Source organism: Candidatus Weimeria sp. HCP3S3_B5 (assembly GCF_052064335.1).
Classification (GTDB): Bacteria; Bacillota; Clostridia; order Lachnospirales; family Lachnospiraceae; genus Weimeria.
In genome coordinates, this window is sequence record NZ_JBQHVU010000004.1 from 1 (window position 1) to 57,671 (window position 57,671).

The 57,671-nt window shown below is 46.2% G+C and carries 38 protein-coding genes (1 of these 38 running past the window's edge); 35 read left to right on the forward strand and 3 right to left on the reverse strand.

All coding sequences use genetic code 11. The annotated features are described in order from the left end of the window. Window positions 1-262 precede the first annotated feature (262 nt). A complete protein-coding gene (locus tag ACTNCK_RS03045) occupies window positions 263-730 on the reverse strand; it encodes a prepilin-type N-terminal cleavage/methylation domain-containing protein (protein WP_441080896.1) in 468 nt (155 codons plus the stop codon). A gap of 247 nt (window positions 731-977) precedes the next feature. Here ACTNCK_RS03045 and ACTNCK_RS03050 point away from each other — a divergent pair, with 247 nt between their 5' ends. The 3 genes from ACTNCK_RS03050 (at window position 978) to ACTNCK_RS03060 (ending at window position 5,545) form a co-directional block, all read left to right on the forward strand. Further along, entirely contained in the window at window positions 978-1,532 is a 555-nt protein-coding gene (locus tag ACTNCK_RS03050) for a hypothetical protein (protein ID WP_441080897.1), read from the forward strand. A 102-nt stretch (window positions 1,533-1,634) separates the two neighbouring features. Then, window positions 1,635-2,783, forward strand: coding sequence for an exonuclease SbcCD subunit D (locus ACTNCK_RS03055; RefSeq protein WP_441080898.1), 1,149 nt, complete (start codon window positions 1,635-1,637; stop codon window positions 2,781-2,783). Next, entirely contained in the window at window positions 2,780-5,545 is a 2,766-nt protein-coding gene (locus tag ACTNCK_RS03060) for an AAA family ATPase (RefSeq protein WP_441080899.1), read from the forward strand. Before ACTNCK_RS03055 ends, ACTNCK_RS03060 begins: the two co-directional genes overlap by 4 nt. A gap of 2 nt (window positions 5,546-5,547) precedes the next feature. Here ACTNCK_RS03060 and ACTNCK_RS03065 read toward each other — a convergent pair whose 3' ends face one another. Beyond that, complete coding sequence (locus tag ACTNCK_RS03065; RefSeq protein WP_441080900.1) at window positions 5,548-7,308, reverse strand: SGNH/GDSL hydrolase family protein; 1,761 nt, start codon at window positions 7,306-7,308, stop codon at window positions 5,548-5,550. An 81-nt stretch (window positions 7,309-7,389) separates the two neighbouring features. Between ACTNCK_RS03065 and ACTNCK_RS03070 the strand changes: the two genes are divergently transcribed. The 19 genes from ACTNCK_RS03070 to htpG all read left to right on the forward strand — a co-directional run bounded on the left by ACTNCK_RS03070 (window position 7,390) and on the right by htpG (window position 35,519). Beyond that, window positions 7,390-8,817, forward strand: coding sequence for an alanine/glycine:cation symporter family protein (locus tag ACTNCK_RS03070; RefSeq protein WP_441080901.1), 1,428 nt, complete (start codon window positions 7,390-7,392; stop codon window positions 8,815-8,817). A 79-nt stretch (window positions 8,818-8,896) separates the two neighbouring features. After that, window positions 8,897-10,450, forward strand: coding sequence for a ribonuclease Y (gene rny / locus ACTNCK_RS03075; RefSeq protein ID WP_441080902.1), 1,554 nt, complete (start codon window positions 8,897-8,899; stop codon window positions 10,448-10,450). Window positions 10,451-10,630: 180 nt separating this feature from the next. Next, window positions 10,631-11,395, forward strand: coding sequence for a Fe-S cluster assembly ATPase SufC (gene sufC, locus ACTNCK_RS03080; protein WP_441080903.1), 765 nt, complete (start codon window positions 10,631-10,633; stop codon window positions 11,393-11,395). Next, on the forward strand, window positions 11,392-12,801 hold the full coding sequence (sufB, locus tag ACTNCK_RS03085; protein WP_441080905.1) for a Fe-S cluster assembly protein SufB: 1,410 nt from the start codon (window positions 11,392-11,394) through the stop codon (window positions 12,799-12,801). The genes sufC and sufB overlap by 4 nt, the downstream gene beginning before the upstream one ends. Before the next feature lie 25 nt (window positions 12,802-12,826). Beyond that, the gene (locus tag ACTNCK_RS03090; RefSeq protein WP_441080906.1) at window positions 12,827-13,867 is read left to right on the forward strand and encodes a SufB/SufD family protein; all 1,041 of its coding nucleotides are present in this window, start codon (window positions 12,827-12,829) and stop codon (window positions 13,865-13,867) included. A gap of 14 nt (window positions 13,868-13,881) precedes the next feature. After that, window positions 13,882-15,090, forward strand: a complete 1,209-nt coding sequence (locus tag ACTNCK_RS03095; RefSeq protein ID WP_441080907.1) for an aminotransferase class V-fold PLP-dependent enzyme — start codon at window positions 13,882-13,884, stop codon at window positions 15,088-15,090. Next, complete coding sequence (sufU, locus tag ACTNCK_RS03100; RefSeq protein ID WP_441080908.1) at window positions 15,083-15,544, forward strand: Fe-S cluster assembly sulfur transfer protein SufU; 462 nt, start codon at window positions 15,083-15,085, stop codon at window positions 15,542-15,544. The genes ACTNCK_RS03095 and sufU overlap by 8 nt, the downstream gene beginning before the upstream one ends. A 107-nt stretch (window positions 15,545-15,651) precedes the next feature. Next, entirely contained in the window at window positions 15,652-16,335 is a 684-nt protein-coding gene (locus ACTNCK_RS03105; protein WP_441080909.1) for an ABC transporter ATP-binding protein, read from the forward strand. Continuing rightward, complete coding sequence (locus ACTNCK_RS03110) at window positions 16,332-18,860, forward strand: ABC transporter permease (RefSeq protein ID WP_441080910.1); 2,529 nt, start codon at window positions 16,332-16,334, stop codon at window positions 18,858-18,860. Before ACTNCK_RS03105 ends, ACTNCK_RS03110 begins: the two co-directional genes overlap by 4 nt. Before the next feature lie 56 nt (window positions 18,861-18,916). Next, window positions 18,917-19,588 (forward strand): response regulator transcription factor, encoded by a 672-nt coding sequence (locus ACTNCK_RS03115; protein WP_441080911.1) that lies wholly within the window; start codon window positions 18,917-18,919, stop codon window positions 19,586-19,588. An 18-nt stretch (window positions 19,589-19,606) separates the two neighbouring features. After that, window positions 19,607-20,614: a sensor histidine kinase gene (locus ACTNCK_RS03120; protein ID WP_441080912.1), complete on the forward strand. Its 1,008-nt coding sequence runs from the start codon at window positions 19,607-19,609 to the stop codon at window positions 20,612-20,614. Between the two features lie 106 nt (window positions 20,615-20,720). Next, the gene (locus ACTNCK_RS03125) at window positions 20,721-24,191 is read left to right on the forward strand and encodes a PD-(D/E)XK nuclease family protein (protein ID WP_441080913.1); all 3,471 of its coding nucleotides are present in this window, start codon (window positions 20,721-20,723) and stop codon (window positions 24,189-24,191) included. Then, the gene (addA, locus tag ACTNCK_RS03130; RefSeq protein ID WP_441080914.1) at window positions 24,188-27,865 is read left to right on the forward strand and encodes a helicase-exonuclease AddAB subunit AddA; all 3,678 of its coding nucleotides are present in this window, start codon (window positions 24,188-24,190) and stop codon (window positions 27,863-27,865) included. Before ACTNCK_RS03125 ends, addA begins: the two co-directional genes overlap by 4 nt. A gap of 9 nt (window positions 27,866-27,874) precedes the next feature. Then, a complete protein-coding gene (locus ACTNCK_RS03135) occupies window positions 27,875-28,870 on the forward strand; it encodes a peptidylprolyl isomerase (RefSeq protein ID WP_441080916.1) in 996 nt (331 codons plus the stop codon). 169 nt (window positions 28,871-29,039) lie between these two features. After that, window positions 29,040-29,585, forward strand: coding sequence for a DUF6465 family protein (locus ACTNCK_RS03140; protein WP_441080918.1), 546 nt, complete (start codon window positions 29,040-29,042; stop codon window positions 29,583-29,585). A 160-nt stretch (window positions 29,586-29,745) separates the two neighbouring features. Continuing rightward, window positions 29,746-31,365 (forward strand): HlyD family efflux transporter periplasmic adaptor subunit, encoded by a 1,620-nt coding sequence (locus tag ACTNCK_RS03145; protein WP_441080919.1) that lies wholly within the window; start codon window positions 29,746-29,748, stop codon window positions 31,363-31,365. Then, window positions 31,365-32,075 carry an ABC transporter ATP-binding protein gene (locus tag ACTNCK_RS03150; protein WP_441080920.1) on the forward strand — a complete coding sequence of 237 codons (711 nt, stop codon included), beginning with the start codon at window positions 31,365-31,367 and terminating at the stop codon, window positions 32,073-32,075. Before ACTNCK_RS03145 ends, ACTNCK_RS03150 begins: the two co-directional genes overlap by 1 nt. Further along, entirely contained in the window at window positions 32,075-33,256 is a 1,182-nt protein-coding gene (locus tag ACTNCK_RS03155; RefSeq protein WP_441080921.1) for an ABC transporter permease, read from the forward strand. The genes ACTNCK_RS03150 and ACTNCK_RS03155 overlap by 1 nt, the downstream gene beginning before the upstream one ends. 208 nt (window positions 33,257-33,464) lie before the next feature. Beyond that, window positions 33,465-35,519, forward strand: coding sequence for a molecular chaperone HtpG (htpG, locus tag ACTNCK_RS03160; RefSeq protein WP_441080922.1), 2,055 nt, complete (start codon window positions 33,465-33,467; stop codon window positions 35,517-35,519). A gap of 130 nt (window positions 35,520-35,649) precedes the next feature. Here htpG and ACTNCK_RS03165 read toward each other — a convergent pair whose 3' ends face one another. Beyond that, entirely contained in the window at window positions 35,650-36,513 is an 864-nt protein-coding gene (locus ACTNCK_RS03165; RefSeq protein ID WP_441080923.1) for a YitT family protein, read from the reverse strand. A 287-nt stretch (window positions 36,514-36,800) separates the two neighbouring features. Here ACTNCK_RS03165 and ACTNCK_RS03170 point away from each other — a divergent pair, with 287 nt between their 5' ends. The 13 genes from ACTNCK_RS03170 to gltB form a co-directional block, all read left to right on the forward strand. Next, window positions 36,801-41,051, forward strand: a complete 4,251-nt coding sequence (locus ACTNCK_RS03170; protein ID WP_441080924.1) for an acyl-CoA dehydratase activase-related protein — start codon at window positions 36,801-36,803, stop codon at window positions 41,049-41,051. 77 nt (window positions 41,052-41,128) lie between these two features. Continuing rightward, the gene (locus ACTNCK_RS03175; RefSeq protein ID WP_441080925.1) at window positions 41,129-42,268 is read left to right on the forward strand and encodes an acyltransferase family protein; all 1,140 of its coding nucleotides are present in this window, start codon (window positions 41,129-41,131) and stop codon (window positions 42,266-42,268) included. A 27-nt stretch (window positions 42,269-42,295) separates the two neighbouring features. Continuing rightward, a complete protein-coding gene (locus ACTNCK_RS03180; protein WP_441080926.1) occupies window positions 42,296-43,195 on the forward strand; it encodes a hypothetical protein in 900 nt (299 codons plus the stop codon). Window positions 43,196-43,212: 17 nt separating this feature from the next. Beyond that, entirely contained in the window at window positions 43,213-44,859 is a 1,647-nt protein-coding gene (locus ACTNCK_RS03185; protein ID WP_441080927.1) for a glutamine--tRNA ligase/YqeY domain fusion protein, read from the forward strand. 16 nt (window positions 44,860-44,875) lie between these two features. Beyond that, window positions 44,876-45,721: a DUF2225 domain-containing protein gene (locus tag ACTNCK_RS03190; protein WP_441080928.1), complete on the forward strand. Its 846-nt coding sequence runs from the start codon at window positions 44,876-44,878 to the stop codon at window positions 45,719-45,721. A 53-nt stretch (window positions 45,722-45,774) separates the two neighbouring features. Further along, the gene (gene asd, locus ACTNCK_RS03195; protein WP_441080929.1) at window positions 45,775-46,860 is read left to right on the forward strand and encodes an aspartate-semialdehyde dehydrogenase; all 1,086 of its coding nucleotides are present in this window, start codon (window positions 45,775-45,777) and stop codon (window positions 46,858-46,860) included. Window positions 46,861-46,914: 54 nt separating this feature from the next. Beyond that, window positions 46,915-48,993 carry a DNA topoisomerase gene (locus ACTNCK_RS03200; protein ID WP_441080930.1) on the forward strand — a complete coding sequence of 693 codons (2,079 nt, stop codon included), beginning with the start codon at window positions 46,915-46,917 and terminating at the stop codon, window positions 48,991-48,993. 9 nt (window positions 48,994-49,002) lie between these two features. Further along, window positions 49,003-49,731, forward strand: a complete 729-nt coding sequence (locus tag ACTNCK_RS03205) for an MBL fold metallo-hydrolase (RefSeq protein ID WP_441080931.1) — start codon at window positions 49,003-49,005, stop codon at window positions 49,729-49,731. A 63-nt stretch (window positions 49,732-49,794) separates the two neighbouring features. Then, on the forward strand, window positions 49,795-52,470 hold the full coding sequence (gene alaS, locus ACTNCK_RS03210) for an alanine--tRNA ligase (RefSeq protein WP_441080932.1): 2,676 nt from the start codon (window positions 49,795-49,797) through the stop codon (window positions 52,468-52,470). A gap of 1 nt (window position 52,471) precedes the next feature. Beyond that, a complete protein-coding gene (locus ACTNCK_RS03215; RefSeq protein WP_441080933.1) occupies window positions 52,472-54,574 on the forward strand; it encodes a hypothetical protein in 2,103 nt (700 codons plus the stop codon). Between the two features lie 87 nt (window positions 54,575-54,661). Continuing rightward, window positions 54,662-54,838, forward strand: a complete 177-nt coding sequence (gene rpsU / locus ACTNCK_RS03220; protein ID WP_441080934.1) for a 30S ribosomal protein S21 — start codon at window positions 54,662-54,664, stop codon at window positions 54,836-54,838. Window positions 54,839-54,938: 100 nt separating this feature from the next. Continuing rightward, a complete protein-coding gene (locus ACTNCK_RS03225) occupies window positions 54,939-55,475 on the forward strand; it encodes an NUDIX hydrolase (protein ID WP_441080935.1) in 537 nt (178 codons plus the stop codon). Between the two features lie 185 nt (window positions 55,476-55,660). Next, window positions 55,661-57,671, forward strand: the 5' portion of a protein-coding gene (gltB, locus tag ACTNCK_RS03230) for a glutamate synthase large subunit (RefSeq protein WP_441080936.1). It continues 2,609 nt past the right edge of the window; only the first 2,011 of its 4,620 coding nucleotides appear in the window; its start codon is at window positions 55,661-55,663; its stop codon lies beyond the right edge, outside the window.

Here is a 57,671-nt window from a genome sequence, read left to right on the forward strand (position 1 = left end):
CGCAGAAACCCTTGACACAGGGCATCCAACCAGCTAGTTGGCAGTCAAGCAGAACAAGGATAGGGTGTGTAGCCGAGGCTACTACTTACCCACACAAACTGATGAAGCCTCTTTTTTACAAATGCTTTTTCAACGCGCGTAATCGTGACAAAAAGACATCCCCGCCAGGGGACGGGGATGATAGTATTATTATCTGTTTTATAAAGCTTTAAATCGCATAGACATTATTCTTTGAAATAACAAAGTGGCTGCAGATTTATGGTTAAGGAGTTCCTAACTGTTCTGAAAGACTGACAGAACTATCCGTTGAATCTACACTCACTTTAACTGTGTATTTTCCAGCCTTCTGCCATTTCTTTGATTTCATGTTAGGCACATCCTTTATTGTCTTATAAAGCTCACCAGCTAATCCTGTACTTGTAGAAGAGACGACTGCATCACCCACTTTAAGTACACCGTTTTTGGAGCCTGCTTCTCCTGGAGTCCATTCAACCGTCGTATCATTATCAGTAGGAAGTGATGTGAATACAGCGTCATCTGCACATGCTGTCTGTACTGCGTTCTTGATCTCCTTAGCTGTTGACTCATCTGATGTCACCCTCGACTTCTCCACATATCTCAGATACTGTGGAGCAAGGATTGCAGCGAGTACTGCGATGATTGCGATTACTACGATGAGCTCGATAAGAGTGAAGCCCTTGTTGTTCTTCTTTGCTACCTTTGTGTTCATTTGCATTTTCTCCTTTTCACTGAACACCTGTATCCGCATCTCTTGAGTTAGGATATAGCCGTGGCTTCTCCGTTCATCATGCGCTGATAATCGAGGACAACTGCATAGGATCTGCTCTTCTTATTGCAAGCAGCAATGCCTAAAATTGATGCTTTTATTTATCCTGAAATATAACTAGCCAATCCCGTTTTTTGCTGTTATAATGGGGTTAAAATGACCTGGCAGAGAGGACCAGATACTATCAGGGATGATAGATCTGAATACTATTAGCAGGGGATCTGGCTTCTTAGAGCTGAAGAAGTGCTGTATCATTTTTATCTTGCTGAAGGATCCATTCTCTGAGGGACGCAGCAAGTATTCCTTCAGGAACTACTGCACCGAGGATAAGCATCTGGCTCTTAATGACGGGACCGAGAAGATATTTCTGAATGCCTCAGGCTCTGGCGAGGAAATATCTGAGGGGCTTAGATCACTGCTCTGGTTTATAGCTAGGAACGAAGCTTCCGACAGGTTTACAAGGAGACTCAACGAGCTTGTAAAAGAAAACATCTCACATGAGAAATGGAGGACTGATTATATGACTTTTGCAATGAAGCTTGAAGAGAGCCGAAGGGAAGGAAAAAAAGAGGGGCTTGAGGAAGGACGTGAAGAAGGTAATTTGAGTACTCTTTGTGATCTGGTACTGGACGGAACACTCGATCTATCCTGTGCAGTTGAAAAGGCAAGGAAGTATGGGGTAACAGACGAGGCTGATTTCCGTCGCAGGGCTGCCCTTCTGGGCTATGATCTGACAGGGAAGTGATAAGGTATAAGGATATCAAGCCCCGTCATCCTGATTTGGTTCATGTGTTTTTGGCAGTTGGAAAACTTATGCAGGATTTTTGTAAGGAGAAAGAGAAAATCTATGAAGCTATTCCATATTTCTGATCTGCATATAGGTAAAAGGGTCAGCGGATATTCTTTGATCTCGGATCAGAGATTTATACTGAAACAGATACTTATCCTTATCTATGATGAGAGGCCGGATCTGCTTCTGATATCGGGAGACGTCTACGATTCGAGACAGCCGTCGGCAGAGGCGGTAGAGCTTATGGATGATTTTTTGCGGGAGCTTGCAGAGGCGCATCAGAGCATGGGCCTTGATACCTGTATCATAAGTGGCAATCATGATTCGGCTGAGCGGCTATCATATGCGGGATCGCTTATAGATAAGTCCGGCATACATATTAGCCCGGTTTATGAGGGGAGTATTCGGGTATTCAGCAAGGAGGACGGATACGGTCAGGTGAATTTTTATCTGATGCCATATCTGAGGCCAGCTGATGTCAGGAGATATTTCGGGGATCAGAAGATAGAAAGCTATAATGATGCTATAAGGACTGTGATAGAGCATATGGAGGTGGATGAGGATCAGAGAAATGTGATCCTTGCCCATCAGTTCGTGACAGGGGCATCTACCTGCGATTCTGAGGAGATAATAGTCGGAGGCCTTGATAATATAAGCACAGACCTTTTTTTAAGCTTCGACTATGCAGCCCTTGGGCATATACATGGGCCTCAGAATATTGGCTCCGACAGGATCAGATACTGCGGGACCCCGCTTAAGTATTCCCTGTCGGAAAAGGATCAGACCAAGTCAGTGACCATAGTCGAGCTTGGGGAGAAGGGAAGCCTTTCAGTCACGACAAGGGAGCTTGAGCCGAGACATGATATGAGACAGATCAGGGGACTTTACAATGATCTGATGAGAAGGGACAGCTATGAAGGGACTAAGACCGATGACTATATAGGAGTAGTCCTTACAGATGAGGACGATGTGCCAGGGGCTATAGAGAAGCTTCGCGTGGTCTATCCCAATATCATAAAGCTTTCCTATGATAATAAGAGAGCCAGGGCTTTAGAGGTCATTACAGAGGCCGCGGAGAGCGATCAGATGACAGAGATGGAGCTTTTCTCAGATCTCTATCTGAAGCAGAACGGACAGGAGATGAACGAGGAGCAGAGGACCTATCTGGGCAGAGTGATAGATCAGGTAAAGGAGGGTGAGCAGTGAGACCTGTAAAGCTTGTGATGTCGGCATTCGGACCATATGCCAGAGAAGAGACTATAGATTTTGATAAGCTTGGCAGTGAGGGACTCTATCTCATATCTGGAGATACCGGAGCAGGAAAGACGACCATATTCGATGCCATCACATTTGCCCTGTTCGGTGAGGCAAGCGGAGATACAAGGAAGGCCGATATGCTGAGGTCAAAGTATGCCGAGCCATCCCAGCCGACCTATGTGGCTCTTACCTTTGCTCATAAGGGGGATATATATTCTCTTAAAAGAAACCCCTCTTATATGCGTCCGGCCAGGAGAGGAAGCGGCCAGACAAAGGAAAATGAAAACGCAGAGCTTTCCTTTCCTGACGGCAGGGTCGTATCAGGACGGAAGGTAGTAAATGCTTCTGTGGAGGACCTTCTAGGCCTTGATAAGGAGAAGTTCACCCGAATAGTCATGCTTGCCCAGGGTGATTTCCAGAAGATACTGATAGCCGGAACTGAAGAGAGGATGAGGATATTCAGGGATTTGTTCGGAACAGAGATATTTGACCGGATCTCTAACAGGATAGTTGATGACACAAGGGAGCTGAAGGGCCGTCTGCTTGATACGAAAAAGAGCTCAGAGCAGTACTTATCGGATATCACTTTTATTCCCGGAAGTCCATTCGAGGAGGAGGCAAAGAGGGCCAGGGAGGGACTTCTTACGGCAGAGGAGACTAAGAGTCTGCTTGGTCAGATGATAGAGGCCGATCAGAACAGATACAGGGAGCTTAAGGATAAGAGCGAGACTCTTGGCAAGGAATTAGAGGAGGTAAATAAGGCCATAGGACAGGCCGAGACAATAGAAAAGACCCGTGAGACGCTTGTATCAGAACAGAAAAAGCAGGAGGCGCTTTTAGAGGAAAAGAAGCAGGCTGGAGAGAGGCTTGCCGCGGCCGAGAAGACCGCTTGTGAAAGGGATAAGCTGAGAGAGAACATCACTGTAAAGAAGGAAGGACTTGCAGCTTATGACCAGCTGGCAGAGTCAGATAAAAAAGTCGCTTCATCTGAGGATAAGCTTGCTTCATATAAGAATGAGAATGAGACCCTTGACGCTAAGCTTAAGAGCAGCCTGGCTCAAAAGGAGAAAGATGATGGTATCCTTAAGACTCTTGAGTCAGCAGGCCTTGATATAGAACGTACCAGAAATGAGCTTGAGAGGATAGGGGAGCAGAAAAATAGGATAAGGGAGATAGAAAAGGATTTAAAGGATCTTGACAGAAAGCAGCAGGAGTATGAGAAGAGCAGGATAAGATTTATCAGTCTGCACCAGCTTTCTGATCAGGAAAATGAAAGATACAGACTGGCAAGAGGAGCATTCCTTTCGGGACAGGCAGGTATACTTGCGGAGGAGTATCTGCATGAAGGAAAGCCCTGCCCTGTATGCGGAAGCCTTGACCATCCGGCCCCTGCTGTAAAGTCTGACTATGTTCCTTCGGAAAAGGAGCTGGATGAACTTCAGAAAAAGGCTGAGGCGGCCTCTGAAAAGGAAAGAAAAGCCAGTATAGAGGCCGGCTCTCTTAAGTCTGCGGCTGATACATTAAGGGAGAAGTGCATAGAAAGGATGACCCTTCTTACCGGGGAAGGGGATTTTGATCAGTGCAGGAGTAAGCTTTCTGACCTTGAGAGGGCAGGCAGTGAGAAGGAAAAGGAGCTTACCCTGCGTCTTGAAGAGCTGGAGCAGAAAAGCAGGAAAAGGCAGGAGCTAGAGAAGACCATATCGGATCTTTCTGAGGGAATAGAGACTATGAGGCAGAATGCCCTGGAGCTTTCCGGCCAGATCTCAGCTGAGGAAGCCGTTCTTTTGCAGGAGAAGGCCAGAAATCAGGAGATAAGAGGAGGGCTGGAGTTTGCCGACAAGAGGGAGGCAGAGGGGAATATCAAGGACCTTTCTTACAGGCTTGAATCCCTTCAGAGAGAGTATGATCAGGCGGACAAGAGGCTTCGTGAGGTAAAGGAGGCCTCGGATGCACTAGATGGAAAGATAAACGGGCTAAAGGAGCAGATAGCTGCCAAAGAGCAGATCGACCTTGGGGCTTTCAGGGATAAGAGGCTTATGCTGTCTGAACAGATAAGCGGGCTTTCAGGACAGCTCCAGCAGCTTTACAGCGTACTGAACCAGAACATGAATGCCTGCAATGGCTTTAGGAAAAGAGCAGAAGAGATCTCAGCTCTTGAGAAAAGCTACACCTGGATGAATTATCTTGATCAGACAGCAAACGGAAGGCTTAGCGGCAAGAGCAAGATAAGGCTTGAGGCCTTTGTACAGATGAGATATTTGGACAGGATAATCAGGCGGGCAAATGTAAGGCTTCTTATCATGTCTGATAACCAGTATGAGCTTATAAGGAGGACTGATTATTCGACACAGGGAAAGGCCGGACTTGATATATCGGTAATAGACCACTATAATGGCACGACCAGAGATGTGGGCTCACTCTCAGGGGGAGAGAAGTTCTTAGCTTCCCTGTCAATGGCTCTTGGGCTTTCCGAGGAGATACAGAATCTGGCCGGCGGGGTGCAGATAGATACGCTTTTTGTGGATGAGGGATTCGGGAGCCTCGATACAGAAAAGCTGGATCAGGTATATAAGGCACTATCCTCTCTTACCGAGGGCCACAGGATGGTCGGAGTCATTTCACATGTAAAGGAACTTGAGGATAAGATAGAAAAGCAGATAGTAGTAGAAAAAGGCAGGAGCGGAGGCAGCAGGACAGAGATCAGGCTATGATCTCAGTCCGGCCAGACTTTTTCTACAAGGAACCTTGTAAGGGAATCACCCATTTTCTCATAGGTATATCTTGTCATATGCAGGTTGTCAGCTGTTGAGTAAGGGCAGTTTTTCTGGTCTACAAATGACTTGGTATGGAAACGGTAGATCTTAAGCCCCTGGCTTTTGTGACGCTCTATAACCGAGTTCCTGGCCCTTTCATAGTCCTTCAGGGTAAAGCCTATCGCATTTTTTGTCTTGAAGCGGCTCTGCCTTATAGTGAAATTATTGCAGCGGTCAGAATAGATCAGATCAGGCATGACTATCTTTACAGGAGTCCTGCCTTTTTTTATTCGCTTATCGTTTGCCTTAGATATGATATCAAGAGCCCTGTTCATGGCTCCGCAGTAGGTCCTTTCATCATCTGAGCTTATATCTCCTACAGGGATCAGGTCGGTATAGTCATTGGTTCCGGCAAGGAGGATCACTGTATCGAAGTCAGAGAAACTTTTCTTATTGGGTGTGAGAAGACCCGGAGGGCAGTTCGGCGTATTTCCAAGCGCTATGCGGGGGATCACGTCCTTTATTATCCTGAAGCGGTGGAAGGGGGCTGTGCTCACATTGCTGTAGGCCAGAGTGGCCCCGGGTATCGCAGCATTATAATAGTCTGATCCGGTAAGCTCCATTACTCTCCATGGATATGAGAAGATATAACGGTTGATGTCTGTCTTGTAGGGGCTTCCGTAGGTGATCGAGTCTCCTATATAGAGGATATCATGGACAGAGTAATTCCTGTATTTAAGCGTGAAGTCAGAGCTTCTTGCTGATATGGTCCTGCCGTTTCTTGTGGCATAGGCATATACGCAGTAATCCATCCCTTTTCTTATCGGAACATCACTGTCTATATAGGTCTCATTTGTGGAATAGAGCGACGAGTAGGAGTAATAGCGTCTCTTTTTTCCATCCTTATAGATAAGCTTTACCAGATAGAGATTGGCATAGGGGACGCTTGTAAAGGTAAGGCATCCCCTGTCAAGTCCCTTTTTCTTGAAATTAATGATAATGGGAGCCTGCAGCCTGTAGTAGCCGTCCTTTTCAAAAGGAGACAGAGAGATCTTGTCGAAGTCAATGCTGCGGCGTGTGGCCCTTACAGTATAGCAGGCTATATGCGAGGATGTGTCAAGGTAGCAGCCGTAGCTTAAGAACTCCTTCTTTTCGACAGGAGAGAAGGTCCTGCTGTAGACATCGGTAAAGGTGACCCGGTTCTTATCGACCTGATCTATGAGTCTGAAATGTCCCCTGTCCATCTTGCGGTAGATCCGGTAGCCGTCGGCACCCTTTACAGGGCGCCATCTGATCCGGGAATTTAAGTTCCCTGATCTTGCGGTGACTGTGGCCCTGCCGCGGATGGTCATAAGGCCCTCGTGATCGTAGTCGCTAAGCCTGTTGGAATATATTCCCATCCCCTTTTCTCTTACCGTATAGACGTAGTCCGAGACAGAGGGCATATTATGATCGGTGAAGCTTGTTACTGAAATAGCTGCCCTTACCTTGCCGATACGGCGGTAGCTGCCTCCGAGGGGCTTTCTGTATATATAGCAGGTGCTGTTAAAGGTGGCAGAGAAGGTGATTCGGACGGTATAGCTGTTGTCAGCATTTGTCTGGGTATAGAGGCCGAGAAGCTTTGGTACGTTTATGTCTGAGGCCTTCGCATCTATAGGAAAAAAGAAAAGGACCGTCAGTAAAAGGACAGCCCCTCTGAATAGATTTTTCTTGTTCTTCATGATAAACATTCTATCATAAATTCATATTTTGTGGTAGAATTAACGCAGTTTTTATCATTTTAGTAAGTTAAAGGAGCAACAATGAAGGCATTTACTAAGTTACTTAGCACGATCGACGGCTATGTCTGGGGAATCCCGCTTATGGTCTTTATCCTTGGTAGCGGCATATTCCTTACGATAAGGCTTCACGGCATCCAGTTCAGAGGGTTCATACAGGGATTTAAGAATCTTTTTTCAAAGGATGAGAAATCAGACAGAAAGGGAGAGGTAAGTGGCTTCGCTGCTCTATGTACAGCGCTTTCTGCGACGATAGGTACAGGAAACATAGTCGGAGTCGCAACAGCTATAGTTGCCGGAGGACCGGGAGCCATGTTCTGGATGTGGCTTGCGGCAATATTCGGGACCGCTACGAAGTATGCCGAGTGTACTCTTGCAGTGCATTTCAGGCAGCAGGGAAAGGACGGACATATAATCGGAGGCCCATTCTATTATATAGAGAAGGGAATGGGAGAGAAGTGGAAATGGCTGGCAAAGATCTTTGCATTCTTCGGCGTCTGCGTAGGCCTTATGGGAATAGGAACCTTTACCCAGATAAACGGCATCACAGGAGCGGTAAAGAATTTCTTTGATCCTTTATCAAAACATACAGTTAATATACTTGGACAGGATACCTCTGTAGCTGTCGTATGTGCCGGTATCATCATAACTGTTTTTATAGCCCTTGTGATAATAGGCGGCCTTAAGAGGATCTCGGCTGTCGCTGAAAGAATAGTTCCTTTCATGGCCATCCTTTATGTAGGAACTGTACTTTTACTTCTTTTTACAAATATCACCAGGGTTCCTGACGCCTTTGTCCAGATCTTCAAGGGAGCGTTCGGAATCAGGGCTCTTGCAGGAGGTATGGCAGGTACTATAATCGCTTCGATGAGAAACGGAATAGCAAGAGGTATCTTTTCAAACGAGGCAGGACTCGGATCTGCGCCTATAGCAGCAGCTGCAGCTGTTACCGATTATCCGTCTGAGCAGGGACTTATCTCTATGCTGGGTACCTTTATCGATACAATAGTGATCTGCTCCATGACAGGACTTGCTATAATAATCACAGGCTCATGGAACGTGGGCCTTGAGGGAGTAAGTGTCACGACGAGAGCCTTTGTTAATGGACTTCCTTTACCGTCAGGCCTTGCGTCCTTTATCCTTATGATATGCCTTGTGTTTTTCGCATCGACCACTATACTTGGCTGGGACTATTACAGCGAGAGATGCCTTGAGTATCTGGTAGGCGACAAGCCTGCTGTGATAAGGGCCTACAGATGGCTGTATATATTCTGCGTCTTTATCGGACCATATATGACAGTAAGCTTCGTATGGACCCTTGCCGATATCTTCAACGGTCTTATGGCCATACCGAATATCATAGGACTTCTGGCCCTTTCAGGGGTCTGTGCAAAGGAGACAAGCAGATATTTCGGAGTCATCCGCGATAAGGGACAGACCTCTGTCAGGTGAAAATTTTCTTGACAGAAAAAGCCTTATACAATAAAATAGAAAGGTAAAAATTTCATAAACCTATTAAGGAGGTGCTCCTGTGCTTACAACAATAATCGCTGTAGCGGTAACGCTTCTGATTGCAATTCCTGCAAGCATTCTTGGCACCAGCTCCTACCACAAGAAAGTCACTGAACGGAAGGTGGGAGGTGCAGAGCAGCAGGCCCGTGCCATTATCGACGAGGCTGTAAAGACTGCTGAGACCAAGAAAAAGGAGATCCTTATCGAGGCCAAGGAAGAGGCCATGCGTTCTAAGAATGATCTGGAAAAGGAGATCAGGGAGCGCAGAGCCGAGATTTCCAAGACTGAATCCCGTGTCGCTTCAAAGGAAGAGAATCTGGACAAGAAGCTCGAGAGTGCGGACAGGAAGGAACAGTCGCTTATAGCCCGCGAGGAAAGGATCGAAAAGGAAAAACAGGAAGTAGCGAAGCTGAATGAGCAAAGGGTACAGGAACTCGAACGAATCTCAGGACTTACCTCCCAACAGGCAAAAGAATATCTACTGAAAACTGTACAGGATGATGTGAAGGCAGACGCAGCAAAGTACGTCAAGGAAGCAATGGCAGAGGCCAAGGACGAGGCTGACAAGAAAGCAAAGGATATCGTGGTCACCGCGATCCAGAGATGTGCAGCCGAGCATGTGGCCGAGTCGACAATCTCTGTAGTGCAGCTGCCTAACGATGAGATGAAGGGCCGGATAATCGGTCGTGAGGGACGAAACATAAGGACCCTTGAGACCCTTACCGGAGTAGAACTCATCGTTGATGATACACCGGAAGCGGTAGTTTTATCTGCATTTGATCCGGTCCGCCGCGAGATCGCGCGGATCGCTCTTGAGAAGCTTATCGTGGACGGCCGCATCCATCCGGCACGTATTGAGGAAATGGTCGATAAGGCAAAGCGGGAAGTCGAGAATACCATCCGTGAGGAGGGTGAATCGGCTGCTCTTGATGCAGGGGTGCATGGACTGGCTACAGAGGAAATCAGACTCTTAGGCAGACTTAAGTACCGTACCAGCTTTGGACAGAATGTCTTAAAGCACTCCATAGAGGTATCGCAGCTTGCCGGACTTCTGGCTGCAGAGGTCGGAGTCGATGTGCGTATAGCAAAGCGCGCCGGTCTGCTCCACGATATCGGAAAAGCAGTTGATCACCAGCAGGAACAGTCAGAGTCACATGTTCAGCTCGGTGTGGATATCTGCAAGAAATATAAAGAGGCTCCGATCGTTATCAATGCGGTAGCGGCCCATCACGGGGACGTGGAGCCGGAATCACTTATCGCTATCCTTCTTCAGGCAGCTGATACCATAAGCGCTGCAAGACCGGGAGCGAGACGTGAGACACTTGACAATTACACAAACAGGATTCAGCAGTTAGAGGACGTCGCCAACAGCTTTGAGGGCGTCGACAAGTCTTTTGCCATTCAGGCAGGAAGAGAGGTTCGTGTCATGGTAGTTCCTGAGAAAATATCTGACGCGGATATGGTTCTTCTGGCCAGGGATATCACTAAGAAGATCGAAAATGAGCTTCAGTACCCGGGACAGATAAAGGTAAACGTGATCAGGGAATCACGAGTTACAGATTATGCAAAGTAAAGCAGAAGAGAGTCGGTCATATGACCGGCTCTTTTGTTGTTATAAAAAAACACATATTTCATCAAATATTCATTGAAAAGAATACCCCCATACCCTATAATAAATATCGTTGTAAAAACAATGGATTTTAGCATATGCTGATGCTATGCTTCATATATAAAAGTTAAGGAGGCAAAGAAAATGGCAGATATCCTTCAGGTAAAGGACCTTAAGGTAAAGCTTGCAGAGGAGGATACAGAGATCCTTCACGGCATAGATCTGAATGTAGGAGAGGGAGAGGTACATGTCCTTATGGGACCAAACGGAGCCGGAAAGTCGACTCTTGGCTCATCGCTTATGGCTGATCCCAGATATGTGATCACAGATGGACATATCATCTTCGATGGAAATGATATCACGGGCCAGTCTACAGACAAGATCGCCAAGGCAGGTATCTTCATGTCCTTCCAGAATCCGGTAGAGGTACCGGGTGTCACAGTGGCGAATTTCATCAGGACAGCCATCGAGAATAAGACAGGAGAGCATATAAAGGCCTGGGATTTCATGAAGGATCTGAAGAAGACCATGAAGGTCCTCGATATGGATCCCTCCTATGCTGAGCGTGATCTGAACGTAGGCTTTTCAGGCGGTGAAAAGAAGAAGGCTGAGATCCTCCAGCTGCTTATGCTCCGTCCTAAGCTTGCAATCCTTGATGAGACAGACTCAGGACTGGATGTCGATGCTGTCCGTACAGTAAGCGCCGGAATAGAGGAGTACAAGAAGACGGTTGGCGGAGCCCTTCTTATCATCACCCATGCGACAAGGATCCTTGAGTCGCTTAAGGTAGATAAAACCCATATCCTGGCAAATGGCCGTATCATAAAGGACGGCGGTCCTGAGATGGTAGATGATATAAATGAAAACGGATTCGAAAAATACCTCAGGGAAGGTGGAATCGATAAATGAAGGAAAAGGCTGTAGTTAAAGACATAGACCGCAGTATGTACGATTTCCGGTATTCAGAGGACGACGCCTACAAGGTAGACGAGGGACTTACTCCGGATATCGTAAAGCAGATCTCAAAGGAAAAGAATGATCCGGAATGGATGAGGGATTTCAGGCTGAAGTCGCTTGATATCTATAATCAGATCCCGGTTCCTGACTGGGGACCATCGATCGAGGGTCTTGATATGGATCATATAGTCACCTATGTCAGACCCCATGACAACAAGATGGAAAACGACTGGGAAAATGTCCCTACCGATATAAAGGACACATTCGAGAAGCTGGGTATACCTCAGGCTGAGAGAAAGTCTCTTGCCGGAGTCGGCGCCCAGTATGATTCAGAGCTTGTCTATCATAATGTTAAGGATTCGGTTGCCGAAAAGGGAGTCGTCTATACCGATATAGAAAGTGCCCTTCACGGCGAGTACGCCGATATGATAAAGGAACATTTCATGAAGCTTGTTCCTCCTACAGACCATAAGTTTGCTGCCCTTCACGGAGCAGTCTGGTCAGGTGGATCCTTTGTCTATGTTCCTAAGGGAGTCCATCTCGATTTTCCTCTTCAGTCATACTTCAGACTCAATGCCAAGGGGGCAGGACAGTTCGAGCACACCCTTATCATAGTAGATGACGACGCATATCTTCATTTCATAGAGGGCTGCTCAGCACCTAAGTACAATGTGGCAAACCTCCATGCAGGCTGCGTTGAGCTCTTTGTCGGAAAGAATGCCACTCTGCGTTACTCGACAATAGAGAACTGGTCCAAGAATATGTACAATCTGAACACCAAACGCGCCCGTGTCGAGGAAGGCGGAAAGATAGAGTGGATAAGCGGATCGTTCGGATCGCATGTCTCATATCTATATCCAATGAGCGTGCTTGCAGGTAAGGGTTCACGTTCAGAGTTTACTTCTGTTACCTTCGCAGGAAAGGGACAGAACCTCGATACAGGCTGCAAGGTAGTCCATGCAGCACCTGATACATCTTCATATGTCAATACCAGAAGTATCAGCAAGGATGGCGGTATCTCGACATTCAGAAGCGCTGTGACGATCGCAGAGAATGCTACAGGCTCCAAGTCCTCTGTATCATGTCAGTCCCTGATGCTTGATGATATATCGAGGTCTGATACCATTCCTGCAATGGACATAAGGACATCCGATGCTGATGTCGGACACGAGGCCAAGATCGGCCGCATCTCTGACGATGTGGTCTTCTATCTGATGAGCCGCGGTATGAGTGAGGAGGACGCAAGAGCCCTGATAGTCTCAGGCTTCGCTGACAATGTAGGAAAGGAGCTTCCGCTCGAGTACGCTGTAGAGATGAATAATCTGATACAGCTTGAAATGAAGGGCGCTATAGGCTGACCAGTGACAAACAAAGGAGATAATAATGAGTGAATTAAAGTTAAATGTCCTTCCTTCTCCTACATGGAACTGGCTTAGGATGAACGATACTTCTTATCAGGTAAAGAAGCTGACCGGAGGGGCAGCACCAAAGGTCTGCATTCCTGATAAGGTAAGAGCAGGTGAGGAGACATTTCCAAAGGACTTTGACGGAGGAATAGGTAGAGAGTTTACTGACTTCCTTGATAAGGAGGAAGAAAAGGCCAGGGTCTTTGATATAGATTACGATATGGCTGATCCGATCCGCCTCCGGTATCAGACAGGCAAGGATCAGGCTGTCTCAGACAGGGTCATGATAAATGTAGCTGAAGGGAAAAAGGGCCTGGCCGTTATGAATTTTACATCTGACGGGTCAGATGGCCAGCTGGCTGTCCAGACAGCTGTAAATATCGCAAAGGACGCTGAGCTTACACTTTTTTCTGTTATGAGAACAGGAGAAGGCTCAGTTCTTATGAACGATATAGGCACCCAGATAGGGGATGGAGGAAGGTTTAATCTGGTCCAGATAGTTCTTGGCGGAAAGGATATCTTCCTCGGAGTTAAGAACCATCTGAGCGGCACAGCCAGCGAGATTGATATGAAGCTGGGCTACTATATGACAGGAGATGACAATCTCGATGTAAACTATATAGCAAGCCATACCGGTCAGAAGACAAAATGCAATATCTATGCCAATGGTATCCTTCGCGACAGGTCACAAAAGACCTTCCGTGGTACAATAGATTTCATCAAGGGCTGCAAGGGAGCCAAGGGTGACGAGCTTGAGGACGTGCTCCTTATGGATAAGACCGTAAGGAACAAGACCATACCTGTGATCCTCTGTGCTGAGGAGGACGTAGAGGGTAATCATGGTGCTACTATAGGGAAGCTTGCAAGCGACGTTCTCTTCTATCTGGAGAGCCGCGGAATGGATCAAAGTGAGGTCTATGAAATGATGGCCCGCGCCAGGATAGATGCGATCGCTGATCAGATCAGTGATGAAGAGACAAGAAAGCTGGCAAAGGATTATTTTCAGACCGGAGAGTAATAAGGAGGATTTGGTTGGATATTAAAGAAGAGTTTCCGATTCTGGAGAAAAGGAACATTGTCTATCTCGATAATGCCGCTACGACTCAGAAGCCGCCATGTGTGATTGAGGCTGCCAGCAGATATTACAAGGAAAATAATGCCAATCCTCTCAGAGGACTCTACCAGCTCTCTATAGATGCGACTGATGAATATGAGAACTCAAGACAGGAGGTGGCTGACTTTATAGGTGCTGCCGACAAGTCTGAGATCATTTTTACCAGAAATGCTACTGAGAGCTTAAATCTTGTCGCATACTCATACGGCAGGAGCTTTCTTGATCAGGGAGATGAGGTAATAACTACTATTGCCGAGCATCATTCGAATATGATCCCCTGGCAGCAGGCCTGCAAGGCTAGAGGAGCTAAGCTTACCTATCTCTATTGTGAGAAGGACGGGACACTTACTCCTGATATGCTTGAGAAGATCATCTCAGACAAGACTAAGATCGTTGCCGTGACCCAGGTCTCAAATGTATTCGGAAGAGAAAATGACATAAAGGGCTTTGCCGAGGTAGCCCACAGGCATGGAGCAATCCTTGTTGCTGACGGAGCCCAGTCAGTGCCTCATATGCCTGTAAATGTGCAGGACCTGGACTGTGACTTTCTGGCCTTCTCAGGTCACAAGATGTATGCGCCAATGGGCATAGGCGTCTTATACGGTAAGAAGGACCTGCTTGAAAAGATGCCTCCATTCCTTTTTGGCGGCGAGATGATAGAGTATGTGACGACCGTGGGCGCCACCTGGGCAGAGCTTCCTCACAAGTTCGAGGCCGGTACCGTAAATGTGGGCGGAGCCGTAGGACTAAGAGAGGCAATCCATTTCATAAACAGGTTCGGATGGGATACGATCATGAAGCGCGAGGAGGATCTGACAGCCTATGCAATGGATAAGATGAAGGATTATCCCTATGTCCATATCTTAGGATCAGCGGATCCAGCTAAGCATCATGGTATCATAACGTTTACAGTCGAGGGAGTCCATCCTCATGACTGTGCAGCGATCTTTGATGAGCATGATGTAGCGATCAGGGCCGGTCATCACTGCGCCCAGCCTCTGCTTAAATACTTAGGGACTCTTTCTACAGTCAGGGCGTCAATGGCCTTCTACAACGACAGGAATGATATAGACCGCTTCTTCGAGGCTCTTACCAGCATAAGAAAGGAAATGGGATTAGATGGCTAACTCTACGTTTTACAAGGAGCTTGTGACGGATCATAATCTTCATCCGGCTCATAAGCATCATATAGACGGTGCAAATCTGACGCTCGAGGGCGTAAACCCGTCCTGTGGTGATGATATTATTATCAATCTCAAGGTTGATGACAATGACAAGATCGTGGATGGTGCGTTCGAGGGTGATGGATGTGCCATTTCACAGGCTTCTGCCGATATGATGATGGACCTGATCATAGGGAAGTCAAAGGATGAGGCACTGCATCTGGCAGATATTTTTCTTCGGATGATAAAGGGAAGCATCACCGATGAAGAGAAGGATGAGCTTGAAGAGGCAGGCGTCCTTCAGGACGTGAGCCATATGCCGGCACGTGTTAAGTGTGCAGTGCTCGGATGGCACACGATTCAGGAAATGTTCGGGGAAGAGAATGAGAAAGCAAAGGAAGAAGCAGCTGCTAAGTAAACTAACAGCTTTGAAGTGACATCCAGATGACGGAATTCATATGCATTCTGTCACCGGGGTGTCACTTTTTTTGTGTATTATGGGAGCATAGAAAGGAGAAAACAACCATGGAAATACTTAGAGCTGAGCATCTGAAAAAAATATACGGACAGGGAGAGACGGTTGTACATGCCCTTGATGACGTGAGTTTTACGATAGAAAGAGGACAGTTCGTCTCGATCATAGGGCCGTCGGGTTCCGGAAAGTCAACGCTTCTCCATATCCTGGGAGGCGTAGATAAGCCGACATCAGGAAAAGTGTATCTGAACGGACAGGACATATATGCACAGAATGAGGAGGAACTGGCTATTTTCAGGAGGAGGCAGGTCGGACTTATATACCAGTTCTATAATCTGATACCATCACTTGATGTGGAGGAGAATATCACTCTGCCGCTTCTGATGGATGGCAGAAATCCTGATAAAAAGCTATTGCACGAGCTTATCAGTACGCTGGGACTAAAGGACAGGATCCACAATCTGCCAAACCAGCTCTCAGGAGGGCAGGAACAGAGGGTATCGATAGGCAGGGCCTTAATTACATCTCCTGCCGTGGTATTAGCTGACGAGCCTACCGGGAACCTGGATTCTGTCAACAGTCAGGAGATCATAGAACTATTAAAGGAGTCGAATAGGAAATACGAGCAGACTCTTATAGTCATAACCCACGATGAGAATATAGCTTTGCAGGCTGACAGAATGATAGCTATAGAGGATGGCAGGATAGTAAGTGATGAGGGGATTAGAGCATGAATATATTTCACAGACTGACAATACGGATACTAAAGAAAAATAAGGTCAGGACTATTGTTACCATAATTGGCATAGTTCTGTCAATGACGCTTTTTACGGCAGTTTTAGAGGGTGCCTGGAGCGGCCTCGTATTCATGAGGGATATCGAATCTCATCTGAGCGGAGAGTATCACGGCCTTCTTCAGAATGTATCTCCTGAGACTGTACCAAAGGTCAGAAAACTTGACAGTATTCAGAAAATCGAGGAGTTCAGGGAAGTTGGATTTGCCAAAGTAAATAAAGACAGCAAGTCGGATCCGTATCTTAGCATCCTGTCAGCTGACAGGAAAAATGGTCTTCTGCCTGTTAGTGTCATATCAGGAAGGATGCCGAAGAATAACAGAGAGCTTCTGGTTTCATCAAATATGGCAAATAGCAGTAATAGCGAATACCGGAAGATAAGGGTCGGGGATACTATTAAGCTTACTGTCGGAACCCGCTCATTCAAGGGAAAGCAGCTTCTGAATAGTGACAGTTATCAGGAAGGAGAGAAGCTGAACAATACTGATCAGAGGACTTATACTGTAGTCGGTATCTGTCAAAGACCGTCTGATGATCTGGTATCCTTGAATCTGCCTGGATTTGTTGCGCTTACTACAGCCGATAAGGGTGATGGCGTTACAAATATAGCTTTCACCCTCAAAAATCCGTATCTTTACAACCATACCGTAAAGAACACGCCAGTGCTTTCTAATGCTGTGGCTCATACATATCTGCTGAAGTTCTACGGCATTTTCAGCGAAGGAAGCAGTCTGAAAATGGTAATAGATGGACTGGTATTAGTGCTTATCGTAATGATCCTATTCGGTTCAGTGTCACTTATCTATAATTCATTTGCTATTTCTGTAAATGAGAGGATAAGACAGTACGGGATGCTCCGATCTCTCGGAGCCACCAAAAAGCAGATACGCTCATCTGTCTATTATGAGGCGATGATCCTGTCAGCTATCGGTATTCCGATAGGGCTTTTGATAGGCTGTGCTGGGATAGGTATAACTCTATATGCACTGAGTCCTACCTTTGATATGTACGCGAAGGGAACAGGCTGTCATATTCATCTGGTATTAAGCCCGGAGATAATAATAGCTGCAATACTTCTTTGTCTTATAATGGCGCTTCTTTCAGCGGTAAAGCCAGCGAACCGGGCAGTTCGTATATCGCCTATCGATGCTGTAAGACAGTCCGGTGAGGTAAGTATAGATAAAAGTGGCAGAAAGGCCGGAGAGAAGGCTTTAAGGAGAGGGCATTTTTACAGTGCGATGGCAAAGAAAAATTATTGCAGGAACCGGAAGCGGAGCAGGTCGACGGTATTTTCTATTTTCCTAAGCGTGGTGCTGTTTATCTCGGCTTCATCGTTTGTGGAGGGCATCAGCAAAGAAGTCGATAATTCGATCGCACAGGGGACGAGTGCCGATGTGATAGCGCAGCTCTATTCAAAGCATTATTCTGAAGAGATAAACAGGCTCTGGGATCAGTATAAGAGTGAGGAACAAGTGAGTGAGGCTTCGATGTATATGGAAGCAGATGTAGCTGAAAAGGCATTTCCGGTAAAGCAGGCTTACCTGACTGATGAATTCATAGAGAATACCTATATAGACAATGGCCAGGTGAACCTGAATATCGGGTTCTTAGATGATGATACATTTAAAAAGCTTTGTCAGGAGAATGGACTTTCTGCTAAAAAATATATGGATCCGGAGAAGCCTGTGGGTATCATATATAACCAGCAGAGATATGTGGACGGAAGCGGGAAAAGTATCAGGTTTAAAGTCATAAAGCAGGATGCATTCCCTGTAAAGGCAGGAAGTGTTACAATAGGCTCTGAGATAAAGGAAAAACCATGGTTTGAGACTGATGTGTCGAGAGTGTATTTCCCGATATCTGCCATGAAAGCTGTCTACGGGAAGGATATCATGCCTTCTGGCAAGCAGAATATAGATATGAGCTGTCAGATGTATTTTAAGACAGGCGACCATGAGAAAATGACTTCTGAGCTTGATGATCAGATAAAGTCAGAAAACCTGAATGGTGATGTGATAGATCAGGCTGAATCATCGATGTCTATGAGGATGATGGTATTTGCGGCAAGAGTTTTTATATACGGGTTTATTATCCTGATATCGCTTATCGCAGCTGCAAATGTATTTAATATCATTTCTACCGGCGTGATACTTAGAAAACGTGAATTCGCTATGCTTCGTTCTGTAGGAATGTCGAGGCGGGGCCTTAGAAAAATGCTTAAGGCCGAAAGCCTTCAGTATGGTACGAAGGCGCTGATCATTGGTATTCCGGTGGCGATACTGATAAGTTTTGCTATCTGGCGCATAGTGAGTGTGAATATAGAGTCAGCTTTTTATCTGCCGGTGGTGCCGATAGTTATTGCGATCGCGGTGGTGTTTGCGGTGATATTCATATCGATGCATTTTGCGGAGAAGAGGATCAGTGCCGCGAATCTGATCGATGCGCTCAAGGATGAGAATATATGAGTAAGTCCGCGCGGTGAGGGAAAGAACACCGCGCGTATTTTACAGAAAGGTTTCTGATGATTATTTCTATACTCCTTGTAGAAGATGATAAATCAATCGTAGATTCGTTGATAGAGTATCTGAAGAAAGAGGAATATGCTGTTACGGCGGTGCCGGGGCAGCGGGATGCATTAAAAGCTTTGAAGGCTGACAGGTTTGATATAGTGCTGCTAGATATTTCGCTTAAGGATGGAAACGGTTATTCGCTGTGTTCGGAGATAAAAAGCGAATACGATATTCCGGTGATCTTTCTGACGGCGTCTGGGGATGAGGCCAGTGTCGTGGCTGGTTTTGATCTGGGCGCGGATGATTATATCGCAAAGCCTTTCAGACCGAGGGAGCTGGTTTCGAGAATTAAGAATGCGTTACGGAAGTATCAGCATGACAATGGACGGATTGTAATAGGTGATCTGTTTATAGATATGAACAGTGGAAAAATTAGTAAAGGTGAGAAGGATATCGTGCTGTCTGCTCTCGAATTCAGGATTCTTCAGATTTTTGTAGAGAACAGAGGTAGGATTTTGTCTCGGGAAGCTCTTCTCGAGGACGTCTGGGATATCGCTGGGAATTTTGTCAACGACAACACTCTTTCTGTCTATATCAAGCGCCTCCGTGAGAAAATAGAGGATGACCCGCAGAATCCAAAGATAATAATGACTGTCAGGGGTCTTGGTTACCGTATGGTATGAAAAAGGGAGGCTTTGGCTTTGAATATCTGGAAGAATGCGAAGTTCAGATGGTGTTTTTGTATTATGGTGATGGCCAGTCTGGTATGTGATCTGACCATTTTATTTTTGTATGACAAGATGGCGGCTCTGATTGCACTGATTGCTGAGGCCGTCTGTATTTCTGTTTTTGGATCATATACGATGGTGAGGCTTAAGGACATAGCGGAACTGTCTGATGAGGTTGACAAGGTGCTGCATGGTAAAGAAGAGCTTACCATCAGAAACGCGAAGGAGGGCGAGCTTTATATCCTCTATTCTGAGCTTCGCAAAATGACTGTAAGGCTTCGCTCACAGGCTGAGACGAGTGATAAAGACCGGCTTCGTATGAGTAAGGCTTTGGCGGACATATCCCATCAGCTTCGGACTCCGCTTACCGCTATGAATCTGACTGTAAATCTCCTGTCTGATGACGGTGCGGACAGTGACAATTACCGGAAGCATATACATGAATTGAAGGATTCACTTGCCAGAATGGAAAATCTGACCGAAGCACTTCTGAAAATAGCAAAGCTTGATTCCGGCACTGTGGCATTCATAAAGAAACAGATCAATGTCTCTGATGTGATAGAAAAGGCAGCTGAACCGCTGCTGATCCCGATGGAGCTTAAAGGGATAGCTTTTGATGCTTCATGCGGTGATGCTGCATTTATCGGTGATAGGGAGTGGTGCGCCGAGGCTTTGGGCAATCTGATAAAAAACTGCGTTGAGCACACGCCTTCTGGTGGCACTATTAGTGTAAGAGCGGAAGAAACGGCCATTTTTACAGAAGTAGTCATAACAGATACCGGAGAAGGCTTCAAAGAATCTGACCTTCCTCATCTCTTCGAGCGTTTCTACCGTGGTGAAAATGCCTCGTCACAGAGCATCGGTATCGGACTCGCCTTATCCCGTGACATCATCAAAGCCCACAACGGCACGATAAAAGCATCAAATATCCGCCCGCACGGCGCCGAATTCACCGTCCGCTTCTATAAGCGGGTCATATAAAAATTGTAAAAACAGGCATCTTTTTTACAAAAAAATCTTTACAGCTTCCACGTGATGTGATATACTACGAACAGACATTCGGACACAGCATCAGGGGAGGCCTATTATGAACCTTCAGATTATCGCCGGACCGTCGGGGGCTGGCAAATCCACTTATATTTACAATAGGATAGTTGAGCAGGCTATAGCGAATCCGGACAAGCATTATCTTATTCTCGTTCCGCTCCAGTATTCTATGCAGACCCAGAGGATTCTGGTTTTTGCACATCCGAGAAGAAGCATTATGAATATAGATGTCCTCTCGTTTGAGAGGCTGGCCTACAGGGTCTTTGATGAGCTTGGGACTAATAAGACGCACTGCCTTGATGAGACCGGAAAGGTACTTCTGCTTCGCCGCGCAGCCTCCCTTATTTCAGATGACCTTGGCATCCTGAAGAGGAATATAGGACGCAGAGGCTATATAGATCAGGTCAAGTCACTTATTTCGGAGCTGATGCAGTATGGCTATTCTCCGGATGACCTTGATAGGATGGCCTCGTCACCAACGGCCACAAAGGCTTTCAGGGAGAAGGCAGAGGATATCGAGAAGCTCTACCGGGAGTTCCTCAAGCTTTTTGACCAGAGCATGTTTACTGAGGAGCAGGTGCTTTCCCTGCTATGTGAGGTCTGTGACAGATCCGAACTTCTTAAGGATTCAGTCATAGTCCTTGATGGCTATACAGGCTTTACTCCTGTACAGAAGGAGCTTCTTGGCCGGCTTAGCTCTGTTGTAGATACAGTTTATGCCTGCATCTGTGCGGATCCGGATACCGACCTTTATTCGAATGGCAGCGAGGATGAGCTTTTTTATATGTCGAGGGAGGAGAGCTGCTTTCTGTCATCACTTGCCGGAGATGGGTTTATGGATCCTGTCATAATAGGAAGGGGACATGGCAGATTTTCGGGACATGATGATATGGCCTTTGTAGAGGAACATATTTTCAGGGATGATGGGGCCAATCTTCTGGTCAGGGCAGAGGATGCGCCAGTGTCTCTCTACTCACTTGGCAATGTGAACCAGGAGCTTTTGTACACGGCTCAGAGGATCCATCAGCTTATCCGTACAGAGGAGGGACTCCATTACAGGGATATAGCTGTAGTCTGCCCTGATGTTTCGGTATACAGATATTCGATAGAGAGGATATTTGCCTCATCAGGCATACCAGTCTTCGTTGACGAAAGGAAGAGCGCATTATTTAATCCCCTTACCGAATTCTGCGACTCAGCCTTTGACCTGATAAGGCGTCGTATGTCCTATGATTCCCTTATGCGTTTCTTACGGACAGGCCTCACTCCTTTATCAGCAGAGGAGACAGATATACTGGACAATTATCTCTACGAGGCATCATTTCGGAATACGACCTATCTATGGAACAGCTTTACCCGCCGCAGCGACAGCTTCAGAAAGGACAGCGATCTCATCGTGGCTGAGCAGATCAGGGAGAAGATAGCAGGGCCTCTGCAGCAGTTTTACGAGACTCAGAAGAGGGGCATTACAGTAAGGGAGAGGATGACCTCGCTTTTTAGTCTGCTCGCCTCCTTTGATGTGGAGAGGAAGCTTATAAAGCGCTCAGACATGAAGGAAGAGGAGGGGGATATGGTCGCAGCCGATCTCTACAGACGGATGTATGGATTCCTCTGCACCCTTGCTGATCAGATGGTCTATATTCTCGGAGAAGAGAAGATGAAGGCCGCAGATTTCAAGGATATGCTTATAGACGGGCTGGATTCGATAAAGCCGGCCACTGTCCCTAAGAGCAATGATTCTGTATCCTTCGGAGACTTAGAGAGGAGCAGACTTTCTGATGTGCGTATACTTTTCCTTATAGGTGCAGGAGACGATAAGATCCCTATGACGGGGGATAGTACAGGAATCTTTTCACAGGAGGACAGACGGATCCTTAAGGAGGAGGGCTTCGAGCTTTCTCCTACAGATGAGAAGAGAAGCCTTGAACAGAAATTTTATCTCTATCTTGTCCTTACCAAGGCAAGGGAGAGAATCTTCATAAGCTATCACAGGATGGCGGAGGACGGAAGTGCTATAAACGGATCATATCTTTTTGATGAGATAAGGAGACTTATACCATCGGCGGAGATCTGTGCTGTCGCCTCTACAGATCCTGTATTCTTAGAGACAGAGAAGAGTGCAGATATAGTTATGACAAGAGGGATCAGGAAGATCATAGATTCCCAGGCTGACAGGGAGACCGTGGAGCTTACCAGCTCTCTTCTTGCAGTGAAGTCCATTACAGGAAGGCAGGATCAGAGAGAACGCTTCCTTAGGGCAGCCTTCTTCGAAAACAAAAAGACACCGCTTTCGGAGGCGGTGACAGAGGCTCTCTACGGTAAGGATATGCAGATGTCTGTAAGCAGACTTGAGACCTTTGCCAGATGCGCCTACAGCTACTTTCTCCAGTACGGACTCTCTCTTTCCGAGCGAAGGAAAAATGAATTCAAGGCACTTGATCTGGGTAATCTCTATCATGGAGCTCTGGAGAGGTTCGGAAAGAGCATGATATCAGACGGGCTTACCTGGGAGAAGATAGACCAGGCTTTGGTGGGAGAAAGACTTCGTCAGGGGTTTGAAGCAGAGCTTTCCGGATTTAAGGACAGGGAGACCTTTATAGATCCGAGAGAGAATCATTTCAAGGACAGCGCATACCGCAATCTGCTTTTCAATACAATGGTGATGACAGAGCAGATAAAGGCGGGAAGCTTTGTCCCTGTCCATTTCGAGCAGGAGCTTAAGGACCTGTGTGATCCTTCGGATCTTATGATCAGTCTGCCGGGTGGCAGGTCGCTTTCATTTACAGGCCGTATAGACAGGATAGATATAGCAAGACTCAGGGAGGGCGACTATGTAAAGATAGTAGATTACAAGACCGGGACTAACAGACTTGATCCAGTACTTATAGGTGCAGGCCTGGAGCTCCAGCTTCTTGTATATTTACGGGCTGCCTTAAGCGGACTTAGGAAGCATAGCGGTAGGAATACACTTCCCGGAGCTGTGTTCTATTACCAGATCATGGACCCAAGAGTCGATGAGGACAGTCCTCTTACTGATGATATGCTGCACCAGAAACTTCTAAATGAGCTTAGGCCATCAGGCTTTGTAGCCGATGATATGGCAGTTATATCTGCTCTTGACAATGATCTGACTTGCCAGACAAGCTACAAGTCTCCGTTTGTGAATCTTTCTACCAGAAAGGACGGCAGCCTCGGGACATCAGAAATGCTCTTGCCTATGGAGTCCTTCTCTGCCCTTAGCATGTATACAAGAGATATGGCTGCATCCCTGGGTTCCCATATAGCCGGAGGGGATACCTATGTGAATCCATACAGATATAAGGGCAGGAGCGCATGCGACAGATGTCCCTACAGCGGAGTCTGCCATTTCGATACCAGACTGCGGGGCTTTTATTACCGTGATCTTGATAATTCTCTTGCTTCCTATATCTCACCGGATCAGAAGGGGAAGAAGGGCTCGACACTTAAGGGCCTGATCACAAAGGTCATGGAAAAGGAGGAAGGCAGATGAAGTGGACTAAGGCACAGCAGGCTACTATAGACTCAAGGGATCAGTCCCTTCTTGTGACAGCAGCTGCCGGAAGCGGTAAGACAGCTGTATTAGTAGAGCGCATAATAAAAAGACTTGTCAGCAAGGATGATCCATGGGATATAGATCAGTTTCTTGTGGTGACCTTTACAAGAGCTGCTGCAAAGGAGATGAAGGAGAGAATATACAGCTCACTTGATGCAGAGCTAAGGAGAAATCCATCCGACAGGAGACTTGGGAGGATGAGGGAGAAGGTATATTCCTCTGATATCAGGACCATAGACAGTTTCTGCAAGAATGTGGTTTCTGAATATTTTACAAGGATAGATCTGGATCCGGATTTCAGATTCATGGATCAGGGAGAGGGAGAGCTCTTAAAGCATCAGGTCATAGAGGAGATGATGAGGGAGGAGTATGCTGCTGCAGATCCGACCTTCCTCGAGCTTTCCGATATGTTTTCCTCGAAGGGGTCAGATGACGCGCTTTGCGAGATCATACTTGGCATATATGATATGGCTCAGGCCCATGCCTGGCCTGATAGATTTTACAGCTCTCTTTCAGATAGCATAAGGGAGGTGGATCTGTCCACTATTTCAGAATGTGGCTGGATGAAGGAGCTTGTGAAATGGATCAGGGACTTTGCAGAGGAGACTCTTACTGTTGTAGAAAAGCTTACAAGGACAGCCCAGGCAGAAAATGACGATGGCCTTTTTGATACCATTATCGGCAATCTTTCCTCTGACCGGTCCTTCTTTACAGGTCTAATGGAGGCAGAAAGCTTTCAGGACATACATTATCTTTGTGACACCTACAAGTTCCCTCCGGTCGGAAAGGCACAGGTAAGAAAGGGAACAGAGGATCAGAAGCTTATTGCTGATGAAATGAAAGGAGTAAGGGATGAGTACAGGGATTTTTTCAATAAAAAGATAAAGGAGCGTTTCCTCGATGTGCCACTTGAGCTTATAGTCTCCGATGAGAACAGGAAGATTCCCTACCTTAAGAAGATAATAGAGCTCACAGCCAGATTCGACGAGGCCTTTCTATCTGAGAAAAAGGACCGGAAATCCTTTGAGTTTTCCGATATAGAGCATTTCGCGGTGAGGATCCTGATAAATGACGACGGCTCGATAACAGATGCGGCCAGAGACTATCGCAGGCGTTATCGTGAGGTCATGGTAGATGAGTATCAGGATACCAATGAGCTCAATGAGATGATACTTTCTGCTGTGACAAGAGATGGCCTTGATTACTTCATGGTCGGAGATGTAAAGCAGTCTATCTATGGCTTCAGAAACGCAGATCCGGGTATCATAATAAGGAAATCAAAGGAGTTTAAAAGGGAGGAAGACTCAGACTTCCGCCGTATAGACCTTGATAAGAATTTCAGGAGCAGGGCCACTGTGGTCGATACTGTAAACGATATTTTCAGAATGGTCATGATAGAGGAGATAGGCGGAGTGGAGTATGAAAAAAAAGCCTGGCTGAAGCTGGGAGCAGACTATTATCCGCCGCTTCCTGATGGCCAGGACAATTCCACAGAGACTGTGATCCTTGCAAGGGATGACGAGGAGCTTGACGAGATCTCGGATGATCAGACCTCGCTTGAGGCGACCTGGACTGCCCAGAGGATTAGCTCACTTATGAAGGGCTTTAAGGTAGCTGACGGCAATGGAGGCATGAGGCCGATAGGTTACAGCGATATTGCTGTGATCATGCGAAGCACAAAGGTAAATGCAGCAAAGATAATGGATGTCTTCAATGCCTATGGGATACCGGCAGAAAATGCCGCTGCCACAGGCTATTTTAAGGCAGCGGAGGTTGTGGTAACTCTTAATTACCTTCGTATAATCGACAATCCGAGACAGGATATACCACTGGCCTCTGTCCTTACATCTATGTATGTAGGTCTTTCCGACGAGGATATGGCCCTTATAAGGGCAGCCCATAAGGAGCGTTCCTTCTATCAGGCCCTGCTTGCAGAATGCAGCGAGCCAAAGGCAGAGCTTTCGCCAGATGCCAGGAAAAGACTGGATGACTTCTGGAATGAGCTTACCAGTCTTCGTCATCTTACCTGTGATACCCCTGTATACCAGATAATAGCAAGGCTATATCAAGACACAGGCTATGATGCTTTGGTCAGCTGTCTGCCAGGCGGAGAGAGGCGGAGGGAAAATCTGATGAAGCTGTTTGACAAGGCAGTCGCCTTCTCAACGACAAGCTTTTCAGGTATCTCATCATTTGTGTCCTATATAGAGAAGCTTAACGAATACAAGTCGGATGAGGGCGAGGCAGATGCAGGAGGCAGCGAGGATGCGGTAAGGATAATGACTATCCATAAGAGCAAGGGCCTTGAGTTCCCAGTCGTCTTTGTTATAGGACTTGGAAACAGGTTTCATAACAGTTTGGACCCGGTCGAGCTTGACGGGGATCAGGACATATCCATGCCCTACATTGATGTGGCAGCTCATAAGAAAAGAGAGACAGCCCATCTGGCCATGCTTAGGTCGAAAAAGGCTGACAGAGAGCTTGGAGAGTCTCTCCGCGTTCTTTATGTCGCTCTCACCAGGGCCAAGGAGAAGCTTATCCTTGTAGGAAGTCTTACTGAAAAGGATAAGGAAGAGTATCTCAAAAAGGGAGAGGAGCTTCATAGCGACAGATGCACCTATTCAGAGCTTAAAGGCTCTATGAATTACTACAGGGTCATCATTCCGGTGCTTAAAAAGGCCGGCTACAGGATAGATGCGCCGGATGCCTCAGGCTTTGCAGCCAATGAGATCTCCTCGATGAAGGAAAAGGACAGGATAAGAGACCTGCTTTGCTCGGACGGGTCAGAGGATATAAGGGATAAGGCCATAAGGCTTTATGACAGATTTACAAGCCCCTATGCCTTTGAAAAGGAGGTTATTCCAAAACAGAAGTATTCGGTCTCAGAGATCAAGAGGATATCCGATCAGTCCATGGCTGATGATGATTCAGCGGCTATGTTTGAGGCATCGCCTGGCGATGATAAGGAGGAAGAGAAATTCACTCCGACCCTGCCTTTATTCTTAAGACAGGATCAGAATGAAATGGATAGTATGACAAGAGGAGTCTTTCGAGGTACAGCAATGCACCGCTTTCTGGAAAAGATGGACTTTTCGATCGAGCCTCTGTCAGAGTCCTTTGACAAACAGATGGCCTATATGCTTGAGAGGGGATTCCTGACAAGTGACCAGGCAGAGGTCCTTAGCAGAAGCGGCCTTGAGCGCTTCCTTTCATCGGAGCTTGCAGCCAGGATGCAGCAGGCATATAAGAGAGGAGAGCTATACAGAGAGCAGGCCTTTGTGACAGGAGATACACCGGAATTTTTCTTCGGTGACCTGACAGAGGATACAGACGGAGCCGACACAGAGGATCAGATAATAATACAGGGAATTATTGATGCATTTTTTGTAGAAAATGGTAAAATAGTTCTGTTGGATTATAAGACGGACAGGGTCAGGTCAGCTTCTATGCTTACAGAGAAATATACAAAACAGCTGCAGCTCTATCAGGTAGCTGCTGAAAGAGCAATGGATATGCCTGTATCACAGCTGTATCTTTATTCATTTGCTCTGGGAAAGCAGATAGCCCTGCCCCGGGTAAAGAGTCTTCTGGGAAAGGAAAAGAAGGAGTAGAAAGTCCTTATGACAATAAAGCGGATCATTGCACTATTAGCAACGGCATCAATGACCCTTGCAGGTCTTTCAGGGTGCACGGTGGATGGAAAACAGGTGATAGTAACTACAGGAGCCCTTCCGGGAACTGTTTTCAGTATCGGACGGCTCTCCTGTGACAAAAAGACAGCAAGGGTATATCTGGCAAACTATTACAATATATATGGAAAAACAGGGGATATCTGCCTGTGGGATCAGGAACTGAATACCGGGCGGCTCGAGAAAAGCATACGAAAGGCAGTTATTGACAGACTCTCTGTTGTTTATGCCTTGAATCTCTATGCATCTGATAATGATATAAAGCTAAAAAGGACCGAGGAGGATCTTGTCGACCGGGCAGCAGAGGCATATTATGCCTCTCTTTCCCAGGAAGACAGAAAGACGCTTGATGTCTCTGAAAAGGATATCAGTAAGATGTATCAGAAAGAGGCCCTTGCTTCAAAGGTATATAAGAAGATAGTTTCAAGAGCTGATGATGAGGTTTCCGATGAGGAGGCCAGAGTCATGGATGCTGTTCTGATAACACTCGAGTCCGGAGATGATGCAACTGAAGAAAAGGCTATGAAGGAGCTTAAGAACGGGACGGATCCTTCGATAGTCGCCAAGGAATACTCTATCGACAAGAAGACTCAGGTCACGATCTGCCGCAGGACATACTCTGATCAGATCTGCGATGCAGCTTTCGCACTCGATGAGAAAAAATATTCAGAACCAGTGCATACAGCTGACGGTACATATATAATCTACTGCCTGTCAAAGTTTGATCAAAAGAAGTCGGATGAGAACCGTAACAGCATTATCGAGAGCCGTAAGAAGAAGATAATGGACTCGATCATAGAAAAACAGAACCAGCAGGACTATTCGTATTTAGATGAAAATGCCTGGAAGGATATTTCCGATAGGCTGGGACATAAGGTGGCTACGAATAGTTTTTTCAAAACTCTTTCCGATAAGATTAGTTTCTGAATCTTTGAGAAGGTTTGAGGCTATGGTTATTTTTCACAAAAAAGTTTTAACTAAATCATAAAATTTTATAAAAATAAAACCTTGGAAAATAATCAGAATGTAGTATAATTATAAATATGTAAAAAATTTTACAGTGATCAAGGCATTTTGATTGAGAGGAGACGTCGAAATGGCATCCATTAAAACATCGCAGAAGAAGTCTGCTGATCTTTCTACGACTGTCCGTGAGATACTTAATCTCAGTGAGGAGACAGGTAAGAAGGCAGCAGATGGTATCAGAAAAGAGGCAGCGAAAGTGAAAGAAGCAACTACAAAGGCAGCCGAGGCTGCAAAGGCAAGAAAGGCTGAGGAGAAGACACAGGAAACCAAGGATGTGGCTGAGAAAAAGGCTCCTGCAAAGAAGGAGGCTCCTAAGAAGACTACAGCTTCGAAGGCAGCAGGCGCTGCAAAGAAGACTGCAACAGCAGTTAAGAAGACTGTAGCAGCTGCAAAAGCAAAGGCTGAGGAGAAGGCTGCAGAACCAAAGGTATTTATCCAGTTTGCAGGCAACAGCTTCAGTCTCGAGGAGATCCTTGAGGACGCCAGAAAGGATTACACCAAGGGTCGTAAGAAGACCTTCAAGGATATTCAGATCTATGTGAAGCCGGAGGACGGTAAGGCATATTATGTTGCTGACGGAGATCCGGGAGCAGTCGATCTCAAATATAATGGCTGATGATTACACATCTTTCGTCAGGGAGCCGGTATATACCGGCTCCTTTTCATGTTTTATTTCAGTTTTCCATAAATTATCCATAATTAAACACATTTCGCTCACATAACGGTAATATAATTTTTTTAACAATTCAACAGATCACTGAATACGGAGGTATCCAATGGAAAAGAAAAAGAAGATGAAAAGGATTATAGTTATCCTTTGCATAGTGGCGGCGGTGCTTGCCATGCTCATTTCCGGCTCGATAAGGAAGAAAGCCAGGCAGGCCGAAAAGAAGAGCAGCTCGGTCAAGACTGTAAAGGTCACAAAGGGTACTATAGCAAATACAGTTACCGCCAGCGGAACCCTTGCAGAGGCAAAGACAGCCGATATAACGATACCTTCGGGGATCACGGTAAAGAAGGTCCTTGTCGAGGAGGGTGATACGGTAAAAAAGGGCCATGCCCTGGCCAAGGTGGATCTGACATCGGTAAAAGAGCAGATATATTCTGTAAGGAGCTCAATTTCTGATATAAATGATTCGCTTAAGTCAATAAAGAGCAAGTCAGGGTCGAAGTACACAGCAGAGCGTGAGATGCTAAAGGCCCAGAAGACTGACCTTTACAAGGCATTAAAGAGGCTTCTGAAAATAAAAAAGAGCGGGACCATTACCGCTAGCGTGGCAGGAACTATCGATTCAGTTAATGTAAGTGGATCATCGGATGCATCCTCATCCACGTCAACAGATAGCTCCGTGACTAATAATTCATCGCTTTCCGGTATCACCGGGACCAGTTCAGATTCTAAAGGGCTTGTTGCAAGTCAGCTTACAGAAAAGGTAGTGATTTCTGACAGCAGCTCATCTGATGGCAATGCTTGGTCCTCGACAGATGATTCACAGGAGACTTATGATGAGGCAGGTAATACAGACGGGGCAGAGTATTCATCAGAAAAGCCCTCATCAAAAAAGGATACAGACAGCTCGAAGTCTTCATCCAAAAAGGATAGTGGCAGTAAAGACAGCTCATCCTCTAAAGAAAAGACCACGACAGGTAGGACTGGAAATCCAGTTGCATCAGGGCTTACAGATTCAAACTTGTCAGCACTTACAGGATCTGCCTCTACAGGCAGCACGACATCAGAGGGAAGCGGCTCCTCGTATTCATCATCTGTCTCAGATGTGACATATACTACAGCTTTTACTATTGCTACAGGCGATATGATGGATATCTCGCTTTCGGTTGATGAGCTTGATATACTAAATATCAAAAAGGGACAGGATGTAAGCGTTGCCTTAGATGCTATCGATGGAGAGACCTTTACCGGTGAGATAACAAAGGTATCAAAGAAAGGTACAAACAGCGGAGGAAGCACCAAGTATACTGTTACCTGCCAGATAGAAAAGACAGATGATATGCTTGTCGGAATGAACGCGACAGCTGTGATAACGATCGATTCGGCCGAGGATGTGCTTACTATTCCTCTTTCTGCAGTTCAGGAGGAGGGAGGAAGCTCCTATGTATATACGACAAATGATAATGGGAGTCTGGGCGGTAAGACAAAGATAACGACCGGCCTTTCAAATGACAGCACAGTAGAGATCACAGATGGACTTTCAGAGGGCGATACGGTCTACTACAAGGATCTTTCAGGTCAGGAGCTTACAAGCTCACAGAATAATATGTCAAACATGGGAAACAATATGCAGAAAAGCCAGCAGGGCGGCAGAAACGACGGTCCTTTAGGAGACAATGGAGGCACACCGCCATCAGGCGGTAACGGCGGCCCGGGAGGTAACTAATGGATGAAAAAAAGATGATACTGCTTTCCGATGTCTCGAAGATATACAGGATAGGAGATTCTGTGGTAAAGGCTCTTGACCATGCCAATATGCATGTGAACCGTGGAGAGTTTGTAAGCGTTATAGGGCCGTCAGGCTCAGGCAAGTCTACGCTTATGAATATTATAGGCTGCCTTGATACTGCAAGCTCAGGGAAATATTATCTGGACGGACAGGAGATAGCAAATTACAGCAGAAACCAGCTTTCAAGGATCAGGAACAAAAAGATTGGCTTTATCTTTCAGGACTTCAATCTTCTGCCAAAGCTCACGGCCTATGAGAATGTAGAACTTCCTCTTATCTATCAGGGGCTGTCAGTTCAGAAAAGAAAGGAGCAGACCCAGGAAGCCTTAAACGAGCTGGGTCTCTGGGACAGAAGGGATCATAAGCCATCTGAGCTTTCCGGAGGACAGCAGCAGAGAGTTGCTATAGCAAGAGCTCTTGCTACAAGACCATCTCTTTTCCTTGCTGATGAGCCTACCGGGAATCTCGATCAGAAGACCGGAGGCAGGCTTCTGGAGCTTTTCCATAAGTTAAATGAGGAGGGAAATACTATCCTTCTTATCACTCATGACGCAAAGGTCGCAAAGGAGGCCGGAAGGTCCATAAAGATACTTGACGGACATGTCACTGATGCAAAGGATATAAACGAGATCGAGGAGGTGGTCTGATGGTAGGTTCTTCGGTAAAAATGGCTTTTTCATCGGTTTTCTCCAATAAGATGAGGTCATTTCTCACTATGCTTGGAATAATAATAGGTGTTGTCGCTCTTGTAGTCCTCGTCTCTATAACGACCTCGGCTACATCTACTATCACAGATACTATCTCATCCATCAGCACGAATTCGATTACAGTTACTATAACGGATGATAAGGACAATCCACTCAAGCTGTCTGACCTTACGGACATAAAGGCTCTTTCAGCCGTATCTGCTGTGGCTCCAAGCGCAGTTTCGCAGGCGAATGTTAAGAGCGGAAACGATACAGAGACTATGAGCCTTACCGGGACCACAGCCTCATATCAGTCTATAAATGGTATAGAGCTTTCGGCAGGCCGTTTTCTCCGTAGTGCGGATGTAGACAATCACTCAAATGTCGCAGTGATAAATGCAGATGCAGCAAGGGATATACTTGGCGTATATAACAGTTCAGAGGCCATTGGACAGACCATAAGCCTTAATGGAACGCCATATACTGTTATCGGAGTAGAAAAGCAGTCTGATACAACAGTGACCTTTGGGTCGTCCTATGAGGCCTATATTCCATTTACCTCGCTGGAGAGGCTTTCTACAACTGTAAGGGATGTGGCAAGCTTTACTGTATCACCGAAGTCGGACCAGCTGTCAGATCAGGCCCAGCAGCAGATAAACGAATATCTGCTAGAGCGTTTCTCAAACGATTCAGATGCCTTTACAGTGGTGAATATGAAGGTGATAGCAGACACTCTTGGAAAGGTGACAGGAGTCATGACCCTGATGCTTGGAGGAATAGCTGCGATTTCCCTGCTTGTCGGAGGCATAGGCATAATGAACATAATGCTTGTCTCCGTAACAGAGCGTACCAGAGAAATAGGAATAAGAAAGGCGATAGGAGCAACCGAGGGAAGCATCATGCTCCAATTTCTGATAGAAGCACTTGTGATATGTCTGATAGGAGCCGTGATAGGACTGGTTATTAGCGGGATAATAATAGCTGCCATAAACGGATTCTCGGAATACAGCTTCCGCCTGAACCCAGGAGTGTGTGTAGTCGCTACGGTTTTTTCGGTAGGAATAGGTCTACTGTTCGGTCTTTACCCAGCAAGAAAGGCAGCCGCAAAGGATCCGATCGAGGCGCTGCATTATGCGGGATAGATATTAAATTTTGTTGGCACTCTAGTTAAAAGAGTGCCAATTTTTTGTTGACAAGAGGTAAGGGATGGATTAGAATATAGATTAGCAGTCAACAAGTGCGTTGGCTAATAAAGGACCTAGAGACCAGGGACCAGGGGCTAGGGAAAAATAAATATTATATACATACCTCCCTAACCCCTAACAAATATTCAAAGGAGTGACTAAATCAATGTCAGAAAAAAGCGGCAGTCTTTCTATTACTAGCGAGAATATCTTTCCAGTTATCAAGAAGTGGCTTTATTCAGACCACGATATCTTTTACAGGGAGCTTATCAGCAATGCCTGTGATGCCATAACCAAGCTGTCAAAGCTTGCCATGATGGGTGAATGCGAGCTTCCTGCAGATTACAAGGGAAAGGTAAGCGTAGAGGTAGATCCGGAGAAGAAGACTATACAGATTTCTGATAACGGTATCGGAATGACTGAGGATGAGGTCGACAAGTATATCAATCAGATAGCCTTCTCAGGTGCGACGGATTTTCTTTCCAAGTACAAGGACAAGGGAAATGATGATCAGATAATCGGACATTTCGGTCTGGGCTTCTATTCTGCCTTCATGGTAGCAGATCAGGTCTACATTGATACCTTAAGCTATAAGGAGGGCGCGACTCCTGTGCACTGGGAGTGCGACGGCGGAACAGACTATACCTTAAGCGATGGCGATAAGACAGAGGTCGGCACGACTATCACGCTTTTCCTGAATGATGATTGCCTTGAGTTCGCCAATGAATACAAGGCAAGAGAGGTAATAGAGAAGTACTGCTCATTCATGCCGACAGAGATCTATCTGACCAAGGCAGATGCACCGACAGAGTACGAGGAGATAGATCCTGATGACAAGAGAGATACTGATACAGTCGTTGAAGAGATCCATAAGGAAGCCGAGTACGAGGACAAGAAAAAGGACGACGGTACAACAGAGAAGGTACTAAAGACCCCGGCAAAGGATAAACTTAAGATCATAAAGAGACCTGTACCTATAAACGATATCCATCCACTCTGGACCAAGACTCCTTCGGAATGCACAGAAGAGGAGTATAAGGAATTCTACAGAAAGGTCTTTATGGACTACAGGGATCCTCTGTTCTGGATCCATCTGAACATGGATTATCCGTTCAACCTGAAGGGCATAATCTATTTCCCTAAGATCAATTCAGAGTATGACTCTATAGAAGGGAAGATCAAGCTCTACAATAATCAGGTGTTCGTGGCTGATAATATAAAGGAGGTCATCCCTGAGTATTTCATGCTGCTGAAGGGAGTTATTGACTGTCCGGATCTGCCACTTAATGTATCAAGGTCTGCACTGCAGAATGATGGCTTCGTGGCAAAGATAAGGGATTATATCTCGAAGAAGGTCGCTGACAAGCTTATAGGCATGGAAAAGACCGAAAAGGATACCTATGAGAAGTACTGGGATGATATAAGCCCATTCATCAAGTACGGCTGCTTAAAGGATGAGAAGTTCTGCGACAAGATGAATGACTATATCCTCTTTAAGGATATAAATGATAAGTATGTGACCCTGCCTGAGCTTCTTGAGAAGGATGCAAAGAAGGACGTGGAAAAGACAGAGGAGAAGAAGGACGATGCGAAAGATAATGAGCCGATAAAGGAAGAGGACAAGACAGCTATCTATTATGTCACTGACAAGGCTCAGCAGGGACAGTATATAGATATGTTCAAGTCTAATGGCATGGATGCTGTAATACTTGATCGGACCATTGATACCTCCTTTATCACCCAGCTTGAGCACAGAAATCAGCATTATAGATTTTTGAGGATCGATGCGGATATCTCAAAGGCTCTTTCAGAGGAGATGGACCCGAAGGAACTGGAGGATGAGCAGAAGACCCTTGAGGAGATCTTCAAGAACGAGCTTAAAAAGGACGATCTGACGATAAAGGTCGAAAAGCTTAAGACAGAGGATATCGCGGCAGTCATCGGCCGTGATGAGAACATGCGCCGTATGAATGACATGATGAAGATGTATAATTTGAACGGCGGCGATATGTCAGAATTCTCAGGACCGGAGACACTTGTCCTTAACGTCACCCATCCGCTTGTAAAGTATCTGAATGAGCACAAGGACTCAGAGAATGCAGGACTTATAGCTCATCAGCTATACGACCTGGCAGAGCTTTCGAATCAGCCGCTTTCTCCGGCTGAGATGTCAGAGTTTATCAGGAGATCGAATCAGATCATGGAGCTTCTTACGAAGTAAGAGCCTTAAAAGAGGCAGCCAGTCCCTAAGCCGCTGTCCTGGATCAGGCATAAATGTCATACATCATAATTATAAGGACATTTTCTATAAAAAGGGTGATGCTTTTAAACATCACCCTTTTATTTTTGATTCAGCTGTGCGGCTGCAGGTGAAATTTGCCCGCTATCCGCTCAGTGCGGATCACGTTACAGAAGGCACAAGGGTCTGCCTGCTTTATCTGTTTTATTACAGTATCTTTCTCAGCAGCTCCGATAACTGAGTAGACGATCTTTCTAGGATTCTTCTCATGGGAGCCGATTCCGTCGATGATTGTGCCGCCGTGGTCGGTCTGGCTGTAGATCATCTCGCATATCTGGTCAGGAACTTTCGTTATGATAAGAAGCGTCACCTGCTGGTAGTTGCGGTACATCATGTGCTCGACCTCAGTTGTGGCGAATTGGAAGATGATGGAGTAGAGCGCCTTGTCCCAGCCGAAGAGCAGGCCGGCGATCACAAGTATCACGACGTTTATGCCCAGAATCACGTTAAATGAGTCCCGGCCTGTTTTTTCGGATATATATATAGATATAAAATCCGTTCCGCCTGTTGTCGTATCGTTTTTGAGGCAGAGGGAGATGGCAACCCCGTTTAAGATCCCTCCGAATATGCTTATCAGCAGAGTATCATAAGTGATCACGTAGCTGGGCAGAAGGTCAGTAAGCACTGAAGAGAGCGCGATGACCATGAGCGAGGTGCCGGTAAATTTCTTTCCGATAAAACGAAAGCCTATGTAGACAGGGATCGCGTTGATCGCGAGGTTTAGAGGCGTGAACGGAAGGCTTAACCCCGCGAATTTAGCCAGAGAACGCTTTATCAGAAGCGATAGTCCTGTGGCGCCTCCCGGAACAAGCCCTCCGGTAGAAACGAAGGTGTTCATATTGATCGCGAGAAGAAGTGATGAGACCACAATTACAACAAGAAGCCTTAGATTATTTACTGCATTTTTACTGTTCATCAGCTGATCTTATCCTTTGTGAAAAACGACGTCAGTTTCTTGATTGATACAAGTTTAGCATAATAGAAACCATGGATATAGTCAAATCCTTTTTTTATTGAGTAGGATACGCCGCCAGATTCGATAAAAACATGTGGAAATCATCTGATAGTGGTATTCGATTGCGCGCAATCTAAAACAACACTTGAGGATATTTGTAGATTGAAACATAACATTTATTTACCTATAATAATCACTTGACAGGTGCATATACCTGTTTTAGCTATAAAATGACGGAAGGAAAATATATGTCACAAAAACCATATACGCTTGGAATCGATATAGGATCTACGACCGTGAAGGTAGCACTTCTTGATACAGAGGACAATCTGCTCTTCTCTGACTACAGAAGGCATTTTGCTAATATCAGGGAGACACTCTACGGCCTTGTATCAGATGCCATTAAGGCAGCAGGAGACCATATGGTATCTCCTGTGATCACAGGTTCCGGCGGACTCACACTGGCCAATCATCTGAACATACCATTCTGTCAGGAGGTCGTGGCTGTAGCTACGGCTCTTACTCATTATGCGCCCCAGACTGATGTGGCTATAGAGTTAGGCGGCGAGGACGCAAAGATCATCTACTTCGAGAATGGCAATGTCGAGGAGAGGATGAACGGAGTCTGTGCCGGAGGTACAGGCTCATTTATAGACCAGATGGCCTCTCTTATACAGACTGATGCGAGCGGCCTTAATGAATATGCAAAAAGCTATAACTCCATATACCCTATAGCTGCCCGCTGCGGAGTTTTCGCAAAGACAGATATACAGCCGCTTATAAACGAGGGAGCTACAAGGGAGGATCTCTCAGCTTCTATCTTTCAGGCAGTTGTAAACCAGACGATTTCAGGACTTGCCTGTGGAAAGCCTATAAGGGGCCATGTGGCCTTTCTTGGCGGACCGCTTCATTTCCTTGACCAGCTGCGCCAGAGATTTATAGAGACCTTAAAGCTTGATGAGGAGCATACTATAATCCCTGACAATTCCCATCTTTTCGCAGCGATCGGATCTGCACTGAACTATAAGGATGAGAGCCAGATGATGCTTTCCTCGATCGAGGAGAAGCTTTCAAAGCCACTTAAGATGGAATTCGAGGTGGCCAGGATGGAACCTCTCTTCAAGGACAGGCAGGAATATGACGCCTTTTTGGAAAAGCATGGAAATAACCATGTGAAGACAGCCGATATAAAGCAGGCTAAGGGAAATGTCTTCCTTGGAATAGATGCGGGCTCTACCACGACAAAGGTAGCCCTGATAGATGATGATGGAAGACTCCTGTATTCTTTCTATGATAATAACAACGGATCACCGTTAAAGACGGCTGTTCGGGCAATGGGAGAGATAAATAAGCTTCTGCCGCCTGAGGCCCATATAGTCCATTCATGCTCTACTGGATACGGAGAGGCACTTTTGAAATCAGCCTTCAAGCTTGACGACGGAGAGGTGGAGACGGTCGCCCATTACTATGCAGCAGCCTTCTTCGATCCGGATGTTGACTGTATTCTTGATATAGGCGGACAGGATATGAAGTGCATAAGGATAAAGGATCATACAATAGATTCTGTCCAGCTGAACGAGGCATGCTCGTCAGGATGCGGCTCCTTCATAGAGACCTTTGCAAAGTCACTTAATTATAGTGTGATCGATTTCGCAAAGGAGGCACTTTTTGCGGAGCATCCGATCGACTTAGGTACCCGCTGTACCGTATTCATGAATTCAAAGGTCAAGCAGGCCCAGAAGGAGGGAGCATCGGTTGCCGATATATCAGCCGGACTTGCCTATTCAGTAATAAAGAATGCCCTGTTTAAGGTAATAAAGCTCTCAGACCCCAGACAGCTTGGAAAAAACGTGGTCGTTCAGGGAGGAACATTCTATAATGATGCGGTTCTTCGCGCCTTCGAAAAGATAGGCGGCCTCCATGTGACCAGGCCTGATATAGCCGGGATTATGGGAGCCTTCGGCTCTGCCCTTATAGCAAGAGAAAGATACGAGGATGAAAAGACCACATCTATGCTTTCGATGGATCAGATCCTTTCCCTTACATATTCTACGAATATGACTCATTGCCAGGGTTGTACGAACAAGTGTATGCTGACTATAAACAAGTTCTCAGACGGAAGACGCTTCATTACAGGAAACCGCTGCGAAAGAGGACTTGGCAAACCGAAGAATCCGGATAATATTCCAAACCTTTATGACTATAAGTACAAGAGGGTATTCGGCTATGAGCCGCTTCCTTTGGAGAAGGCTAAGCGCGGAACGATAGGGATACCAAGGGTCCTTAATATGTATGAGAACTATCCTTTCTGGGCCGTATTCTTCAAGGAGCTGGGCTTTAATCTGGTCCTTTCTCCGGATTCGTCGAGAAAGATCTATGAGCTTGGAATAGAGTCAATACCGTCAGAGTCTGAATGCTATCCGGCAAAGCTTACTCACGGACATGTCCAGTGGCTTATTAATAACGGAGTAAAGACCATCTTTTACCCGTGTGTGCCATATGAGAGAAATGAGTTTCCTGACTCCAACAATCACTATAACTGTCCTATAGTGACCTCCTATGCGGAAAATATCAGGAATAACGTAGAGGATATCACCTCGGGCAAGGTCAGGTTCATAAGCCCATTCATGGCCTTTACAAATGAAGGGGTGCTTTCCGACCAGCTGGTAAAGGTCTTTAAGGAGGAATACGATATACCTGAACATGAGGTCAGGGACGCCGCTCATAAGGCCTGGTACGAGTTTACTCATGCCAGATGGGACATAGAGAAAAAGGGTGAGGAGACGATAGAGTATCTGAAGAAAACTGGACGGCACGGAATAGTCCTCTGTGGAAGACCATATCACGTGGATCCCGAGATAAATCACGGGATTCCTGATCTTATCACAAGCTATGGTATGGCAGTACTTACCGAGGACTCGGTTTCTCATCTTGGAAAGCTGGAGAGACCGCTTATTGTAATGGATCAGTGGACCTACCATACCAGAATGTATTCAGCAGCCAACTTTGTAAAGAAGACCGACTGTCTCGATGTGATCCAGCTTAATTCATTCGGATGCGGACTTGATGCGGTCACGACCGACTGCGTAAGCGATATCCTGACGAAAAGCGGCAAGATCTATACCTGCCTCAAGATAGATGAGGTAAATAACCTTGGCGCAGCAAGGATAAGAGTTCGTTCTCTTCTGGCAGCGATCAGGGTTAGACAGAGAAATGCCAGAAAGGAGGAGGCAGGGAGAAGGATAGTGCCTTCTTCATATCAGCGTAAGATCTTTACAAAGGATATGAAGAAAAACTATACCATTCTTGCTCCTCAGATGTCTCCTATCCATTTCGATATCATAGCGCCTGCCATGTCAAGTGCCGGCTATACCGTTGTGGTTCCTGAGGTGCCTGCAAAGGACTGTGTGGATAACGGGCTTCGCTTCGTAAACAATGATGCCTGCTATCCTTCGCTTCTGGTAGTAGGGCAGTTTATAGCTGCGCTCAAGTCAGGAAAGTATGATCTTAAACGCACGGCCCTTCTGATCACCCAGACAGGAGGCGGCTGCCGGGCCTCAAACTATATCTCCTTCATAAGAAGAGCCCTTGGCAAGGCCGGCTACGGAGATATCCCTGTGATATCACTGAATGTGGTTGGTCTGGAGAAGAATCCGGGCTTTAAGCTTGGACCAAAGCTGATCCAGCATGGCCTTTACGGACTGGTCTTTGGAGATATCTTCCTCAAATGTCTCTACAGAATGAGACCGTATGAGAAGGTAAAGGGCAGTGCCGATGAGCTTTATTCCAGCTGGAAGAAAAAGGTAATAGACTTCCTTTCAAGGCCGGCCATGCTCTCCCACAGGAAGTTTTCCAAGATGTGCCGTGATATAATCGCTGATTTCGATAATCTTCCGATCACGGATCAGAAGAAGCCTCGTGTCGGTATAGTAGGAGAGATAATGGTCAAGTATTCGGTGGTGGCCAACAACCATCTGGCAGATCTCCTGGAATCAGAGGGAGCAGAGGCAGTGATACCTGACCTCACCGATTTCCTCCTCTACTGCTTCTTTAATGAGAGGTTCAAGCATGAGAATCTGGGAACATCAAAGCGGGCAGTTACAATGTCCAATCTGGGGATACGCTTCTTTGAGTGGCTGAGGCGTCCTGCAAGGAAAGCCTTTGAGGAATCAAGGCACTTCACTCCGCCTGCATACATAGAAGAGACAGCAGAGAGGGCAAAGGAGATAGTATCACTTGGCGATCAGACAGGCGAGGGCTGGTTCCTTACCGGAGAAATGCTCGAGCTTGTAAATTCAGGCGTCAACAATGTGGTCTGCATACAGCCGTTTGGCTGCCTCCCTAACCATATAGTAGGAAAGGGAGTAATAAAGAAGATCCGTTCCAGGTATCCGGGAGCCAATATAGCAGCTATAGACTATGATCCGGGTGCATCAGAGGTAAATCAGCTGAACAGGATCAAGCTGATGCTTTCGAGCGCATTCAAGAATATGAACTGACAGGCAAAGGTGAGAGGCGGATGGGCCTCTCATCTTTTTTGCTTTATTTATTTGCGGATTTCTGATAGAATATTCATATGAAGACTTATAACAAAAACGGGAAAATTGAACTGCTCAGGTTTGTATTCTGCCTTACCATAATACTGTTTCACTGCAGCAGGACCTTTGGGTTCTCTCACCTTAGTCTGGGCGACTTTTCAGTGCCGGTCCTTAGAAGAGGATATTATGGAGTGGAGTTTTTCTTTGTAGTATCAGGCTTTCTGATGGGCAGATCCATTCATAAGCGAAGGAAGAACTTGCGTCTGGGACTGGTAAAGCCGGTTGAGCTGGGACGCACTACGATCAGATATATGCTGAAGAAGTATATAAGCATATTTTCCTATCATGTCTTCCCCTTCATAGCTCTTATGGTGCTAAAGGTGGTAGTGCAGGATATATATGACGGAGGCGCAAAGGATGTGATGCAGTACATCTTCAATGCCATACCGGAATTTTTCTTCCTGCAGAAGTTCGGCTTCACTAACACCAATGTGGATGTGATAGAATGGTATATCTCAGCTATGTTTATAGCCATGCTCCTGCTCTATCCGGTCATCTCGAAGTTCTACTATCTTTATACAAGGGCTATAGGACCTCTGGTTTCCTTATGGATACTCGGAGTCCTTCAGTACAATTTCGGGACCTTTGCGGATCAGGACAGATGGATAGGCTTTGGATATGTATGCGTATTCAGGGCTATAGCTGAACTTTCACTTGGAGCAAGTGCCTTCGAGTTCGCGAGGACCTTAAGCCACAGGTATTTTCAGAGAAGGGACAGGATCATCTTTACTGTCATTGAGATAGCGGGCTTTGCTCTTACTATCTTCTACTCCCTTTCCTCGTATACTTCCAAGTACGAGACTCATGTGCTTATGTTCATGACTCTTTCTATAGTGCTTGCCTTCTCTGGACAGACTATCGGCAGAGAGGAATTCTCGAATGGATTTGTCATGTGGCTGGGAAAGATTTCGATGCCGATGTACCTCTGTCAGCTTCTGGGGATCAATATAGTAAACGGATTTCTTGATTTCCTGCCAAAGGCAGCGATGACTCTGTTTGCCTTAGTCTTTACATTTGTCATTGCTCTCGTATCCATGCCGATCGGAAGACATATAAGACAAGCTATAATTGACAAGAGAGCATCAACGAAATATAATGAAACAAGTATGCTTAGATAAGCGGATTTATTTTTTATAAGGAAAGCTATGTTAGACAAACTGGAACGCAGGCTGGGCCGTTATGCCATACCTCATCTGATGAACTGGTTCATCGGAGGATATGTGATAGGATACATACTTGAGGCATTCGGAAATGGCCTGACAGATCTTATGACTCTTGAGCCGTATTATATCCTTCATGGACAGATATGGAGGATCATCACCTGGGTGATGATACCTCCGGCTCAGAATATATTCTTTGCGATCATAATGATCATTTTCTACTGGCAGCTGGGAAGAGCCTTAGAACAGGTCTGGGGTACCTTCAGGTTCAATGTTTATATGCTGGGCGGGCTTCTTATCACTGTGATAGCAGCCTTTATCCTCTATCTGTCTGCCTGGGGGATCACCGGAAACCAGATGATATCGATTGGTGCATATTTCTCGACAGACTACATCAACCTGAGCATCTTCCTTGCATTTGCCCTTACCTTTCCAGAGGAGAGGATACTTCTTTACTTCTTTATCCCTGTAAAGATGAAGTGGATGGCATATCTCTATCTTGTTTTCATCGGTATAGACGTGATATCTGCGATCAGGATGGGAAGTGCAGGAATCCCTGCGATAGTTGCAATAGCAGCATCGCTTCTGAATTTTGTCTTCTACTATCTGCAGACAAAGAACCTTAAGGGACCCAGGCAGTGGAAGAGGCAGCATGATTTCAAAAGACGCTATAACAGTGCAGGCTACAGTGGCTGGCAGACCAGAGAGGATCAAAAGCCGAAGACCAGATTTACCAAGAGCAGGCAGATCCCAATACATAAATGCTGTATATGCGGACGCACCGAGATCTCCAATCCAGAGCTGGATTTCAGATTCTGTACCAAATGCAAGGGCAATTATGAGTACTGCTCTGACCATCTGTTCACTCATGTACATAAGACCTGATAGTAAGGAGTCATATAATGAAGAACTTTATTGAAGAGGAAATTGACAAGGACTTAGAGAGCGGACGTTTCGATCATGTCGTTACCAGATTTCCTCCGGAGCCGAATGGATTCCTCCATATAGGACACGCAAAGAGTATCCTTCTGAACTATGGACTGGCTCAGGAATACCATGGACAGTTCCATATGAGATTTGATGATACAAATCCTACTAAGGAAAGATCTGAATTCGTAGATGCGATCCAGGAGGACATCAGATGGCTTGGAGCCAAATGGGAAAAGACCATGTATGCTTCAGACTATTTTGAGCAGATGTATGAGTATGCGGTAAAGCTCATCAAGAAGGGTAAGGCCTATGCATCTGATCTCTCAGCTGACCAGATCAGGGAATACAGGGGAACCCTTACAGAACCTGGTAAAAAGGACCCGAATTCTGACCGTCCTGTAAGTGAGTCGCTTCAGATATTTTCCGATATGAGAGATGGAAAGTACAAGGACGGAGAAATGGTCATCCGGGCAAAGATAGATATGTCTTCGCCAAATATCAATATGAGGGATCCTGTCATATACAGGGTGGCTCATATGGCTCATCAGAGACAGGGCGATAAGTGGTGCATCTATCCTATGTATGATTTCGCCCATCCTATAGAGGATGCGATAGAGGGTGTCACTCATTCCATCTGCACTCTCGAGTTTGAGGATCACAGACCTCTTTACAACTGGGTAGTAGAGGAATGTGAATTCGAGAATCCTCCGAGACAGATAGAGTTTGCCAAGCTTTATCTGAAGAATGTGGTAACAGGCAAGAGATACATAAAGAAGCTTGTAGAGGATGGTATAGTAGATGGCTGGGATGATCCGAGACTTGTGTCTATAGCAGGACTTCGCAGAAGAGGCTATACGCCTGAATCGATCAGGAGATTTGTAGAGCTTGCAGGAGTAAGCAAGGCCAATTCAATAGCAGAGTATCCTATGCTGGAATACTGCATCAGAGAGGACTTAAAGACAAAGGTTTCCCGCATTATGGCTGTCCTTGATCCGATAGAGCTTGTGATAGACAATTATCCTGATGGAGCGAGCGAGAAGCTTACAGTAAAGAACAATGTAGAGAATCCTGATCTGGGTGAAAGAGAGGTCACATTCTCAAAGCATCTTTATATAGAAAAGAGCGACTTCATGGAGGTACCCGTAAAGAAGTATTTCCGTATGTTTCCTGGTAATGAGGTCCGTCTTATGAATGCCTATTTTGTTACCTGCACAGGTGTAGATAAGGATGAAAACGGCAATATCATAAGGATACATGCGACCTATGATCCGGCTACCAGAGGCGGAGATTCTCCGGATGGAAGAAAGGTAAAGGGGACCATACACTGGGTGGATAAGGAGAGCGCATTTAAGGCTACGGTAAGGCTTTACCAGAATATCATCGATGAGGAAAAGGGAGTCTACAACGAGGATAATAGCCTGAATCTGAATCCTGACTCTCTTATCGTAAAGGAGGCCTATATTGAAAGCTCCGTAAAGGAGGCAACTGCCTATCAGAGCTTCCAGTTCGTGCGTAACGGATTCTTTACGGTAGACTGCAAGGATTCGAAGAAGGGAGAGCCTGTTTTCAACCGGATCGTTTCCTTGAAGAGCTCGTTTAGGTTACCGGCAGAGAACTAGTTTTGGAGGATTTGCAATGAATCTGTTATCAGGTTTGGAAAAGTTCGGGATCAAGGCCGACGGGGATCTTGACATCACAAAGAATCCCGGACAGCAGAAGGATTCCAAGGGCAGGGAGATAAAGAAGACTGCCATTGAGGATCTCACAGAGAAGGATCTGCTTCTGCAGAAGTCGGTCCAGTGTCCTATCTGCGATCATAAGTTCAAGGTGCTTGCAGTAAAGAGCGGAAAGGTAAAGAGGATAGGAGCGGATGCAGATACCCGTCCTCGTTATCACAATATAGACACGATAAAGTACGATGCCATAGTCTGTCCGCATTGCGGATATGCAGCCCTTACCAAGTATTTCGAGCATCTTTCAGCTACACAGATGAGATGGGTAAAGGAAGCAGTCTGTAGCAAGTTTACTCCGCTTTCTGATGATGTGCCTGAGACATATTCTCCGGATGAGGCAGTCGACAGATACAAACTTGCTCTTGTTTCTGCAATGGCAAAGCATGCCAGGACCTCGGAAAAGGCACTTATATGTCTTAGGATAGCCTGGATCAGGCGTGACCAGATAAAGGAAATCCCTGACCATACTCCTGAGCAGCTGCATAAGAGAGCAGAGCTCATAGAGGAATACAACGGATTCTACAGGCAGGCCTACGATGGATTTGACCAGGCCTACAGTACAGAGACAGGACTCAACACAGTAAGCATAGAATATATTATGGCCAATATGGCTATACACTTCAAGGAGTATGGCAAGGCAAGCCAGCTGATCTCAAAGCTTCTTGGCAATCCGAATGCGAATCCGAGAGTAAAGGACCGCTGCCTTGAGCTTAAGGAAATTGTAGTTAAGGCAACTAAGAAATCATGACCCCGCAGGGTGCGCAGGTCATAGATTCTTTGAAATAAGAAAGGAAAAAGAAAATGAGTGAAAAGCTAAGAGTAGGTATCCTCGGAGGAACAGGAATGGTAGGACAGCGTTTTATCGCTATTCTTGAGAATCATCCCTGGTTTGAGGTGACAGAGATCGCTGCATCTCCAAGAAGTGCAGGAAAGACATACGAGGAGTGCGTTAAGGACCGCTGGAAGATGGATACTCCTATTCCGGAGGCTGTAAAGAATATAGTAGTAAAGAACGTAAACGATGTTGAAGAGGTTTCAAAGGACGTAGACTTCTGCTTCTCAGCCGTTGATATGAAAAAGGATGAGATAAAGGCAATCGAGGAAGCTTATGCAAAGACCGAGACTCCTGTCGTTTCCAATAACTCAGCACATCGCTGGACACCGGATGTGCCTATGGTAGTTCCGGAGATCAATCCAGAGCATTTTGAGGTTATAGAGTCACAGAAGAAGAGACTTGGGACAAAGCGCGGATTCATCGCGGTTAAGCCTAACTGCTCTATCCAGTCCTATGCTCCTGTCCTTACCTCATGGATGAAGTTCCATCCTACAGAAGCAGTTGTTTCAACCTATCAGGCTATCTCAGGCGCTGGAAAGACCTTTAAGGACTGGCCGGAGATGGAAGGAAACATTATTCCATACATTGGCGGAGAGGAAGAGAAGTCAGAAAGAGAGCCGCTCCGTCTCTGGGGTAAGGTAGAGAACGGACAGATAGTCCCTTCAGACTGCATGAAGATTACCTCCCAGTGTATAAGGGTACCGATCCTTTATGGACATACAGCAACTGTTTTCGTAAACTTTGCAGATAATCCTACAAAGCAGGAGCTTATCGATGCCATGACCTCATTTTCAGGACTTCCTCAGGAGCTTGATCTTCCAAGCGCTCCTAAGCAGTTCATCCGTTATATGGAAGAGGATGACAGACCTCAGGTAAGGCTCGATGTGAACTATGAGAACGGAATGGGAATAACAATAGGCCGACTCCGCGAGGATTCTATCTTTGACTGGAAGTTCGTAGGTCTCTCCCACAACACTATGAGAGGCGCTGCAGGTGGAGCTGTGCTCTGCGCTGAGCTTCTTAAGGCAAAGGGATATATTGAGGCAAAATAAAACTGTCTGTCGCGGGAGCCTTATCCCGCGGCGCCAATAATAAAAGGAGGATGTATGGGGAAAAATCTTTTCATAGCTGAAAAACCAATGGTCGCGAGAGCTTTCGCGGCCGTTTTTGATGATAATCTGGTAAAGCATGACGGCTATCTGGAGGGTAATACGACAGTTGTGACCTGGTGCGTAGGACATCTTGTCACAATGAGCTACCCTGAGGTCTATGACGAGAAATATAAGAAATGGTCCTTTGACACCCTGCCTTTTATTCCGGATAAGTTCAGATATGAGGTTATTTCAGGAGTAAAAAAGCAGTTCAAAATAGTAAGCGGACTACTGAACAGAGATGATGTTGAAAGAATCTATGTCTGTACCGACTCCGGACGGGAGGGAGAATATATCTACCGTCTTGTTCGTGATATGGCAGGAGTCCATGGCAAGGATGAGAGAAGGGTCTGGATAGATTCGCAGACAGATGAGGAGATAAAACGCGGTATCAGAGAAGCTAAGCCTGAAAGTGAATACGATTCACTTGCAGATGCTGCCTATCTGCGCGCCAAGGAAGATTATCTGATGGGGATCAATTTTTCCAGGCTCCTTACTCTTAAGTACGGAAACAGGATGGCATCCTTTCTAAACACCAGATACCAGGTCATAGCAGTAGGAAGGGTCATGACCTGTGTGCTTGGGATGGTAGTCCGCCGCGAGATAGAAATCAGGCAGTTTGTAAGGACTCCGTTTTACAGGCTGATAGCAAATACAGCTGACGGGCTTGCTCTCGAATGGAGGAGCCAGAAGCTCTCCTTCTATAATGGCTCAGATCTTCTTTATAAGGAAAATGGCTTTAATGAAAGATCTGGTGCTACAGGACTTGCCTCTCTCCTTTGCAAAAGAGATATTTTTCCCGACAAGGCACCTGACCAAGGGCCTGATATAGCTGCGTGCGACCTTACTATGAAGGTTCTTTCAGTCCAGAAAAAGGATGAGAGAAAGAATCCTCCTCTTCTATACAATCTGGCTGAGATACAAAACGACGCATCCAAGTTCTTCAAGATATCCCCTGACCAGACCCTTACTATAATCCAGTCACTGTATGAGAAAAAGCTCGTTACCTATCCCAGGACCGATGCCAGGGTGCTTTCTTCTGCAATAGCAAAGGAGATCGATAAGAACATAAGGGGCCTTAAGAATCTGGCTCCATTTTCATCATTCTGCGACGAGATCCTTTCTAGCGGCTCCTATAAGAATATAGGAAAGACCAGATATACCGATGACAGGAAGATCACGGACCATTATGCCATAATACCGACAGGCCAGGGACTTTCTGCCTTAAAGAGCCTGAATCCTACAGAGCAGAGGGTATATGAGACTATAGCAAGGAGGTTTCTGGCAATATTCTATCCCCAGGCAGTCTATAAGAAGACCGCTATCGAGGCAGAGGCAGCCCTTTCAGGAGAGGATCATAAGAGCTACAGCGAGCACTTCTATGCCAATGACAGATATCTGTCGAGCGAGGGATATCTGAAGGTCATGAATTATTCTTTCATGAAAAACAAGGACCAGTCAGGCTCGGCTAACAAAAGCCTTTCTTCTATAAAAAAAGGTGACCTTATAAGTGCTAGCTCACTTGAGATTAAGGAGGGGGAGACAAAGCCGCCTAAACGCTATACATCGGGTTCCATGATACTTGCGATGGAAAACGCCGGATCGCTTATAGAGGATGATGAGCTAAGAGAGCAGATCCGCTCAAACGGGATCGGAACCTCGGCGACCAGAGCCGGTATACTTGAAAAGCTGGTAAAGAACAGATATCTGTCCCTTAATAAAAAGACTCAGGTGATCACTCCGACGCTTACAGGAGAGATGATATACTATGTTGTGGGATATTCCATAAGGCCAATGCTAAATCCTACCCTTACTGCAAGCTGGGAAAAAGGGCTTTCACAGGTCGCTGATTCAGAAATAGACGAGAAGGACTATATGGGAAAGCTCTGTGACTTCATAAAGCAGTATACTGATGTGGTAAAGAGACAGGATAATGGAGCTGTGCTTACTAGGTGCTTCAGATACGCCTCCGGATTCTATAAGGAGGGTTCTTATGGCGGAGTCGGTAAAAGGAAGACATCTAAGAAAAAATAAGGAGATAACATGCTTCGTGTTACATTCATTCATCAAAGCTCATTTGTCGTAGAGACTGATACGAAACAGATAGTCTTTGACTATTTTCCGGCATCCGCTATAAGAGAGCCTGTTTTTCACGGCAAGGAGCCGCTCTTTTCGGCGGACAAGCCTCTCTATGTCTTTGCGTCCAACTGTCATGGAGACCATTTTTCAAAAGAGGTCCTTAAATGGGCAGAGGAAAGGGAGACGCATTATTTTTTCTCATCAGACATCAGGCCGATCCTTGGAAAAGGCCAGGGACAGAATATAAAGTATCTTGGACCAAATGCCTCCTGTGAGATAAACGGAGTCAGGGTGACTACGCTAAGGAGCAATGACGCTGGTGTAGCCTTTATCGTAGAGACAGACGGGCTTACCATTTATCATGCCGGGGACCTGTCTGTATGGAATGTAGATAGTGATGGCAACAGACTTTATGCGGATCTATATGGAGGAGGCTACAAGAGACAGATCAGAGGGCTTGAAAACAGGCACATAGATATAGGCTTTGTGGTTCTCGATCCGCGGATAGGAGCAGGCGCATACAAGGGGATAGAGTATTTCCTTACCCATGTAGACTGCGATCTTGTCTTTCCTATGGGCTGCTGGGAGGATTACAGGGCAATAGAGAGCTTCAGGAGACTTCCCCAGATAGTAAGGCTTAAGGACAAGGTCATATCGATTGACCGGGATAATATCATATTCAATATTGACTGAATTGCTGAAAAAAGAGTATAATTGTTATTTGGTAAAATTACTTTTTTAAGGAGATTTATAACCATGAAATACGGAGTAAATGAGCTTCGAAGAATGTATCTGAATTTCTTCGAGAGCAAGGGACATCTCGTAATGAAAAGCTTTTCACTTGTGCCCCACAATGATGATTCGCTTCTTCTGATAAACGCAGGAATGGCACCGCTCAAGCCATATTTTACAGGCCAGGAGATACCGCCAAGGAGAAGGGTGACGACCTGTCAGAAGTGCGTAAGGACAGGAGATATAGAGAATGTGGGAAAGACAGCAAGGCATCTGACCTTCTTTGAGATGCTCGGGAATTTCTCCTTCGGTGACTACTTCAAGAGAGAGGCAATACACTGGTCATGGGAGTTCCTTACAGAGGTTTTAGGTCTTGAGCCGGACAGGCTCTATCCTTCTATCTATGGAGAGGATGATGAGGCCTTTAATATCTGGAACAAGGAGATCGGCGTTCCTGCCGAGAGGATATACAGATTCTATCGCGATCCCAAGACCGGAGAGTGCGACAACTTCTGGGAGCATGGCGCAGGCCCTTGCGGACCGTGCTCTGAGATATATTATGACAGAGGCGAGAAGCACGGCAATGGCCCTGAGGACGTTATGGGTGGAGAGGGCGACCGTTTCATGGAGGTATGGAACAACGTTTTCACCCAGTTCTATAATGACGGACATGGAAATTATTCAGAGCTTGTCCAGAAGAACATAGATACAGGAATGGGACTTGAGAGACTTGCAGTTGTAATGCAGGATGTTGATTCCGTTTTTGATATCGATACCATGAAGGCTATAAGAGACGCAGTATGCTCTCTTTCTGGAAAGACCTATCAGACGGATGAAAAGGATGACGTTTCGATCAGGCTTATAACAGACCATATCAGATCGACGACGTTCATGATAAGTGATGGTATCCTTCCTTCCAATGAGGGAAGAGGATATGTGTTAAGACGTCTTATCAGAAGAGCTGCCCGTCACGGAAGGATGCTGGGGATAAAGGGCGAGTTTATGGGTAAGCTTGCCGATGTGGTGATCCGTGAGAGCCACGACGGATATCCTGAGCTCCTTGAAAAGCAGGAGTTTATCAGAAGAGTCCTTACTGAGGAGGAGCACAAGTTCAATGCGACTATAGATCAGGGACTTTCTATCCTTTCAGAGCTAGAGGATGATCTCTCATCAAGGAATGAAAAGGTCCTTTCAGGAAAGGATGCCTTCAGGCTTTATGATACCTATGGCTTCCCTGTGGATCTGACAAACGAGATCCTCGAGGAAAAGGGCTTTAATGTAGATATGGACGGCTTCAAGGCAGCCATGGATGAGCAGAGGCAGAAGGCCAGGGATGCAAGAAAGACCTCCAATTACATGGGAAAGGCCGCGACGGTCTATGATGATATAGATAAGACCATTACAACTGAGTTCGTAGGCTATGATACTCTTCATACGACAGCAAAGATCAGCTGTATGACCTCAGAGGTCGATCCAGAAAACGGGAAATACGGAGAGATAGTAAAGACTCTTTCCAACGGAGAGAAGGGAACGATAATAACAGATGTCACTCCTTTCTACGGTACCATGGGAGGACAAGTCGGAGATACAGGAGAGATCCGCACTGACAACGGAGTCTTTACGGTTACAGATACCATCCATCTGCTGGGAGGCAGGGTAGGTCATGTCGGATATGTTTCTGACGGAGTGATCTCTATAGATGAGCCTGTAGAGATGTCAGTAGATCAGCAGAGAAGAGAGCGGATCTGCTGTAACCATTCGGCTACCCATCTGCTCCAGAGGGCCTTAAGGGATGTCCTTGGTGAGCATGTCCAGCAGGCCGGCTCATATCAGGATGATAAGGAGTTAAGGTTTGACTTTACACATTTCTCTGCAATGTCTGACGAGGAGCTTAAAGAGGTAGAGAGGCTTGTAAATGAGCGTATCCATGCCGGAGCAGATGTAGTGACTGAGGTTATGAGCCTTGAGGATGCCAAGAAGACAGGAGCTATGGCACTGTTCGGAGAGAAGTACGGCGATAAGGTAAGAGTCGTAAAGATGGGAGATTTCTCCACAGAGCTCTGCGGAGGAACTCATGTGAAGAATACCAGAGAGATCGGCGCTATAAAGATCCTTTCCGAGAACGGAGTATCAAGCGGCGTCAGAAGAATAACTGCTCTTACCGGAGACAATATCCTTTCCTACTACAAGGACATGGAGGAAAAAATGGATCAGGTCCTTGCCGCTCTTAAGAGCCCGCTCAACAGCGCTCTCGACAAGGTAAATTCTCTCTACAATGAGATAAAGACCTTAAAGAGCGAGAATGAGTCCTTAAAGAGCAGCGCCGCAAAGGATGCTATCGGAAATATAAAGGATGATATAGAGGATATTGGCGGAGTAAGCTTCTACGCCAAAGCACTTAAGGGTGTCGGAGGCGGAGATCTCCGTTCTGTCGGAGACCAGATAAAGGAAGAACTGAAGGACGGAGTCATCTTCCTCGCTTCTGATAATGACGGTAAGGTAGCGCTTCTTGCAATGGCATCTGACCAGGCGGTAAAGAAGGGCGCACATGCCGGAAATCTGATAAAGGCAGTGGCTTCCGTAGTAGGCGGAGGCGGAGGCGGACGAGCAAATATGGCTCAGGCCGGAGGAAGGGACGCTTCTAAGATCCCTGATGCCATAAAGGAGGCCTCAAGGGTACTTAAGGAACAGTTATCATAATATGGCAGAAATTGCGAACTGGACGGCAGGGTCCGTCATACTAAAAAAGAATGATACAGCAGATTCTCTTATGATCCTTCTCAAGGGAACGGTAGAGAGGGTTGTAGGTGAGGCAAGTCTGACCCTGCTGCCAGGGAGCATCCTTGGGATCGGCGTCTCGCCTGACGAGGGCTATGACAGCGATTATGTGGCAGTAACTGCCTGCTCTACCTATGCCTGCCCTTATTCTCGGGACAATGATCTGGATTCGGTTTTCAAAGAGTATCCAAAGCTTGCTCCGGTCATGACCCAGCAGGCTGTAAGGAATACCTGCAACCTCTATGACGCTCTTTTAGAGCTTATAGACAGCGCCAGGGCCATGTACAGAGACCTTATCTCAAGGTTTGATTCCTATCCTGATATGTGCAGGCGTACAGGTGATCAGATAAAGGACTATCAGGCCCTTCGTACTTTCCCAGGGCCTGTAGAGGATACCGGTATTGAAGAATGGAAGGTCAGGCTCCTTAAGAGTCTTATGACTCTTGAGGGCAGAAAGGACGAGCTGCTTGCCGGAAGGATAGATCTTTCAGCGAGCCTTGCTGATCTTGCTGTCCTGTTCATAAACGAGGTAAGGAAGAGGATAGGAGAGGTAGAAAGCTATAAGGAGAAGCTTAAGGTAGCGTCAGCAGGTTTTCTGGTAGAGTATTCTGCCCTGAAGTCCAAGCTGTCCTCGATCACCAATGGTAAGGGAGAGGATATGTCATCCCTTACGGGTATCTTTGACAAGATTGTCGTCTATTCAGAACTGTCGCCTGAGGATACGGCTGATATACGAAGCGCCATGCGGGAATACAAGTCCATAAAGGACCGCTATGGTATATCCGACCAGATCAGGAAGATAAGGAGACATTTAAGTTCAGCCTTTTATCCGCTTTATGAGGCGGTCCTTGTAAAGGCGATAAAAGAGAAGGAGATGCCTGTCTACGTCAGGACCTTCCTTATGTTTGGCCTGCTTGATGAGGAACTTCTGACAAAGGAGGAGCTTCGAACCCTGTATGGGTTTGCTTCATCCTACCGTCCTGATCCAAGGGGCCATGTTATGTGTGCATATGAATGGCTTGCAAGGGTATACAGGATGCAGGCAGACCCCTCGAGAAATGAGTTTGATATGGACTATCAGGCTTATCTGAAGGACCAGCTGCACAGCGGGGATATCACCGAGGAACTATATAAGAAGCTTTTGGTAAGCGGCAGGAACAGACTGCACTTCGAGATAAGTAATCTCTTTACCATCGGAAACAGGATGACCTTCGGAAGGATAAGCGCATTCGAGCCGGTCTTCGATGATGTAAATGTGATCGGATCCATGGAAAAGGGCTATCTCCACGCCGACAAGGTCTATAAGGAACTTGCAGAGATCACAGACAGGGACTACAGTATCTTTTACAGGAATGATATCTATTCGGATCCTGAGAGGAATATCACCCAGCTGCCTGTTCATAAGCAGTTTTTACCCAACTTTATCCTGATGCCTGTGATGGGATCAAGATTCGCACTCTGGCAGGAGATAGAGGGGAAGAGAAGACAGTCCGAAGCCAGGATGCTTCTTCCTATAATCATGTCCGAGGATATTTCTTCTGCCATGACAAGGCTGTGCGGAGAATTCCGCTGGGAGATGTGCAAGACAGAGCAGGGTATCCACTGGAATGATATGAGAGATCCATCGCTTACGGCTGAATATACGGATTATCTGCAGTTCTACAGGAAGAACAGCCAGATCACAGCCGATATAAAGGAGAGAATCAAGAACGAGCTGAAGAAATACAACAATAATTTCAAGGCAGTATTTGTCGCGGATTATTCGGACTATATCCGCTTCGAAAGCAATGGATCGCTGCGTCTTTTAAAGATACCAAGGGAGATTCTGGCTAAGTATGCTCCGTTTTCGGGCCGCTCAAAGGAGCTTCTGAAGGAGAATCCTCAGTACAAGCAGTTCATAGAGAGGTTCAACAACCACGAGGCCAGAGACAGGCGTATAATTGCCCTTACTCTAAAGAGGTTCGAAAAGGAAGGCATAGAGTCTCCGAAAGAGCTTGTGGACGAATATAATTATCTCAGCCATTAAATAGGACTTGACATTTGTTGCAGTAGTGGTAAAATACTATTTGCGTGAGTTTTCACAATCCCAACACTGGAGGGAGGTAGAGCAAGAGTGGCTAGCGTTATCGTTAAAGAAAACGAATCATTAGACAGTGCACTTCGCAGATTCAAGCGTAATTGTGCCAAGGCTGGTATCCAGCAGGAGATCCGCAAGAGAGAGCACTATGAGAAGCCAAGCGTCAGACGTAAGAAAAAGTCTGAGGCTGCCAGAAAGCGTAAGTACAACTAATTGTCTGGTGTTTCCTTAATGCAGCATATCAGTTAAGGGATAGAAACAGAGAAGGACAGGTCATGTTCTTCTCTTTTTTATTTATTTAGAAGGAGTCAATATGGACAAGCATCCTGAGCGGATAGGAAGAAAGCTCATTTATACTGGAGCAGTAGTAAATGTTTATCAGGACCAGATAAAGCTTGCGGACGGAAGGGTTGAGAACTGGGACTTTGTAGAGCATCCTATGGGGGCTGCATGTGTAGTGCCTATCACAGAGGATGGACAGATCATAATGGTCCGCCAGTATCGTCCAGCCCTGGACCGCTATACTCTTGAGCTTCCTGCAGGCAAGAGGGATTCTCTTACTGAGGATACTCTTATAACAGCAAAAAGGGAGCTGGGCGAGGAGACAGGCTATACCACGGATAACTGGCAGAAGCTTATTTCTCTGAAAACGACAGTAGCCTTCTGCAATGAGTTCATAGATGTCTATCTGGCCAGGGATGTCGTAAGGACAAAGGGCCAGGATCTCGATCCGGATGAGGATATAGAGATTAAGGAATACAGTCCTGAATGGCTGAGAGAGGAGATATACTCAGGACGTATTCAGGACGCAAAGACCGTTGCTGGCATCATGTCCTATCTGGCTATGTGATTGTTTTTTATAAAAAACAGTGTTGACATGAGCATATCCTGTGGTTAAAATTAGAACTATATTAAAAGCAAGTCAATGGAGACTGCAATCCGGCATCTTTATGGTGTCTGGTTTGTTGTCTCATTTTTTTGCAAAAATTAAAATGTCAAACTATTTGAATTGTCTGACAACAGAAAGGAAAAGTAATGGCAAATCCAAAAGAAGAACGGCTGGCAAAGCCGGAGGGTCTTTATGATCCCCAGTTCGAGCATGACAGCTGCGGAATCGGTGCAGTTGTAAGCATCGATGGAAAGAGGACTCACAAGACCGTATCAGATGCTTTAAAGATCGTTGAGAATCTTGAGCACAGGGCCGGAAAAGATGCTGCCGGAACCACAGGTGACGGAGTAGGAATCCTGCTGCAGATCTCACACAAGTTTTTCAAGAAGGCTGCCGCCCGGATCGGCATCGAGCTTAAGGAGGAGGGCGATTACGGTGTAGGTGTCTTCTTCCTTCCTACAGATGAGCTCAGACGTAAGCGCGTTCAGAAGATGTTTGAGATTATAGCCGAAAAGGAAGGTGTGCCTTTCCTCGGCTGGAGGGATGTCCCTGTAAAGACAGAGATCCTTGGTGAGCTTGCCAGATCCACAATGCCTTATATGTGTCAGGCCTTTGTCGGCAGACCTGAGGGAGTGAGCAGAGGCATAGATTTCGACAGGAAGCTCTATGTAGTACGCAGAGTCTTCGAGCAGACCTGTGAGGAGAGTGCCTATGTCGCTTCTCTTTCCTCAAGGACAATAGTCTATAAGGGCATGATGCTTGTCAATCAGCTCCGTACCTTCTATGCAGATCTTACAGATCCTGATTTCGAGGTAGCCATAGCCATAGTGCATTCACGTTTCTCTACCAACACAAATCCTAGCTGGGAACGTGCCCATCCTAACAGATACATAGTCCATAACGGAGAGATCAATACCATAAAGGGTAATGCGGACAAGATGCTTGCCCGTGAGGAGACCATGTACTCCGAGTACCTCGAGGATGATATGAGTAAGATCATCCCGGTGGTCAATACTAACGGATCAGATTCTGCAATGCTTGATAATACGCTTGAGTTTCTGATGATGAACGGTATGCCGCTTCCGCTTGCCGTTATGATCACGATCCCTGAGCCGTGGTCCAACAACCGTGCCATGGATGAGAAGAGAAAGGACTTCTACGAGTACTATGCTACCATGATGGAGCCATGGGACGGACCTGCATCAATCATCTTCTCTGACGGAGACATAATGGGAGCAGTCCTTGACCGTAACGGACTTCGTCCATCCAGATATTATGTGACAGATGACAATTACCTGATCCTTTCATCAGAGGTAGGAGTCCTGCCTGTAGATGAGAGTCATATAGTAAAGAAGGATCGTCTGATGCCGGGAAGGATGCTTCTCGTGGATACAAAGCAGCAGAGACTTATCGACGACAAGGAGGTAAAGGATCTCTATGCATCACGTCATCCTTTCGGCGAGTGGCTTGACCAGAATCTGGTAAACCTTTCTGATGTGCCTATCCCGAATAAGCCGGTCCCGGAGAACTCAAGGTCAGACAGACAGAGACTTCTGAAGGCCTTCGGATATTCCTATGAGGATGTCCGTGAGGGCATAATGCCTATGGCAGAGAATGCGACCGAGTCCATTGGAGCAATGGGAGTGGATACTCCTCTGGCTGTGCTTTCGAACCAGCACAGACCACTGTTTGACTATTTCAAGCAGCTCTTTGCCCAGGTCACAAACCCGCCTATTGATTCGATAAGAGAAAAGATAGTCACATCTACTACCATCTTCCTCGGGACAGCAGGAAATGTCTTAAGAGAGAGTGCAAGGAACTGCAATCTCTTAAGGATCAACCATCCTATCCTTTCCGATACAGATCTTCTCCGTATCAGGAATATGGACAGACCGGGCTTTAAGGTGGAGACCATACCTATCACCTATTACAAGAACACATCTCTTGAGAAGGCAATAGAGCATCTGTTTGTAGAAGCTGACAGAGCATACAGGGACAGGGCAAATATCCTTATCCTTTCCGACAGAGGAGTAGATGAGAACCATGTAGCCATCCCTTCACTTCTTGCAGTATCAGCCCTGCAGCAGCATCTGGTACGTACAAAGAAGAGGACCCGTCTCTCTCTTGTCTTAGAGAGTGGAGAACCTAGAAATGTCC

Bases quoted from the DNA above. Each gene is read 5' to 3' on its own strand.
- ACTNCK_RS03045 (WP_441080896.1), bottom strand. From the start codon at position 730: ATGAACACAAAGGTAGCAAAGAAGAACAACAAGGGCTTCACTCTTATC.
- ACTNCK_RS03050 (WP_441080897.1), top strand. From the start codon at position 978: ATGATAGATCTGAATACTATTAGCAGGGGATCTGGCTTCTTAGAGCTG.
- ACTNCK_RS03055 (WP_441080898.1), top strand. From the start codon at position 1,635: ATGAAGCTATTCCATATTTCTGATCTGCATATAGGTAAAAGGGTCAGC.
- ACTNCK_RS03065 (WP_441080900.1), bottom strand. From the start codon at position 7,308: ATGAAGAACAAGAAAAATCTATTCAGAGGGGCTGTCCTTTTACTGACG.
- ACTNCK_RS03070 (WP_441080901.1), top strand. From the start codon at position 7,390: ATGAAGGCATTTACTAAGTTACTTAGCACGATCGACGGCTATGTCTGG.
- sufC (WP_441080903.1), top strand. From the start codon at position 10,631: ATGGCAGATATCCTTCAGGTAAAGGACCTTAAGGTAAAGCTTGCAGAG.
- sufB (WP_441080905.1), top strand. From the start codon at position 11,392: ATGAAGGAAAAGGCTGTAGTTAAAGACATAGACCGCAGTATGTACGAT.
- ACTNCK_RS03090 (WP_441080906.1), top strand. From the start codon at position 12,827: ATGAGTGAATTAAAGTTAAATGTCCTTCCTTCTCCTACATGGAACTGG.
- sufU (WP_441080908.1), top strand. From the start codon at position 15,083: ATGGCTAACTCTACGTTTTACAAGGAGCTTGTGACGGATCATAATCTT.
- ACTNCK_RS03105 (WP_441080909.1), top strand. From the start codon at position 15,652: ATGGAAATACTTAGAGCTGAGCATCTGAAAAAAATATACGGACAGGGA.
- ACTNCK_RS03110 (WP_441080910.1), top strand. From the start codon at position 16,332: ATGAATATATTTCACAGACTGACAATACGGATACTAAAGAAAAATAAG.
- ACTNCK_RS03115 (WP_441080911.1), top strand. From the start codon at position 18,917: ATGATTATTTCTATACTCCTTGTAGAAGATGATAAATCAATCGTAGAT.
- ACTNCK_RS03125 (WP_441080913.1), top strand. From the start codon at position 20,721: ATGAACCTTCAGATTATCGCCGGACCGTCGGGGGCTGGCAAATCCACT.
- addA (WP_441080914.1), top strand. From the start codon at position 24,188: ATGAAGTGGACTAAGGCACAGCAGGCTACTATAGACTCAAGGGATCAG.
- ACTNCK_RS03135 (WP_441080916.1), top strand. From the start codon at position 27,875: ATGACAATAAAGCGGATCATTGCACTATTAGCAACGGCATCAATGACC.
- ACTNCK_RS03140 (WP_441080918.1), top strand. From the start codon at position 29,040: ATGGCATCCATTAAAACATCGCAGAAGAAGTCTGCTGATCTTTCTACG.
- ACTNCK_RS03145 (WP_441080919.1), top strand. From the start codon at position 29,746: ATGGAAAAGAAAAAGAAGATGAAAAGGATTATAGTTATCCTTTGCATA.
- ACTNCK_RS03150 (WP_441080920.1), top strand. From the start codon at position 31,365: ATGGATGAAAAAAAGATGATACTGCTTTCCGATGTCTCGAAGATATAC.
- ACTNCK_RS03155 (WP_441080921.1), top strand. From the start codon at position 32,075: ATGGTAGGTTCTTCGGTAAAAATGGCTTTTTCATCGGTTTTCTCCAAT.
- htpG (WP_441080922.1), top strand. From the start codon at position 33,465: ATGTCAGAAAAAAGCGGCAGTCTTTCTATTACTAGCGAGAATATCTTT.
- ACTNCK_RS03165 (WP_441080923.1), bottom strand. From the start codon at position 36,513: ATGAACAGTAAAAATGCAGTAAATAATCTAAGGCTTCTTGTTGTAATT.
- ACTNCK_RS03170 (WP_441080924.1), top strand. From the start codon at position 36,801: ATGTCACAAAAACCATATACGCTTGGAATCGATATAGGATCTACGACC.
- ACTNCK_RS03175 (WP_441080925.1), top strand. From the start codon at position 41,129: ATGAAGACTTATAACAAAAACGGGAAAATTGAACTGCTCAGGTTTGTA.
- ACTNCK_RS03180 (WP_441080926.1), top strand. From the start codon at position 42,296: ATGTTAGACAAACTGGAACGCAGGCTGGGCCGTTATGCCATACCTCAT.
- ACTNCK_RS03185 (WP_441080927.1), top strand. From the start codon at position 43,213: ATGAAGAACTTTATTGAAGAGGAAATTGACAAGGACTTAGAGAGCGGA.
- ACTNCK_RS03190 (WP_441080928.1), top strand. From the start codon at position 44,876: ATGAATCTGTTATCAGGTTTGGAAAAGTTCGGGATCAAGGCCGACGGG.
- asd (WP_441080929.1), top strand. From the start codon at position 45,775: ATGAGTGAAAAGCTAAGAGTAGGTATCCTCGGAGGAACAGGAATGGTA.
- ACTNCK_RS03200 (WP_441080930.1), top strand. From the start codon at position 46,915: ATGGGGAAAAATCTTTTCATAGCTGAAAAACCAATGGTCGCGAGAGCT.
- ACTNCK_RS03205 (WP_441080931.1), top strand. From the start codon at position 49,003: ATGCTTCGTGTTACATTCATTCATCAAAGCTCATTTGTCGTAGAGACT.
- alaS (WP_441080932.1), top strand. From the start codon at position 49,795: ATGAAATACGGAGTAAATGAGCTTCGAAGAATGTATCTGAATTTCTTC.
- ACTNCK_RS03215 (WP_441080933.1), top strand. From the start codon at position 52,472: ATGGCAGAAATTGCGAACTGGACGGCAGGGTCCGTCATACTAAAAAAG.
- ACTNCK_RS03225 (WP_441080935.1), top strand. From the start codon at position 54,939: ATGGACAAGCATCCTGAGCGGATAGGAAGAAAGCTCATTTATACTGGA.